General features: G+C 40.0%; 28 protein-coding genes and 1 pseudogene. 11 read left to right on the top strand and 18 right to left on the bottom strand.

Annotation, left to right across the window (positions count from 1 at the left end):
* Window positions 1-174 precede the first annotated feature (174 nt).
* On the top strand, window positions 175-7,677 hold the full coding sequence (locus AB7E63_RS05030) for a DUF3638 domain-containing protein (protein WP_428418881.1): 7,503 nt from the start codon (window positions 175-177) through the stop codon (window positions 7,675-7,677).
* Window positions 7,678-7,739: 62 nt separating this feature from the next.
* On the opposite strand, the gene AB7E63_RS05025 is transcribed toward AB7E63_RS05030, so the two are convergent.
* The 7 genes from AB7E63_RS05025 to AB7E63_RS04995 form a co-directional block, all read right to left on the bottom strand.
* Window positions 7,740-8,957, bottom strand: a complete 1,218-nt coding sequence (locus AB7E63_RS05025; protein WP_006339747.1) for an amino acid permease — start codon at window positions 8,955-8,957, stop codon at window positions 7,740-7,742.
* Between the two features lie 298 nt (window positions 8,958-9,255).
* Window positions 9,256-10,704 carry a catalase gene (locus AB7E63_RS05020; protein WP_006339746.1) on the bottom strand — a complete coding sequence of 483 codons (1,449 nt, stop codon included), beginning with the start codon at window positions 10,702-10,704 and terminating at the stop codon, window positions 9,256-9,258.
* Between the two features lie 77 nt (window positions 10,705-10,781).
* Window positions 10,782-12,542, bottom strand: a complete 1,761-nt coding sequence (gene argS / locus AB7E63_RS05015; RefSeq protein ID WP_006339745.1) for an arginine--tRNA ligase — start codon at window positions 12,540-12,542, stop codon at window positions 10,782-10,784.
* Between the two features lie 18 nt (window positions 12,543-12,560).
* Window positions 12,561-13,493, bottom strand: a complete 933-nt coding sequence (locus tag AB7E63_RS05010) for a hypothetical protein (RefSeq protein WP_013925658.1) — start codon at window positions 13,491-13,493, stop codon at window positions 12,561-12,563.
* 5 nt (window positions 13,494-13,498) lie between these two features.
* Complete coding sequence (lipA, locus tag AB7E63_RS05005; RefSeq protein WP_369508925.1) at window positions 13,499-14,428, bottom strand: lipoyl synthase; 930 nt, start codon at window positions 14,426-14,428, stop codon at window positions 13,499-13,501.
* Between the two features lie 60 nt (window positions 14,429-14,488).
* Window positions 14,489-15,901: a dihydrolipoyl dehydrogenase gene (gene lpdA, locus AB7E63_RS05000; RefSeq protein WP_013925657.1), complete on the bottom strand. Its 1,413-nt coding sequence runs from the start codon at window positions 15,899-15,901 to the stop codon at window positions 14,489-14,491.
* A gap of 108 nt (window positions 15,902-16,009) precedes the next feature.
* The gene (locus AB7E63_RS04995; protein WP_013925656.1) at window positions 16,010-16,690 is read right to left on the bottom strand and encodes a hypothetical protein; all 681 of its coding nucleotides are present in this window, start codon (window positions 16,688-16,690) and stop codon (window positions 16,010-16,012) included.
* Between the two features lie 95 nt (window positions 16,691-16,785).
* Between AB7E63_RS04995 and AB7E63_RS04990 the strand changes: the two genes are divergently transcribed.
* From AB7E63_RS04990 to AB7E63_RS04980, 3 genes are all read left to right on the top strand, one after another.
* Window positions 16,786-17,256, top strand: a complete 471-nt coding sequence (locus tag AB7E63_RS04990; protein ID WP_006339740.1) for a hypothetical protein — start codon at window positions 16,786-16,788, stop codon at window positions 17,254-17,256.
* A 121-nt stretch (window positions 17,257-17,377) separates the two neighbouring features.
* On the top strand, window positions 17,378-17,929 hold the full coding sequence (locus AB7E63_RS04985; RefSeq protein ID WP_284452746.1) for a hypothetical protein: 552 nt from the start codon (window positions 17,378-17,380) through the stop codon (window positions 17,927-17,929).
* A 115-nt stretch (window positions 17,930-18,044) separates the two neighbouring features.
* The gene (locus tag AB7E63_RS04980; protein WP_284452745.1) at window positions 18,045-18,791 is read left to right on the top strand and encodes a hypothetical protein; all 747 of its coding nucleotides are present in this window, start codon (window positions 18,045-18,047) and stop codon (window positions 18,789-18,791) included.
* A 52-nt stretch (window positions 18,792-18,843) separates the two neighbouring features.
* On the opposite strand, the gene AB7E63_RS04975 is transcribed toward AB7E63_RS04980, so the two are convergent.
* The 7 genes from AB7E63_RS04975 to AB7E63_RS04945 all read right to left on the bottom strand — a co-directional run bounded on the left by AB7E63_RS04975 (window position 18,844) and on the right by AB7E63_RS04945 (window position 27,497).
* Window positions 18,844-20,226 (bottom strand): dipeptidase, encoded by a 1,383-nt coding sequence (locus tag AB7E63_RS04975; protein WP_006339737.1) that lies wholly within the window; start codon window positions 20,224-20,226, stop codon window positions 18,844-18,846.
* Window positions 20,227-22,032, bottom strand: a complete 1,806-nt coding sequence (locus AB7E63_RS04970) for a M48 family metallopeptidase (RefSeq protein WP_284452744.1) — start codon at window positions 22,030-22,032, stop codon at window positions 20,227-20,229. It lies immediately after the preceding gene.
* A gap of 53 nt (window positions 22,033-22,085) precedes the next feature.
* Window positions 22,086-24,485: a hypothetical protein gene (locus AB7E63_RS04965; RefSeq protein WP_284452743.1), complete on the bottom strand. Its 2,400-nt coding sequence runs from the start codon at window positions 24,483-24,485 to the stop codon at window positions 22,086-22,088.
* 76 nt (window positions 24,486-24,561) lie between these two features.
* The gene (locus tag AB7E63_RS04960; protein ID WP_006339734.1) at window positions 24,562-25,539 is read right to left on the bottom strand and encodes an AAA family ATPase; all 978 of its coding nucleotides are present in this window, start codon (window positions 25,537-25,539) and stop codon (window positions 24,562-24,564) included.
* 95 nt (window positions 25,540-25,634) lie between these two features.
* On the bottom strand, window positions 25,635-25,871 hold the full coding sequence (locus AB7E63_RS04955) for a hypothetical protein (protein ID WP_006339733.1): 237 nt from the start codon (window positions 25,869-25,871) through the stop codon (window positions 25,635-25,637).
* Window positions 25,872-25,958: 87 nt separating this feature from the next.
* On the bottom strand, window positions 25,959-27,056 hold the full coding sequence (locus AB7E63_RS04950; RefSeq protein ID WP_284452742.1) for a class I fructose-bisphosphate aldolase: 1,098 nt from the start codon (window positions 27,054-27,056) through the stop codon (window positions 25,959-25,961).
* A gap of 33 nt (window positions 27,057-27,089) precedes the next feature.
* Window positions 27,090-27,497 carry a DUF1761 domain-containing protein gene (locus AB7E63_RS04945; protein WP_100067469.1) on the bottom strand — a complete coding sequence of 136 codons (408 nt, stop codon included), beginning with the start codon at window positions 27,495-27,497 and terminating at the stop codon, window positions 27,090-27,092.
* Window positions 27,498-27,671: 174 nt separating this feature from the next.
* Here AB7E63_RS04945 and mnmE point away from each other — a divergent pair, with 174 nt between their 5' ends.
* Both mnmE and nth read left to right on the top strand, forming a co-directional pair.
* The gene (gene mnmE, locus AB7E63_RS04940; protein WP_013925650.1) at window positions 27,672-29,045 is read left to right on the top strand and encodes a tRNA uridine-5-carboxymethylaminomethyl(34) synthesis GTPase MnmE; all 1,374 of its coding nucleotides are present in this window, start codon (window positions 27,672-27,674) and stop codon (window positions 29,043-29,045) included.
* 1 nt (window position 29,046) lies between these two features.
* A complete protein-coding gene (nth, locus tag AB7E63_RS04935) occupies window positions 29,047-29,667 on the top strand; it encodes an endonuclease III (protein ID WP_006339727.1) in 621 nt (206 codons plus the stop codon).
* Window positions 29,668-30,002: 335 nt separating this feature from the next.
* On the opposite strand, the gene AB7E63_RS04930 is transcribed toward nth, so the two are convergent.
* The gene (locus AB7E63_RS04930) at window positions 30,003-30,527 is read right to left on the bottom strand and encodes a hypothetical protein (protein WP_013925648.1); all 525 of its coding nucleotides are present in this window, start codon (window positions 30,525-30,527) and stop codon (window positions 30,003-30,005) included.
* Window positions 30,528-31,454: 927 nt separating this feature from the next.
* Here AB7E63_RS04930 and AB7E63_RS04925 point away from each other — a divergent pair.
* The 4 genes and pseudogenes from AB7E63_RS04925 to glmS form a co-directional block, all read left to right on the top strand.
* Window positions 31,455-31,905, top strand: a pseudogene (locus AB7E63_RS04925) (IS701 family transposase); the annotation flags it as partial.
* 648 nt (window positions 31,906-32,553) lie between these two features.
* Window positions 32,554-33,741 carry an F-box/WD repeat-containing protein gene (locus tag AB7E63_RS04920; RefSeq protein WP_284452741.1) on the top strand — a complete coding sequence of 396 codons (1,188 nt, stop codon included), beginning with the start codon at window positions 32,554-32,556 and terminating at the stop codon, window positions 33,739-33,741.
* A gap of 228 nt (window positions 33,742-33,969) precedes the next feature.
* Window positions 33,970-35,349, top strand: coding sequence for a phosphoglucosamine mutase (glmM, locus tag AB7E63_RS04915; protein WP_006342435.1), 1,380 nt, complete (start codon window positions 33,970-33,972; stop codon window positions 35,347-35,349).
* Window positions 35,350-35,358: 9 nt separating this feature from the next.
* Window positions 35,359-37,188 carry a glutamine--fructose-6-phosphate transaminase (isomerizing) gene (gene glmS, locus AB7E63_RS04910; RefSeq protein WP_006342434.1) on the top strand — a complete coding sequence of 610 codons (1,830 nt, stop codon included), beginning with the start codon at window positions 35,359-35,361 and terminating at the stop codon, window positions 37,186-37,188.
* Window positions 37,189-37,323: 135 nt separating this feature from the next.
* Here glmS and AB7E63_RS04905 read toward each other — a convergent pair whose 3' ends face one another.
* Together AB7E63_RS04905 and AB7E63_RS04900 are read right to left on the bottom strand one after the other, a co-directional pair.
* Complete coding sequence (locus AB7E63_RS04905; RefSeq protein ID WP_428418871.1) at window positions 37,324-38,127, bottom strand: hypothetical protein; 804 nt, start codon at window positions 38,125-38,127, stop codon at window positions 37,324-37,326.
* 124 nt (window positions 38,128-38,251) lie between these two features.
* Entirely contained in the window at window positions 38,252-38,476 is a 225-nt protein-coding gene (locus tag AB7E63_RS04900) for a hypothetical protein (RefSeq protein WP_006342432.1), read from the bottom strand.
* A gap of 798 nt (window positions 38,477-39,274) precedes the next feature.
* Here AB7E63_RS04900 and AB7E63_RS04895 point away from each other — a divergent pair.
* Window positions 39,275-41,212, top strand: coding sequence for an MBL fold metallo-hydrolase (locus AB7E63_RS04895; protein WP_006342430.1), 1,938 nt, complete (start codon window positions 39,275-39,277; stop codon window positions 41,210-41,212).
* A gap of 665 nt (window positions 41,213-41,877) precedes the next feature.
* Here AB7E63_RS04895 and dnaB read toward each other — a convergent pair.
* Window positions 41,878-43,329 (bottom strand): replicative DNA helicase, encoded by a 1,452-nt coding sequence (gene dnaB / locus AB7E63_RS04890; protein ID WP_006342426.1) that lies wholly within the window; start codon window positions 43,327-43,329, stop codon window positions 41,878-41,880.
* Window positions 43,330-43,408 lie beyond the last annotated feature (79 nt).

Genomic DNA, 43,408 nt, shown 5'->3' with positions numbered 1-43,408 from the left:
AAGGTGAGAACGGATTCTCCTGTAAAGAAGAAAGAAATTCTGGATGAGCAATTAAAAAAATGGAATAAGTCTACTTTCAAAGCCTTACGAAAAATGAAAAGGCTTGAGCTTCGCTACAACAAGTCCGAATCGAACATGTGCGAAATTTACAGTCCGGGTGGTTTTCGCTCAATAATGAATCCGTATGGAGTTTCCTCAACAGGCCTTAATCTACACATGACAGGGTTTGATATTCAGCGAAAACATACCATTCATGCATCAGAAATGGGGAATCCACAAGCTAGATTTTTTGGAGGTTTTTTAGGCAAGAGAGCAGAACCTTATCAGGGTGCAAAAGAGTCTCCTTATCTGGAAGATGGTTGGGGGAGGATGTTTGGGAAGGGAAATAGTTCTGCAACAAATTTAAATTATTTATTTGGGTTGGAGGATTCAAATCCAGTTGATGATTTGTTGATGATCTCCACAGAAGTTAAAGAAGAAAATGGTCGAGATTATTCCCCCAAAAATGTTCAAAGTATCTTAGACCTGGCTTTGCAAAGATTTGACTTTTTCGAGGGCCCTGATGAACAAAGACGTCTAGTCGCGGCCCTTTTCCGTCCCCATGTCATACAAAGAGCCCTACGTTTATATCCAGAGTATTTTTTAGAACGGGCAGATCTATTGCACGAAGCTCTTCAACAAGCCATCCAACAAGGCCATCATGAACGGGCTGGGTTTTTATTGTTTTTGTGTTCGCAGATTGTCAACCATGCTCAAGCTGCTATGAAGTGGACTGATGTGGATTCTAAAGACCCTTATGTCTCAGAATTCCAAACCCCTCCAGCAGATCCCGATGTCCTTCAAGAGATAACTGAACGTTTGCCGAGTTTTTATACGGAGAATCCCGTGAGTAAGAAGAGGTATCTAACTTACTTGCTTGGGCGTTTGCAGCATCAGAACGTTTCATCAGAAGAACAATTAAATTTCTCGGCATATTTTGTAAGCTTTTTTGCCAATCATGCTGATGCGAATTTTCCTGAAAAGTTGGATTTGCTAAAAGATCCTAACACGTGTGCCAATTTGCTATTGGCCATAAATCGCCTGCAAAATTTGCAGGAACAAGTCACCATTCCATTCTTGGCTCATATGGGCATCGAATGGGCAGAGAAAATACTTTTTCCGTGGATGCTAAAAACCTATTCAGCTGATGACTGGAGCATGACTTTAGATAAATTTGTAGAAACCTCTCAAGGGATAATCCTTGGTGCAGGAGGGTGGAGTCCCAATAGGAAGAGTCCCCACGTTTGGGAAAAGGGAAAGACACAAGTCGATATTTCTTCCATGCGAATTATTTTGATTGAAGGAAATAGGCCAAATGGCGTCCAAACAGGATTGCCGAAGGATTTAGTGCAGTCTTCTGAATATCAGTTTCTTTTTGGCGATAAAAAGTTTTACGGTACTGCCCAAGTTGGAAAGGCTGCGGATGAACGCGTTTATCATTTTGAAGATGATCAGAATCGTCAATTTAGAGCTTTTTGCAGACAGGGTGATGAGCTTCCAGTGATTGAGCAAAAATTTTCAAGTGAGACTACCGGTTTAAAAAAAGATCGATGGTATCGCTTTTGCTTTCCTCAAGCTGAGGTTACTGACAAGCCATTGTCCGGAATTGAGCAGAAGCTTTCTTCCCAAGGAATGTGGGTGGATAGTCGCCATCCAAAAAAAGGCTTAGCTTTTTTACCTTTAAATGCCTCAAATACAACTCTTCAAGACGTTTTTTATTTAGAATTTGACCAAAAAAGTCGTTTAAAAACCATTAAAAATCAGCGAGGCCAACAGGTTGTGAATGAGCGGCGCAACTTATTAACAAAAGTGATGGGACCGACTGCCAGTCAGGATATCCTGTTTTTGCGAGGTAAGTGGGCTCAAAGGATTACGGAAATTCGATTTTTAGGTCTTGGAATAAATCTCAAAGAAAGCAAAAAACAAGGTCCCTGGAAAGTTGTTTCTGGGCCTTATCAAGGGTTTGAGTGGAATATTGGGGGAGATGAAAAAACCAGGCGTTTGCTCTCTTCATTAGATGCTTCTTTAGAGGAATTTGGATTGCCTTTAACGGATCCTGAGACCGGCGATATGCATCTTTTACTTTGGCCCCAGGAGGTTACTAAAGATGCTCAGGGCAGTTTGTTATTTCATAAAAATGAGACTCTTGCAAAGCCTCTAAAGGTTCGCTTTTCAGATCGTTTACCTCCTCAAGGATCCAGTGCAGGATTTTTATACTTAGCTTATTTGTTTGGTACTAAGCAAGATTATCAACATGCCTTTTATTTTTTAGAGCAAGCTTTACAAGGCAGGCTAGAATCTGCAGATGAATTAGAAAGCTTTTTGAAAGTTATGGAACTTTTTCAAAAGTTGCCAGGCAATTCTGTACGTAGCATTACGCTGAAATTAAAGGCTGAACTGTGTGGCCGGAAAATTGTGCGACAACAAAGCCAGAAAGGGAATTTTTCCCCTGAAAATTGGCAAGCGTTTCTCGGGGATTCTCAATATATTGCGGATTTATATAGAAAACGTGAAGAACATTTTGAGCACTCTACTTTTAATCCAGAATCATTGGAAAGTTTTATTAAAGAGAGTTTTCAAGAGCTTCGCCTCACTGAAGAAGAACTTGAAGAAATTGGGCATGTGCAAGTTGAATCTTTGCGTGATTTAACTCAGGAGCAAGACCATTTTAAAACTTTGCAAGCGCAAGAAACCCCACTCGACTTAACCGAAACGCAGCTCAAGGCTTCAATTGGGGAGCTAAGTGAATTTTTGCTAGCAAGTGTGCAAAAACCCCCGAAGCATCCTGAAGAACTTTTGGCTAATCTTCATCATCTTGATTCAAATGTTTTATCGGAACATTTTTTTAGTTTTTGGAATTTAGTCATCGATAAAAAATTAAAAAAAGAAGATTTGATCGGTTTATTCGCCCCTTTAGAACAAAAGGACAGCAGATCAAATACTGAAATGGAAAAGCTTGTAGGAGGAAGTCTTGTAAAAGGGATAAAGGGAATCATCAAAAGTTCCAAGGCGTTGCTGACAGTGGGGCATTCACAGAAGATCGAATCTTTAGCGATTCTTTTGGTCGCTTTGACGGAGCTTCCTGATAGCGATAAACAAAGGCTTAAATTTGATGTTAATCATCTTTATCAAGCCAAACAAAAACTGCCATCTCATTTAGTGTCTTTAGGTGTAAAATTAATTCGAAAGAATAATCGGGAGCTTATTCAAGCTAAGACGCAGATCCATAATCAAATTCATCATGTTTTATCTCAGAGAAAGGAAAAAGAGCAAAAAGTTGCTTCAGAAGATCTTGTAGATGATCAAATTCAAAATAGTTTAAGAACTCTCTATGCTCTTGAAGCAAATCGAAATTTATTGGATTTAAAACGCCTTCATACACACTTGCGAAAAAATCCATTACTATTTGGTGCGGTACTCAGCCCTGTTATTGTCGAATTTTTAAGAGGATGTTCTTCTGCTCAGCAGATTCCTATTCATGCATTTGTCGAATCGATTCGAGCAAGGCATCGGCTGAATGTGATTTCAGAACTACGCGAATCTGAGTTGAGTAAGCGGATTCAAGCTTTGGAGCAAACACTGCGATCAAAGAGGTTCCAAGACAAATGGCCAGAAATAGATGAGGTTGGTGTTTGTGAGATTTTGCATCCAAAAATTGCTGATTTGACAGACCATTTGTTGGTGAGCACTCCCCCAAAATTAGCATTCATTTCTACAGAAGGGATTGAAAATGCGCATCAAGAAATTCAAAAGGCTTTACAAACTTCTCAAGGATTGATTGAGCAGAACGAAAATGAATTGCTTATGCAAGGTGTGCAAGGTGCCGCCAAGAATCTTGCGATGAGCCACGATCAAAATCAAATTTATGATCCGGAATCATTCAAAGCATTAAAAGACATTTTCGAGTTACATAGAAAAGGTCTGATGCAAGCTTCTCAAGGAAAACGGGAAACCATTTTAGGTTTTTTACGAAAGAAAGAACATTTTCTGAAACTCCCAAAACACATCCAATGGGCTGTCAAAAATGAAGAAACAGTAGGAGAAGCTGTTTTACTTAATCATGCGATCAATGCGTACCAAAGCCTGCTGTTAAATATTCCATCTTTGGAAAAAGAGATCTCGGAATTTTTAATGATCGATACAGAAGCTGAAATGTTAGGACAACCAACAAACGCGATCTTAATGCAAATGGAGCAACTTTTAAAGTTCAAAAAACGAGATGATGAGTGGATGCAAGAGTGGAGTTTACAAGCCTTTGCCTTGCAAAAACTGGTCAAAGCGGCTTCTGATCGAGAGTTATTCTTGGTTGGGGAAGGAGCGGATAAAGGAAAACTGGCTGATCCTCGTTTTAATCGCAAATTTTTAGTCACGCAATGGCGAAATAAAATTTATTTACGCCAAGAACAAATGGATATGGCGCGAGAAATGGAGAAAAATCCCTCCGCCTATTATGAGCTGCGGATGGGACTTGGAAAAACTTCTGTGATTCTTCCTACTGTGCTGCTCCTCATTGCAGAAAAAGGGCAATTACCTGTTGGAATCGTTAAAGAAGAATTATTTAGAGATAATTTAGAATCCCTCGATCAGAGTACCCGTGCGATGATGCAACAAGCAGCTTGTGAGTTCACATTTGATATAAATGCAGGAACAACTCCAGCGGTTTTAGCGGAGCAGTACTTGCGTTTGTTAAAAGCAAAGGAAGAAAAAGGCTACATTTTAACAACCCTGCATACGAAAGCTTCCATTGAGCACAGGCTAGGCCTACTGCGTGATGAGATGGCTGCACAAGTGAGAAAAGCGAAAGTTCAAGGTAACATCGAGCAAGCATTGCCTTTGTTACATACTCCGCAAAGAGAAGTCTATTGGCTAGAAAAAATGCGGGCTCTCATCAACGGAGATTCAAACTTTTTTGGTTTTGACACTCAGACCATCATTGATGAGGTAGATGACGTTCTCAATGTGATTAATGAGGATAATCTGGCCTTAGGAAAATCCGTTCCTTTGAATCGCACTGTAATTGACATGATGGAAATCCTTGTTGAAGTTATCTACACTTCATCCGATTCCGAAGTAAAAAAACTGCGAGAAGCGATTCAGACAAAACAACAAGCCGCATTACGAACATCAGATGTTAAAGAGATCCTCTTGCCAGCTTTAGCAAAAGAAATTCTAAAAAATGATCATTTTCAAACCCTTATTAGTGGCTTAAATGCGGATTCAGAAAGTCTTTTTGTTGAATATCTATGTGGAAACAAAGAAAGTCTTCCTCCAGAGTTTCCGGCGCCTAGTTTAGACGAAGAAGACAGCTTTCAAAGAAATGTGGGTGCATTAAAGCACATTTTGCAGACTACACTGCCGATTGCATTAAATCAAAATCCTGGTATTGATGTTGCGGTAAAAAAAGAAGACGGATTTACCGTTGGCCCGCAGGTGAGTGGACAGGATAAAAAAGATGTGGTTTATGGGGATGAGTATGATGTAATTGTGAATCATTATTTAGCCTATGTTTCCGAATTGCCTACCACAGGTGTGATTTCTCAAGCTTTGAGTTCTTTAAGGGAGAAATTTCCAGATGAATTTTCAGAAATTTCTCGACAAGCCTTTGTCGCTGGGGAAAAAAATCTGATCAAGTTTTTGAATCGTCCAGAAAACTGGAAAGAGAGGCTTCTTATTTTACGAGCAGAGATTTTAGAGTCTCAGAGAATCAAACGTTCCGAAGAAGAAATGGTAATCAATGCTCAAGAATTAGTTTATGGGCAACAATTTGGAGGAATGACCGGAACATTAAATGCTTATCTTCTGCCTGAAACGCAGGGAAAAACAGCAGATTACACACCCCGCCAAGTTGAAGGTGAAACGTTATTGCGTATTGCAGGAAAAGAGAAACCTCCAGTTGAGGTTGCTCCAGATGACGAATTAATCGCTAAAATGGCTAGTTACCTGGTAGATTCTAGCTGCAAGGCTTTGATCAATGAAGGAATGTCATTTAGTGGGAAAAATGCTGTCCAGGTGGTTGATGAATTACGCAAAACTTCTGCAGGGAAAAATCGAATATATATCTTGATTGACCCTGAAACTCGGAAACCCCTTATCTGGCGTCCTGGAGTGCAAGAACCGCAAGAAATCTCAAAAACTGCTATCCAGGAGATGCTCACTTCGAATGCCAAATTTAAAAAAGAGTGTGTGTTTTATTTTGGACCTCCAGATACACGTGGGACAGATTTTGTCATCCCAACAGGATATGGAGTTGTTGTGTATGGACCAACAACGACGATGTCTAGCGCCGTGCAAGCCTGCTGGAGGCTACGAGGATTAGGGGTGCAGCATCATTTAAAATTCTTATGTCCCGGATCTGTGGCTAAGCGGATTAATGAAGAAACGCAGAAAGATAAAGATCAAATCACTTGGCTAGATATTTTCAATGATATTAAAAAGCAGACGCTTGAAAGCCAAAAGGGACTTAATTTGAAAGCAGCCCAGGAAAAAATACAAGCAATCATTCCGGTTGGGATTCGCAATCTGCTCAGTGAGCATCATCCTGAAAAAGATTCAGCCTCTTATTGGGATCCCTCTCATTCAGCAGGTCGCCTAGTTGACACGATTTTGGATACAGAGCTTCATCTTGTGGTTCGAGAGTTTTTATGTAATTCTAAAGAAAGCCATCCTGTTCGAGACTATTCTCCAACCTCCTTAATTCCTATTCAAAAAGAGATGGCCAACACGATTAAGCAACAAAGAGAACTCCTAGAAGAAATTGAAGAGCGTATTGCAAAAATCAAAGAAGAAATGCGTGAATCCGAAATTCTAGAGTATGCCGAGCATCGTTTTACTTCTGTAGAAAATCAGCTAGAGGAGATGAAGCAGAGAATTGATGCTTATGAATTAACATTTAAGACTCATCTAGAGATGCACAAAAAGTACCTGCCAGAGCATGTCCCCAACAATGGGTCAGCCGTCGCTACATCACAAGCACAAGTTCAAGAAGCCCAACAACAACAGCAGCAACAGCAGCAGCAACAACAACAATTGACAGCCATAAAACGTGCGGATAGGAATTATCACAATTATCAATATGATTATTGGGATTTCGTAAAAGATTCGCATCCGTTTTACCAAATAGGAATAGACGGTACGAGCATGGGACTAAAAGAAAAGCTTGATGCGCTTCCTGGCTTTGATGAAGATGTGATGTTTTCAAAACACATGGCACTAGTTTTAGCCCTATTGCCGACGGTGACAGGGGCTCCTTTGGGACGCATACTAGTCGTTGAGGATGAAGTGACCTTAATTTGTACCGAAGATTTTCATTTTGCATTGGAGAAAATTAAAGGACAACAAGCCGCCGTATTTTCTCTTCTAGATGGAGCACGTTATCCAGCGGGAATAATGATTAATGAATATGGTGAAGAGATTCCAGATATTACAAACCCAGCACTTATACGCAAAATCGTCCAAATAAAATGGCGTCTTGGTTACTTTTCATATTCGAAAATGGAAGAGAATGTTTTAAAAGAATGGTTAGAGGAGCTATCGCATGAAGAAGTAAAAATTCACTGGAAATGGTTGAATCAAAGTTCTAATAAGTTCCAAGTTGAACTCTTTAAAAAATGGTGCCCACATTTAAATAAGGTTGTTTGAGAGATTCTTTTATCAAGTGAAGGGCCCCCCACGAAGAGCCCTACATGTTTATTTTGAGAACCCTACATTAACATTGAAAATTGGCGAAAGATTTCCAGAATAAAGATGGCGAAAAAAATCGTCATTATAATTGCCAGGGATGTTTTTCCACCCCTTACAACAAAGGGGCTCGTTTGTTTTAAATGATAGCGAGATCTCCAGGCCATTAAAGCAGGCAAAACTCCAAAAAGAATCACCGTAATAAATCCTCCGGCATATCCAAGAGCTGTCAGGAAAATATGGGGATAAGTAACGGCAAAAGGAAGAGGTGAAAGCAGAACCGCAGCGCATAAATAGGCGCGTGTTTTTCCTTCATTTTTGACGCTTAATCCATCGCTGAGAAAATCAATGCAGCTTAGTGCTGTGGTGATCAAAGAAGTCGCAATGGCGAGAAAGGCGAATAAATTAACGGCCGTTAAAATATATGGAGATCCTGTAGCGTGCGTCAATAGGCCACTTGCCATATCTTGATTTTGAACTGTTTCAGAAAAAAGGGGATGATTGCGTAGAGGCAGCATCCCTAAGATAACCCCTTCCCAGAGTAAATAAATCCCCAGGGGGATAAGATTTCCTAAAATAATGGCTAAACGGAGTTTGCTCACGTTTCTTTTCATGTAGATTGTCAGACTTGGAATCAGATTATGATGTCCAAATGATATCAACATTAAAGGAACGGTGGCAAAGGCTGTTGACCATTCTTTTTCATGCAAAGATTGCATTTCAATGTTGGGCATGCCGAGTAAAATCAGAATCCCATAAGCGGCGACAAGGCCTATCATAAGGATTCGATTAAGGCGATCTATCGCATGCGTTCCCAGGTAGATCAAACAAGCAACTAAAGACATGGAAAATAGGCTGCCAAATGAATGAGAAATCGGAATATTAAGCTTGTGGAATCCATTTGCGACTATTTCACCACTCCCCGAGGCGTAGGCCACCAGAATGCAATAAAAAAGGAGAATGAATAGGATCCATGTCAAAAATTTTCCTGTTTGCCCAAGGGTAGCTTTTGCCATGCTGATCAAACTGACCTCATGATCAAAGCTCAGTGTTAGCTCCAAAACTAGTAAACCGGTACATATCATGACGAAGCATGACGCGATTAAAATTAAAGAAGCAGGAATAAAACCTGTCAGTGCGCTGACCACAGGAAGACCTAACATGCCTGCGCCAATGCAGCAGCCTGCGACTAGGAGAACACCACCTGTGGCGCTTCCTTCTTTTGCAAAAGAACTCATCATCAATCTCGATTTATGATTTGATAAAATAGTCAAAAAAAAGGCTTAAGCCTTGGATATAAAACCAAAACGGTTAGCGGCTAAATACTTAAACTAAAAGGAATTGTGGGGAAAAATATAGATAGGCTAACGCCAGGAAGAGACAAAAGAAAGGAATTGTAAGTTATGATGTAATAAAGACATCATCGTGCTCTTTTATAAATGGGTTTGGTTAAGTTGAGATTACTAAATCATAAAAAAAGACGCAAGCCTTAAAAACTAATCGGATGGGAAACGTACTCTTTTTCCCATCCGATAATCTTCAGTTTTTACGAGAGAGTAGGGCATTGCGTACACCTGCTGCGTAATCAGGATGTGCCTTTTCAAAATGACCTAGTTGTCTGTCAATGATATATTGAGGAACTCCTTGCATGGCATCTGCAACATTATTAAATAGACGTTGTTTTTGTTCGAAATTGAACAGATTAAATAAGGCGCGCGGTTGGCTGTAGTCATCATTTCCTTCTCTATGGTTGTATCGATCGGCATCCCCTGAAATTTTGAGAGGTGGTTCTCTGTATTTTTCATCTTGAACAGGTCCATTGAAAGAATTGGGTTCGTAAAAAGCATCTGCAGGTGTGCGACTTGGAAAAAACCGCATAGGCCCATCTTTATGATAATTGTGTACCGGGCATTTAGGTGCATTGACAGGCAATGCTTCATAATGGGTACCTAAACGGTATCTGTGTGCATCTGCATAGGCGAAAATTCTCGATTGCAACATTTTATCAGGGGAGTAGCTGATTCCATGGACAATGTTGGATGGGGAAAAAGCAGCCAGTTCGATATCCGTGAAGTAATTATCAGGATTGCGATTAAGTTCTAAAACGCCGACCGGATTCAGAGGATAATCGCCGTGAGGCCAGACTTTTGTTAAATCGAACGGGTTGTAAAGTGTTTTTTCTGCTTCATGTTCTGGCATGATTTGAACAAACACATTCCATTTGGGAAAGTCTCCTTTTTCAATGGCGTGAAAGAGATCCTCTTGAGTGGATTCTCTGGTTTTTCCTACGACAGCTGCTGCTTCCGCATTTGTCCAATGACGGTGTCCTTGAGCTGTTTTGAAATGAAACTTGATCCAAAAACGCTCATTCTGTGCATTAATAAATGAGTAAGTGTGTGAACCGTATCCATTCATGTATCGCACGGATTGCGGCAAACCACGATCAGACATCAAAATGGTGACCTGGTGAAGAGATTCGGGCGATAACGACCAAAAATCCCACATGGCTGTGGGTGAGCGTAAATTTGTGCGTGGGTGTCTTTTTTGGGTGTGAATAAAATCGGGAAATTTATAAGGATCACGCACAAAAAAGACGGGGGTGTTATTTCCAACCAGATCCCAATTGCCATCTTCAGTGTAGAATTTCAAGGCAAATCCCCTGACATCTCTTTCTGCATCGGCAGCTCCCAGTTCGCCTGCGACAGTCGAAAAACGGGCGAGCATGGGTGTTTTCTTACCAACTTCGGCAAAAACTTTGGCACAAGTGTATTTGGTGATATCGTGGGTAATGGTGAGCGTACCAAAAGCTCCCCATCCTTTAGCATGCACGGTGCGTTCAGGTACACGTTCTCTATTTTGGTGAGCAAGCTTTTCAACAAGCTGGTAGTCTTGAATAAGTAAAGGGCCTCTTGGCCCAGCTGTAAGCGAATTTTGGTTGTCTGGTACGGGTGCTCCAGCGGTGGTGGTCAGCGTATCTTTATTCTCCATCCTTATCCCCCTTTTAACTTGTTAAATTAAAATTAAATATAAGGATGGAGGTTTATTTTCAATAAAATTATGCGCTATTACATCCGCTCAACTGTTTGGACCCCAAGAATCGAAAGGCCCTGTTTCATGGTTTTGGCCACAATTTCACAAATTTGCAAGCGAGAGTTTTGTTGTGGGGATCCCTCGACGCGACAATCTCTGAAGAAAGCATTGAATTTCTCTGCTAAACCATACAGGTATTCGGTTAAGCGGTTTGGCAACAAGTCTGAAGCCACTTGTTCTAGGGCTTCTTCAAATTGTGCTAGATGTACCGCTAAGGAAATTTCAGAGGGATGCTCAAGTACAATCGGATCTTTAAGTTCTTCGATTTTGAGAGCCGGATTAATTTTGCGTTTAATGCCTGCCACACGTACATAAGCATACATCAAAAAGGCAGCCGTATTCCCTTCAAAGCGAAGCATGCGCTCGTAGCTGAAGGTATAATCGCCTGTTCGATTGCAAGCAAGGTCGGCATATTTTACAGCCGCGATACCCAACGTTTTAGCAAGTTTTTCTCGTTCTTCTTTTGGCATCTCAGGGGAGCGTTCGATGAGCAATTGATCTGCATGCTTGACAGCGGCTAGTAGAAGATCGATTAAACGTTCGGTTTCACCAGATCGGGTTCGAAACTTTTTCCCATCAGATCCCAAAACTAAACCGAACGGTACATGGTCCACACGTACTTTTGAAGCATCTAGATAGTGCGCTTTTTCGGCGGCTTGGAAAATCATTTGAAAATGAAGAGACTGTCCTGCATCGGTCACATAAATAATTCGATCCGCTTTTTCTTCCAGAGTCCGTTGACGAATGGCCGCCATATCGGTTGTGTCATAATTATAACCTCCATCAGACTTTTGAACCATTAAGGGCAATGAGGCGCCTTCACGGTTTTGAAAGCCTTCTAGGAAGATACATTTTGCACCATCAGATAGGGTGACAAGACCTTTGGCTTCTAGATCCGCGACAGTGTCTGCTAGCATCGGATTGTAATAAGACTCGCCTCGTTCGATAATTTTGACGTCGAGAAGATCATAGATTTCTTGGTAAGCTTTACGGGAGATATCGCAGATGATTTCCCACGCTTTCAGAGCTGCTGGATCGCCACCTTGCAAAGCGACCACTTCAAGTTGAGACGTTTTTTTAAAATCTGCGTCGCTATCAAACCGTTCTTTTGATTTTTTATACCACTGAACTAAATGTTGAAGATCGGTCTTTTCTGTCCCATCTAACACATGCGGCGTCTTTTGCTTCATGTAAGCAATCAGCATTCCGAAGGCTGTGCCCCAGTCCCCGATATGATTGAGTCGCAAGACATCATGACCTAGAAATTCAAAAAGGCGAGCCAAGCTATCCCCAATGATGGTCGAGCGCAAATGACCCACATGGAGCTCTTTGGCTGTATTTGGGGATGAAAATTCCACAATGATCTTTTGCTTATGCTGGGGTAGTTCAATATCTAAATGGGAATCCAAAAGAATGCGATGCAACTTTTGTGATAAATAAGCGGGATCCAGCGTGATGTTGATAAAACCCGGTCCTGCAATTTCCATTTTTTCGATCAGGCGAATCCCTTCTAAATTGACATCTACATGCTCAATAATACGGGTAGCAATATCTCGAGGTTTCGCACCCAATACTTTTGCCAATTTCATGGCAGAGTTGCATTGATAATGTCCAAACTGCGCTTGTGTGCTTTGGGAAATTTCCAAAGGGAGGGGCGTATTGGGATCCCATTCTGGAAAAGCCGAAAGGATGGCTGTTTGAAATTTTTGACTTAAAATATGGAGTAAAGTTGACATGTTGATAAGGCTATTTTGTTATGAGTGTTTTGATTGATTTCCCCAGCTATGGATAACGGCACGTATATCCAGGGCAAGCTCTTTTGAGAGGGCGGGATGATTTAAAAGCTCTTTAAAATCTTTTTGTTGGGCAGGATCTTTAAGGCCTTCACATGTTAAAATCAGATATGGAGCAAGAGATAGGTTGGAGAGGATATCTTTCTCCTGAAGCATCTTGAGACATGTTTGCGCCACATCCTCATCATCTTTAAAAGAAACCAAGGCAATCGCAGCCCGCTCAGTATCGTAAGTTAAGGGACGTCCTTTGAGAATTCGCATGAGAAACTCTTTGGCAGGTTCACCAATGCTCTTTAAAGCCTTTAGGGTAATTTCTTCATCAAAAACGTCCATTTCTCCAATCGATTCAAATAAGGATATAATGGCGCGTTTATCTCCAACTAGTCCCAGGCATTTTGCGGCTAAGGCTGGCGCAAGTCCATATCCAGGGAATAGGGGATCATGAAAGTCTTCTGAACGGAGCAAATCGATGAGCGCCGGAACGACCGCGTGCTTCTGATCGGCAACTGCTTGGATATCTTGTTCTTCCGATTCTCTTTCTGAGAGGATGAGATCGGCAATCAAACGAGGAATTTTGGTAGCAGAAGATTCTGTTTCATACAAAGAACGTAGCTTTTTATAAAGGTCTCTTGATTGAGCTACTTTTTCCATTTCAGGACCTGTCAATAAGAGTGCAGCTAAATTTTGCTGCATCTGTGCCTCGAGCATGGCTAATCGATTGATATCTTCTAAGGAAAAATCTTCGGAGACTCCTTTTCCTTCTTTTTCATAATAATCGATCATGGTGGGAAAATGTCCACCAAAGTGGCATTCTCGATGCATGAGAATCAAATGGTCTATCGCATTCGTAAAAGAATGCTCTTCATTGAAATCATTTTGTGGATTATGCGTCATATTATTTAACTATTAATGTGAATGGATTCATTTGCTTTTTTGAGAACAAGATTGGCATTGTAGCTTGAACGGACAAAAGGTCCGCAATACATATAAGGAACACCTATGGAATGCCCAAATTGTTCATAATGTTTAAATTGTTCGGGAGTTACGAAGGCTTTGACTCGTAGCTTTTGGCGATGAGGCTGTAGATATTGGCCAATTGTGATAATGGCACATCCGGCCTGTTGCAAATCTTGGATTGTTGCGAGGACTTGCTCTTCCGTTTCCCCGAGTCCCACCATTAAACCGGACTTAATTAAGGTGTGAGAGTTGGCTAAATGCTTTTTCATATAGCTTAAAAAAGAAAGGGTTCGATCGTAGGTGGCATGGTGTCTTACGCGTGGAGTTAATTCTCGAACGGTTTCAATATTGTGATTGAAAATGTCGGGTTTAGCATCGAGCACTAGGTCCCAAGCTGTTTCGTTTCCAAAGAAGTCGGAGGTCAGGACTTCAATTGTGGCGTCTGGGTTTTCACGTCGAATTTCTTCAACCACAGCAGCTAAATGTCCGGCTCCGCCATCTGACAGATCATCGCGCGCCACCATTGTAATTACAACATGTTTAAGGCCTAATTGCTTAACCGAATCTGCGACACGTTTCGGTTCGTTGGGATCAATCGCTTTGGGGGCTTTTGAAAAGTCGATGCTGCAAAAACCGCAATTACGAGTGCATTCTTTTCCAAGGACTAGAAAGGTCGCTGTATTTTTTGACCAACATTCCAAAAGATTCGGGCATTTGGCTTCTTCACACACTGTGTGAAGACGATTTTCTGCCACAATTTTGCTTGTAGCTCGCAGTTCTGAGCCTTTGGGGAGTTTACGATGTAGCCATGAGGGAAAACGTCCAGGTCCAACAGCCTGCTCAGGATCACGGGTTTCAGGATTTGCAGGCAAAACATTTAACTTAGAGATCTTAGGCTTAGGAAAGAGGTCAAATTTTTCTTGCGTCATCAATCAGTCCTGCTTTTTTTTCTTCGGAGGTAGATGCAATGGAGTTTCGTTGGCTAATAAGGCCGCTTCCATCCAAGCCTCTGCGACAGTTGGATGTGCATGAATTGTGTCAGCAACAGATTCAACAGTCAATTCATTTGCGATGGCGACACCCATTTCGGCGACTAAAGTTGAGGCATCGTGACCCACAACTTGAGCACCTAAAATTTGTCCCGTTTTTTTGTCCGTTACAATTTGCGCAAATCCCTCAGTTTGAATCGCTGCTTGCGATTTGCCAAGAGCGCTGAAAGGAAACGCTGAGACGGTAGCTGCATAACCAGCTTCGAGAGCCTGTTCTAAAGATAGACCGACAGTTCCAATTTCGGGGTGGGTAAAAATGACCGAGGGGATTGCGTTATAATGCATGGTGGCTTTGATTCCAGCAGCATTACTTCCAGCGACTAGACCTTGGTGTGAAGCCACGTGCGCTAACCACCATTTGGAGGCAATATCGCCCACTGCGTAAATTCCTGCAATGTTCGTTTCCATATGATCATTCACTTTGATTAACCCGTTATCTTGTACATAGACCCCGGTTTTTTCAAGACCAATTGCCGTTGTATTGAGTTGACGCCCAACAGCTACAAGGGCAATGTCAGCTGTAATGGTTTTATCCCCTGCAAGATTGACACTAATGCCGGCTTCGGTTGAGTCGATCGAATGGACCATTGCACTGGTTTCGATCGAGATCCCTTGTTTTTGAAAGGCCTTCGTTAAAAAACCAGAGACTGTTCCACTTTCCATGGGAAGAATACGGGGCATCATCTCGATAAGGATGACTTCCACGTTAAATGCGGCATATAAAGAAGCAAACTCACATCCGATGATTCCGCCCCCGATAATCGCAATTTTTTTTGGCAGTGTTGTCAAATCAAGCAATGAGGTGGAATCATGAATTTTTTTATAGTCAAAGGGGAAAGCAGGAATTGAGCGAGGCTCCGATCCTGTGGCAATAATCGTTTTGTCTGCGTAAATTTCGAGGTTGTCTTGACCCGTAATTTTGATAGTTCTTTCAGACGTGAATTTTCCATAGCCACGGAAAAGGGTGATTCGATTAGAAGCAATCAATCCTTCCAAACTTGTGCGAACTTTTTTGACCACATCGTCTTTTCGTTGAACCATTTTGGCGTAGTCGAAGGAGACAGTGCCGATTGAAATGCCAAATTCTTCCGCGTCTTTGATTTTTTGCAATACTTCTGCATTAGCGATCAAAGCTTTAGAGGGAATACACCCTCGATTCAAACACGTGCCGCCCAGTGTGTTGGCTTCGATTAAGGCGACAGACAATCCGTTTTGGGCAGCTTTAATCGCTGCGGGATAGCCACCGGGACCACCGCCAATAACGGCTACATCAAATTTTTTTTGAGTATCAGGCATACTCACCTCTGCAGATTATTCAAACGTTAGTAAATAAATCATTTAAAATGACTACCCATCTTTATAATTAAGATACAATAAAATGAATTCTTAATAAAGGTTTTGAAGCTAAGAATTAGTCATTTTCTCCAAGGGCTCTTCAGTTTTTCGAAGGGGCCGCTTTGTGAGAAGGTTAAACTTTAAGCCAAAGTTGCCGCGGCAACGCCAACCAATATAAAAATCACTGCGATAATGAGAGAAGTAGCATAATCGTAAAGATAAAAAAGGTTTGCCTCCATGCAGGCCGGCAAAAAAACAGGACCTTTCATCCGCGAAAACAATTTTTCCTTCTTCGGAATAGTCGCCAATTGAAATCCCTTTTTTCGTCATTTTCAAAAGTGTCCATTCACTATTTTTTCGATGAGCCGAGCCAATCACATAGAAACAAAAATTATGTAAAGGATTTCGAAGACTCCAACACAGGGCTTTTGATGCAGAGATGGGGTATTCAGGGCGGTAATGAGCCGTTTCTTCCTCACCAAAAATGCCATCGTCATCGTTACCAAATAAGCTCCATGTGAGCCAATGCCCCACATCATAAGGCTTGATTTGGCTGCGGTGACGAGGAATATAACGATAAAGCCAGTGGGATAAAGCCGCTTGTTTCTGTGGAGAAGGTGTTGCATCTTGAGGGAAAGATGTGTTATCTATTGTAGGATAAATGCAGGAAGAAGCTAGAAAACTGCTTGTTGGAATTTTATAAGAAGCACATCCTTCAAAGAGCAAAAATAAAATGAACCAGAATCTCATGATGTGCAGCTAATTTCCTGTATAAAAGAAAGGGAAGCTTTGAAATGTCAGAGCGCCCTTAAAAAGATCACTTCCAATATATCTAAGAAGAAAATATGAATGCAACAGACAAAAAAAGACTCTGTTGGAACTGTGAAGCAAGGGTTCCTTTTTCCGAAGAAAATTGTTCTTACTGTGGAGTTTATCTTTCTCCAATGATCCTTCCAGGACTAACTCCTGAAGATGAAATTCCAGCGCCACTCTATAAGCCGGTCGAAGACACAACGATCCCAAAATCTCCCTACGGAGAAATTTTTGAGGAGCAAAAAGAGGAGCATAAAGAGTCTGCTGTAACCCTACAAAAAGTTCCTGAATTGATTTATGAACCCATTAAAACGGTTGCCATTCCGATGGGTCTTCTGTTGGGGGGATCTGTTTTTTTTCTCTTTGGAATGATTTTATTTCTCTTTGCGTCTGACAGCTTTTTTACTCTGCAATGGAATGGTGCTTATTGGTTTATTTATGTGCTTCTTTCTTTGCCCATGCTGTTTTGCGGGTGGAAAAAAATGCAAAATTTAGATGCTTAAACAGTATTCATAAGTGAGCAATCTATCTTCTTAAAGCGAGTGCAAAAGCTCTTGTTTTAATCAAATGAATTTTTTAAAAAATGCTTTTATATTTTAACTTCTTAGTGCGTCAGGTCTTAGTATGATACAGAGCAGTATAGGGGTACAGCCCAATTTTCAAGCCCAGTTATTTGTCAGATTTCCTTGCAAAATTTTTTTAAGTAAAAATCCTTTTCAAGGTTTACAAAATGAAGCAACCAACGAGCAGGTATTTTCTTTTCTAAAAAGAAGATTTACGCATGTGATTTCTTTATTAGAGTCAGATAGCCTTTATCAAGCCTACCTTAGTCGAGATATCAATGCGGAACATTTACCCATTTCTCGCTTGGAACTCCCTGAAGAAGATAAACTAAGAGACCTTATCTGTCGTATAGCTGAAATTGTCAAAGAAAATCCGCATGCTAAAATTTTAATCCACAGTGAAAATGGAACGGATAGAAATTTAGTAGTGGCTGCATGCGTGTATAAATTTTTTTGCAAATCTGATGGGAGAAAAGCAATGGCAGTGTTGCCAAGAGCTATAAAAAATCGCAGACAGATTGAATTTATTGAGAATTACGGCTCTACAAAGCCTGTAGATACAGCTATGGAAGAAGTGGATTTTGACTTGAAAAGGGGCTATGAGTCGCAATAAGATGCTCGTAGATATCTGAAATAATACTGTGAAGACGATTTAATCTCTTTACATATTCTAAATCTTCGTATTAGTGTAGTTCCTTTTCAAAATATGTCCCTTTAGGAGGGGAACTATGACAAGCAATGTGAGTGATAGATGTTCGAACGTGATTGGTCATCCGTATGACCAATACACGCTTTCCGAGGAAAATGATAAGAAAAAAATTCAGAATGAATTTGAAAAAGTAAATCAATTTTTTGATGAACATTATGGTTTTCAGAGAACTCTTAATCGAGATGTTACTGTCGAAAGAGCATCACAATGTTCTCAATGGGAGTGTGCAGTAGATGGCGATGATTTAAAAAACATTCCCTTAGCTTATTTCAGAGACCGTTTTCCTTCACAAGGTTTTACCGGCGATGCCTACTCCTTAAGATTGGCTATGCCTGTTATTCTTAGTGCTGTATACAACAGAAATTGGTTAATTGAAGGCCGTGATTTAACGCAGTTTATTGGAATGCAAACTAAAACAAGAGAAAACCTTACATCGCATAACAGTTCCGATTTAACTGGATTTATTGGAATGCCACTAGCAGATAGCTTAACGTTGCATAACAGCTATGTTTTGAGCCATGTTTTTTGCGCGACAGTTTTGGGTGTTGGAGATGATGATTTAATAACTATTTCCAAAGTATGGTTCAAAGCATTTCAGAGCATGTCTAAAGAGATTACCATTGAGAAATTTGCTTGCTTGACAATTGCATCAGCACGAGCTGAAAAGCACAAGCTATTAGATGAACTTCGGAAGAGTTGGCTAAAAGTGGGAGTTCTAAAAGTTCCCAGAGTACCCTTATCTTCCTTGCCCATAAATAGAGAATGAAATGTTGAAGCTGTAGCTGAATGAAAGGCTCATTTTTAGTGAGCCTTTACTCTCATTCATTTCCAAGCAATTCAATACCTCTTGATATCACCATAAAGCCCTTTTCAAGTCTGTCGACACCAAAATGTTCGTTTGGAGCATGAATTTGATCATCGGGAAGGCCTAATCCGAGTAATAAAATTTCGCTCTCACTGGTTTCGGCAAGTTTTGTCACCACAGGAATGGAACCTCCACTGAAGATGTACTGACAAGGTGCATCGAAAACTTCCTCGTAGGCTTTAGCAAAAGCCTTGAGGACTTTGGATTGATGATTTGCTCTGACAGCTGTACCTCCACCCTCATGCAGATGTACATTAACCTTGATCCCATCAGGAGCATTCTCTTTGAAAAAGCTTGCCACAAGTTGCCCGATTTTTTGTGGACTTTGGTTTGGAACTAAGCGACAAGAAACTTTGGCGTAAGCCTTAGAAGGGATCACAGTTTTAAATCCATCTCCACAGTAGCCTCCGTGTATGCCGTTGATTTCTATCGTGGGTCTGATCCATGCGCGTTCCAAAGGCGTAAAGGTTTTTTCCCCTCCAGTCGCTTTTGTTCCAAATGTGTGGGCATATTCTTCTGCATCAAAATCTAATGCCAAACAGGAACGTTCATCTTCTGAAACTTCCAGCACATCATCATAAAAATGGGGAATACGAATTTTGCCCTTTTCATCTCGCAGTTTAGCGATAAGTTCAGATAGGGCATGAATGGGGTTATAAACCATGCCACCGTGGGAACCAGAGTGTAAATCAAAAGAAGATCCAGTCACTTCGACATCCATTGTCACAATACCCCGAATTCCCAGGGTTACGGCTGGTTCCGTCGGTTTGTTGATTCCCATGTCGACAACAGCCAAATAATCAGCTTTTAATTCGACTTTTTTGTGTGGAAGAATTTTGGCAAGAGAGCCGCTTCCCATTTCTTCTTCCCCTTCAATACACAGTTTGATGTTAAGAGGGTATTGTCCACTCTTTTCCCACATGGCTCTTAAAGCTTGCAAAACATAAAAGCACTGTCCTTTGTTATCCTGAGCACCGCGCGCAAAAATTTCTTGTCCTCTTTGAACAGGCTCGAATGGAGGAGACTTCCATAATTCAAGAGGATCGACAGGCTGAACGTCGTAATGGTTGTAAATTAAAAGAGTGGGTTTGGAAGGACCCGCATTTAGATTGGAAGCAAAAAGAATCGGATGTCCTTCGGTTTTCCAAATCTCGACCTCAAATCCAATTTTTTGAATATAATCTTTTAACCAAGCAATACAATCTAGCATCGCACCTTGGAATTCGGGCTCGGAACTTATACTTTGAAAACGTAGAAAGGTAAAAAATTCTTCTAAAATGCGAGATTTATTTTCAGTGAAATAAGACTGTAGTTCTGTGAGATGTTTTTGAACCATTTAAATGTCCTTTTTGAAGGTTTTAATGATCGCCATCTTTTTTTCATATTCTTGCTGAAGGCGTTGGATTTTTTCTGGATTGATTGAAGGTTGTTGCAAAATAAAGACTGTAAATTTCGTGAGATGTTCTAAAAATAACTCAGGATAATGGTTGGGTGAAATTTGGTGCCAAAGCTGAATTAGGAGAGTCGCACTTGCAGACACCTCACCAGCCTTATACAAACGTTGTGATGCTATGAGGTTAATTTCTTCCACGGTTCTTCCCCTATCAAAAGATTCAAAAGTGTTTTCTAAAGTCTTTTGAATGATTTCTGAATGACCTGTGAGTTGATAGTCATTTTGATATTGCTGGGCAAGATCGTTTCTAAGTGAGGCATTCCAAGATTGATTTAATCCATTTGAAATCGAGGAAAATGTTTCTTGGATTTTGGAAAAAGGAAATACGTTGGGAAGCCACGGGGAAAGAAACAAGATAATCCCCACCAAGAGGGTGATAAAGTAAGCTAAAAGTGTTTTTTTGACTTTTTGATGATGTTGAGTCACAACAGAGGGAGATTGAATTGTTTTGTTAATAAAATCGATTCTTTGTCGAATGCTATAGTGATGCCAGCTTGGGTGGTCATGTGTATGCCCTGTCGCGACGCCTAATTCATCTAAAGCTTTTATCATGTGTTCTGGGGGAACATCTAGGATATAGACATGTAAATCGGCCTGTCTTTCAAATAGGCGTGAAAAAAAACCAAAAACGTAGCGGAAATACAACATAAGGAAAGCACCATAACAGAGGAAAAAGAGCAGAGGGACAATGAGCTGCCAATCAAAGGTGGGATTTAGCAGGATTTCTAAGTTCAGGGTATTTTCAAGGGTTTGGGCAAATATTAGAGAAAAAATTCCAGCGAGGGTAATAAAACCAAATAAAATGAATGGGTAGAGTAGAAGATGGCGGCGGTAGCTGTGTCCTATTTCATGAACAAGAATAGCTTCAACAGCTTCAGGAGAAAGGCTATTCAGGAGTTTTTTGGTGAATAAAATGTATCTAAATGGGGCGACTACGCCAATGATCGCTGCCGTCATGGATTGGTTCATAACTGTCCAAGTTTTCAGCTTGGGATGTTTAAAACCGGCTCGTTCACAAATCGCTTGAAGTCTTTCTTTAAGGGGTGAAGGTTCTAAAGGTTGACATTGCCAAATCCATTGAATGAGAGGAGGCAAAAATAATAATAAAAGCAGCATAAAGACCAGGCTAAATCCTAGGAGAATAAGCGTGTCGGACAGCGTTGACATTTCCTGCATTTTGTTAAAATCAAATAAAGAGCTGTTTTGGAAGATGTCTGTCAAAAAAGTAAGCAAAAGAAAAGGAATAGCAAAAGGGAAGATAAAGCGTACTTGGGCTGACGCGTAGGAAGACGCATTTTCATGGGGAAGATGGAGTCGCTTTTGTTTAAATCCTGTGTAATGAAAAACCCACAGCCCAAAAAAGAATAAAGCCACAGAAAAGAAAGTTTGAAGCGTTGAGGGGAACAGCTGAAAAGAAGAAAAGAAAATCTGATCTCCACCTAAAAGGTAATGATAAAGAATGAGAAAGCCCAATAGTTCTAAGTTAACAAGATTCAGGATGAGGGCTCGGTTTTTTCTTAAAGTCTCTCTAAACAGGATGTTTTGGCAGAAAATGAGACCAATGAGCAGTGCATATAAGCTTATTGAAATAAAGAAAGCCATCCAAGGATGTGCATTGGAGACCCCTTCGTGAGGAGAAAGACTAATGGCTAATAGGGCTAGAATAAGATATAAAATACTTGAAAACACGCGCGTTCCTCGATTTGCTAAAACATTAGCTTAAAGGAATAAAATGATTTAAATCACGGCGCATTTTCTTCAAATTCTATTCTCTTCTTACGAATTTCCTCAAAATGTTCTAAAAATTCCCGTTCTTTTTGATTTTGTGGAGCTTCAGAGGAATCGAGTGAGGCAATCGCTTGCATTTCGAATGCGTGAGAAAGTTCTTTTCGAAGTATTTTTGTGAGGGATTTTTGTGAATCTAAAATTGCAAAACCATAAGGGGGAATTGTAAGGGAAACAGTGCGATGATTAACATGTTTTAGAGGGAGATGCTTTAAGGTCACTTTTTCGCTTTCTTCGTTATTATCGAATGGGGATGCAGCCTCTATATATGTCATGGAAGTAGGCAGAGGTTTGTTATCATCTGGAAACGTTAAATCAAGTGATAGTGCACTTTCATTTGTAGAAACAAGGGCTGCTGCCCATGCGTTTTCAGGTGTGAAAGCGAGCGCTGTCAGATGAATGGCATTGATATCCACAGTAGTGGGTCCAATATCATAAACAGTGCCTGCGCAGATGGTATTGAGCATGCGCATGGCCAAACCTGTTGGTCTATACCTAAAGTGTGTACCTACATTGCGCACAATGCCAGATAATTTGACATCATCTTGGGAGTCCCATGTATTGGAATTATGTTGAAAAAGATTAAAGACCATGATGGGATCAGCACCCAACTTGATCAACTCGAGGATTCTTTTGGCAAAAGCCGTTCCTGCAATACTGCCTGCCACAAAACGGTTTTTTTGTTCACCAGAAGCCGTTCCTTCAAAGGTGTGTAAATTTATTTCACTAACAGAGAACTTTTTCCCCAATGACTTTGTTCCAGCTGCAATTTGTTTAACGTATCCGCGATCTGCTTGGAAGAGAGATTTAATGGCCTCTTTATCCGATGTCTGTGCATCTAGCGAATTGAAAAAATAAGGAGATATTGCTAATGCGTCTGCTGTGGCACTTTTTTCTAAATAAATCAAAGAAAGCGGTGGGTCAATGTACTGCCCATTGATGGTTTTAATGAAATGTGTGGGGGCATTTGCTCCAAGTAGAATGAATTGAAAGGCACGATCAGCAACAGCACCATGGGAGCTAGGAATAGGGATTCCTGTGGGGCGAAAAGTCCAGTTCCAGTTTTCTTTACCAAATTCTAAAATGACTTTTGGGAATAAGTGTTCTGGCGCATGCAAGGCGAGAAATTGACCAAGTTGTCGGTATTCTTCATCGCTAAAGGTTGTTGGAATAATGATCCAAGGATTAGCTCGCACGATTTGACACAAATTTAAAAACTCATTCAATGAGTAGCTGAACATTTCTTGTCCACTGCTACCCGCTGTGTGTAACGTCCAATGCTGCCGTTTTGTTGGATCAGCAAGACGGTTTTCTAACGTGTCTCCTATGGAGGGTTGCTCACGAATAAAAGAAGGGCGTAGATCTTTCAAAAGTTGGATCATTTCCTGTCTAAATTCTGTTGACTCTTCTTGAATAGGTCCTAGAGATAAGTCATCCACCCAAATTTTTATGCCTGTATCCCCACTTCCCGTTATTTTAAGGGCTAGCGGCTTGGCAGGTCCATCATCATGCGCGGTGAAGTCAAAGCTATATTTTTTCCAAAAAGAGGTCGGATGGATGGTTTCCGCTAAAAAAACTTGGCTTTTTCTTTTAAATTCAATTGTGAGGGCTGAATTTTCCCCTTCGGCTTTGACCCAAATGGAGAAATTCCAGTTGCCGTTTACAGGAATTAATTTGCCGTTTTGCTGAGCCTCTTTATCAAAAATACTTGAAATTGTCAGAGGAATGTGGTGAACAGGCTCTAAAAGAAGTGCATGCGAGCCTCCACTACCTGGTCGATGATTTTCGTCAATTTTGACGAGCTTTTGAGCCGATTCTGAAATGCGCCAAAAAGAAAGGGAGTCTTGAGGAAAAGTTTTTGTTAAAGCAATGACATCATCTGGCTGGAAGGTGGGTAGGGTGATATCGGAAAAATATTGAGGATATCCATCCTTTCCTTCATGTAAAGAATCGGAAATATTTCCTTTTAATCCTACATAGGGACCAGAACGCACTTCGAAAGTGGCCCCTTTCCAGTAACCATCAGGGTATCCCCATCCTTTATCATCGGAAAAACTCGTTTTGTCTGATTGGGAAGTCATTACGATTAAGCGATCGATTTTTCCTTCAAATCCAGGATTCATCAGGATATTGCGAAAAATTTGGCCCGTTTCGTCCGTATTCGGAATCGCCAGGTTAATCCCTAAGCGTTCGACATTTTGTAAAAGAGGTTGAGAATCCACTTTAAATGAGCTATTTTGAGAAGCTATCCCTTTTTCAGTAGCCTCTGCAGGGCCGCTTTGCTCAAAAAGTCCATTAAAATAGCCGATGATTGCAACACATGCAATTAAGACGGGGAGTAGCCAATTTTTGTTCATGCTCATACATTTCCAATTTTCGCAATAAATCTACTGGAGATTAAAGCAAAAAAAAATGTTAAATTCGAGCTGAAAATCAAGGGACTGGAATTTTTTCAAGAATACGATCAATGATTTCATCTGGGGAGACGTTTTCAGCTTCTGCTTCATAGGTTCTTCTTAACCGATGCCGTAAGATATCGTGGGTAACTTGTTTGACATCATAGGGCGTCACGTAAGATCGACCAGCTAGGAAAGCTTGAGCTTTGCCAGAAAGCGTTAAAGCAATACTTGCGCGGGGGGAAGCCCCATAGAGAAGAAGTTGATCAATGGGGATTCCATAGGCTTTGGGATTCCGCGTTGCGAAAACGATGTTTAAGATGTAGTTGATGATTTTTTCATCTACGTAGATTTGGTTGACTAGTTGTCGAGTGGCCAAAATTTCATCTCCAGAGAGAGACGGTCCGGGTTCAACATGCTTGCCAAGGGTGGCCATCCGCTCAATGATAGTTTTTTCCTCATCTATGGAGGGATATCCAATTTTAACCTTCATCATAAAGCGGTCTGTTTGGGCCTCTGGTAAGACATAGGTGCCTTCTTGTTCAATCGGATTTTGTGTGGCTAAGACCAAAAAGGGTGAGCCTGTCACAAAGGTTTTTCCTGAAATGGTGGCTTGTCTTTCTTGCATGACTTCGAGAAGGGCGGATTGAACTTTGGCTGGAGCTCGGTTAATTTCATCTGCAATCAGAATATTGGTAAAAATAGGGCCTTGATTGACATGAAAAGAGCTATCTTTAGGATTGTAAATGGATGTTCCAATTAAGTCGGCGGGGAGAAGGTCTGGAGTGAACTGAACCCGTTTGCAATCACACTGGATAGTCTTTGCAAGGGTTGTGACAGCTAAGGTTTTGGCTAATCCGGGGAGACCTTCTAGTAAAATATGTCCATCAGCGAGTAGTGCGACCAGGAGTCGATCAACCATTTCTCTTTGACCGACAATCACTTTGCCGATTTCTTCCTTTGCACGTTGAAATTTATGTAAAGAGAGTTGAATAGCAGAATCCAGATCGCTCATGAGCCAATTTCCTTGCTTCTAGGTTGTTAAACAACATAAAAGCAAGGAAAAGACTTTAAAGCCACTGGATTTTTAAGGCCGACATTCAATATCAATTATGATTTCCAATTAGAAAAAAATGGAATCAAAAGACTGGATGGAGCTGGTGGTGATGGAGGAGCGGGTGGAACCTTCGTTTCATTCACTTTTTCCACGGCTGTTTGCACTAAGTGTTTGAAAAAATCGAATGTGTTAGATGCCCACTCAACAAGTGTTTTAAATGCATCTGGAAAGTAAAGCCAAATGAGATAAAACAGAATTCCAAAAAAAATAAAATTGAAGATGAATCTCATGTCAGCACCTCATTTTTTAATCTTGTTGATACTTTCATTATATCAAAAAGATTTTTTTTAAAATAAAACTTAATTCTTTAGCTTTGTTTAAGCTAGTGTCACTTCTTTGGCCAGATAAACGTCTTGAATGAGGTTAAGTAGCTTGACTCCTTCATTCATAGACTTTTGGAAAGATTTTCTGCCACTAATTAATCCAATTCCGCCTGCTCTTTTATTGATGATCGCGGTTTTCAATGCATCTTTTAGATCATTCTTGCCTGAAGCCCCGCCTGAGTTAATGAGCCCGGCACGTCCCGCAAAACCATTCAAAACTTGATAACGGCAAAGGTCGATTGGGTGATCGCTGCAAAGTTTATCATACATCTGTTCTGAATATTTTCCATAACCTTTTGTAACGCGGTTAAGGGCTGGATAGCCGCCGTTTACAACAGGAAGTTTTTGCTTCACAATATCCGCTTCGATTGTTGCACCTAAATAGTTGGCTTGACCAGTTAAATCTGCACTTTCGTGGTAATCTACACCGTCAATTTTAAAGGCTGGATTGCGCAAATAACACCATAAAATCGTGGCCATGCCAAGTTCATGGGCCATATGAAAAGCTTCGCTAACTTCTTGAATTTGGCGATGGCTTTCAGGGGATCCGAAGTAGATCGTGGCTCCAACAGCAGCCGCTCCCATTTCATAGGCTTGCTGGACATTTGCAAATAAAATTTGATCGAACGAATTGGGGTATGAAAGGAGTTCATTGTGGTTAATCTTGAGAATAAAAGGGATCTTATGTGCATATTTTCGCGCGACACTCCCTAAAGTTCCTAAGGTAGAAGCAACGGCATTGCAGCCCCCTTCAATCGCGAGCTTGACGATGTTTTCTGGATCGAAATAGAGGGGGTTAGGGGCAAAAGAAGCTCCAGCAGAGTGTTCAACCCCTTGATCGACTGGCAAAATCGAAAGATAACCCGTTCTAGCTAAGCGCCCATGATTGAAGATCGATTGTAAATTTCGCATAACGGGAATCGAGCGATTACTGACACCGAAAATGCGATCAACCCAGTCGGGACCGGGTGCTTGGATCTCATTTTGAGTAACAGCTTTACATGTGTAATCAAGTAAAAAATGGGCTTCTTCACCAAGAAGTTCTTCTGCAGTATGTAAAAAAGATCTTTTTTGAGTCGCTGTTTCTGACATAGTCTCTCCCTAAATATGGGTTTTGCAAATTAATTATCTCCAAAACGATAGAATGCTTCCGCTGATCATAAGAAAAAGTAAAACCAGTGAGACGTGGATAAGATATATCTTTAGGGATTTTTTTTCCCAGATCACGTTAGAAAAAAGGGTAGGTACAATAAAGCCCAGCCAAATCCACAATCCTAAGCATGCTCCCTGCGCAAGCGTATAGGAATTGGTTAAAATAATAAACTGTGACAAAGCATAAGACATTAAGAGGGCCATAAAAAAAGCTGCCAAAGAGCCTAGCCATGGCGAACGTAATTGTTCGCGCGTAAGTTGCATTTCTTTCAACCAGGTAGGCCCAAATAGCCAAGGGGAATACCAAAGCGTTCCCAGAGCTAAGTATATGCAAGAGGTGACAAAAATCGGTACAAAGTGAACCGGAGAAAGGGGAATCATGTAAAGCTCCTTTAATTCAAAGTAAAAGTAGGCATGACTATAAGAGGTTGGGAATAAAACGGCAATCCTTCCTGCAATGATTTTGGCATTGAATCTTATCAATTAAATCCGTTATGATTGTTTGAAAAATTACCAGATCATTTTGATTTTAAAAGTCTTACGGTTAAAATAAATATGGATTTTATCCACGAACCCTACCAAGCTGGCGATACGATTGCCGCCATTGCAACCCCTCCAGGAGAGGGCGGGGTTGCTATTATCCGCATTTCGGGGAATGCCGCCATAGAAGTGGCAAGTCGTTGTTTTTCTCGACCTGTCGAAGGGCTACCTACGCATACCGTGCAATATGGCAAGATCAAAAACCGAGAAGGAGAATGTGTCGACCATGTGCTTCTGCTACCTATGCATGCACCCCGTTCTTATACAGGTGAACATACCGTTGAAATTCACTGCCATGGGGGAAGCTTAATTGCTCGTCGCGTTTTACAAACCGTTTTAGAGGCTGGAGCTCGAGCAGCGCGTCCAGGGGAATTCACCTTTAAAGCTTTTATGAATGGGAAGCTTGACTTAGCACAGGCTGAAGCTGTGCAGGAATTAATTGGAGCAAAGAACGAAAAGGCTTTGCATGCAGCTGGCAGTCAATTACAAGGTGCTTTGACACGTAAAATATCCACATTTCAGCATGGTTTAAATGACATTGCGGCTATTTTAGAAGCTTGGGTAGACTTTCCAGAAGAAGGCTTGGAATTTGCTACTATGGAAGAAATCCAAGTGACTTTAAGGGAAGCAATTGAAGCCATGCAAAAGCTAGCAGCGACGTTTCATAATGGAAAAATTCTCCGAGATGGGGTTTCGTTGTGTTTAATTGGTTGTCCAAATGTTGGCAAATCTTCCTTGATGAATGCGTTACTTGGAAAAGATCGCGCCATTGTATCGGCTATTGCGGGAACAACGCGGGACATCTTAGAAGACCATTTGAAGTTGAATGGACTGAATTTTCGCTTGCTCGATACAGCGGGGATTCGTGATTCAGACGAAATTGTGGAAGCGGAAGGGATTCGACGTTCGCGACAAGCCATACAAGAAGCTGATTTAATTCTCTTTGTGCTAGACTCGAGCAGAGGCTTGCAAGCAGATGATCATTTGTTGATGCAGCAAATTCCCCACGAAAAAACTATTGGTGTGTGGAATAAAATTGATATCCAGAAACCGGAAATGACTCCCTTGCCTTTTTCTACTGTGTGTGTGTCTGCACAAGAACGGCAAGGATTGGATACTTTACATGAAACCATCGACCAGGTGATTTGGAAGAATGGGATGCCCGACCAGCAAGAGGTTGTGATAACAAGCATGCGACACTTGCAAGCGTTAACGCAAGCCATTCTATTTGCCCAAAATGTGCACGATGGATTAACGGATAATTTGTCGCCCGAATTTTTATGTGTGGATATGAGACAATGCTTGCGAGAGTTGGGGAAAATTATTGGCACCAATGTAACAGAAGACATACTTTCTTCGATTTTCTCCAAATTCTGTATAGGGAAATAAAGTGGATAAAAAAGCGCGCGCTAGACGAATCGGAAAAATTTTAAATGCTTATTTTCCTGCTCCAGCAGTTCCGCTCATCCACCAAGATCCGTACACGCTGTTAATTGCTGTGTTGCTTTCGGCTCAATGCACAGATGCGCGCGTGAACATTGTGACACCTTCTTTATTTGCGTTAGCGCACACTCCTGAGCAAATGGTGAAATTGCCAGTTGCGAAGATTCAAGAGATCATCCGTCCTTGTGGCTTATCTCCTACAAAGGCTAAAGCTATTTGGGGACTATCTCAAATTCTAATTGAAAAGCATAACGGAAGTGTTCCGGCAAGCTTTGAGGGCTTGGAAGAGCTACCGGGGGTAGGGCATAAAACGGCATCGGTTGTGATGGCACAAGCTTTTGGAATTCCCGCCTTTCCTGTTGATACACATATTTTACGTTGTGCGAAGCGATGGGGATTAAGTAAAGGAAAAACTCCAGAACGTGTGGAGAAAGACCTTAAAGAGCTGTTTCCCAGAAAGGATTGGATTAAGGTCCATCTGCAGATCATTTATTTTGCACGAAAGTTTTGCCAGGCCCGGCAGCATATAGAAGAATGTCCTATTTGTTCTGTATTAGGCGATCTATAGTTGTCCTGTTGGAGCATTAATTGGCGTTCTTGTTGGGCTGCAGTTTGTTGCTCTGCATCTATCATAGTTTGTTCTTGAATGGATGTACTAGTAAATCCATGATTAACCAATTCTTTTTTCAAGCACTTGCTGCTGCATAAGGCGAGCTAATAATGGCGTTGAAAATTTTTCATTGCTTAAGAGATGTGTACTGAGTCTAGTGAAAGCTGATACGACTTAGAAGGCAAGCGTGACTCTAAAACGAGGTATGGCTGGATGGAATACGGCTTACCGTTTAAGATATTAGGAGTCAAGTACAATCGCCCTGGGCTTGCAGCTTTTTCTGCAATCTAAATTCATTCCAAGAGCTTTTGAAGCGATATATGAAGAATGTTATCAGGCTTATAATTTTTAAAAATTTTAATGTCGGCTTCATTGTATTTTTCTCTTAATTCTTGCGTCTCAGCAGAATGCGGATCCACCAGAAAATTAATAAGAGAGAAAAATGTCAAATCATTGTCACTTTTAAAAAAAGTAGGATTTTTTATTAAAGGGTGCGGTTCTTCACTTTGAGAGCGCAGTAGGTTGAATGCAGGTTTATAATAAAACCTTATTCTCTCTTCAAACAAACGTGCATTTTGTTCGCCATATCCTAACAGAATCCCTTTAAGGATTTCGCTTTCTTTCAAAGTCTTTTGATATCCAAATTTAGACATTTCTTCCAGTAAGTCTTGTGCATCAATTTTTCGATTTAAAATTTTTTCAAACGTTTTTAAATGCTCATTGACAACTTGCCGAAAGACTGGTTTGTTGATGAGTAAAATAAATTTAACCGATTCCATTTTCATGGATCTTTCTTCTAATAACGCAAAATTTTCCATTTTAAAATTTGACTGCTTTAACCAAACCTTCCAACCTTCCTGGAGAGGGAGCGCGTATAACGTCTTTCCCATAAGGAATTAGGTGGTAATATAAAAAATCACCGGACAACGCGATTGCTTTATACCCTTCGAAGGTATAGGCAAACTAATCGTAAAAAACGGCTCTCTTAAAAAAATCTGTTAAGTCTGCTCTTTCCTCTGGTTCAAGGGCCTCAGTTAAAGCACTGATATTATCTGCAGACAACTTACAAATATGCAAAAATAAAAAAAGTAAACCCATATAAAAACGCATTTTTACGACCAGCAAACCTAAGTGTTTATTTATAACGAGGGTTTTTATTACAGTTCGTACATATGTCACCGTTCGCCATAGATCCGCAATTTTTGCGGTAATGAGGTTCTAGAGCCTTGGGACTTTCAATGAAAAATCCGTAATTATCTACTTGTATTGAATCAACTGTAAATAGTTCACTATCACGTATCACAAAAATTTGAGATTCTTCAAGAAATATGTCTGATGAAGAAATATAAAATTTGTTCGTTTCATTTTGAAATTTACTGAAGTCTTCATTTGAAGATAGATTTGTAACAACAAACATTAACAATAAAACTAATTTTAAAATACGCGTTTTAGTTCTCCTCAATTAAAATTGCACAGTATATAACCTCTAGTTTATATGTTTTGCGTGACCTCACGAAGATAGCATGCTGAATCAGTCGGCCAAGCAATTGGTTAGCTTATAAGCCTAATCTTTTTTTAGTCATCTTTTTTTATTTTCGGATTCTTTTCTATTTAAGTGATCCCACGTTTATTTTTTCCTTCTCAAGGTCTTAGAGACAAGCTTCTCTAACTAACTCACCTTACACAGCAAGTGCTTGAAAAAAGAATTTTAAAGGAGTAAATTTTTTTCAAAAAATGGAAAAAATATGCCTCAAGATATTCTCGACATCTATACAGATTACCTAATTTACCAAAATCAACAGGCAACAGCTATAGGGCTTTCTAATCTTCTAGAAGGCGGACTTAGCCACGACCAAATCCCTAGATTTTTGAACCGCCATGACTATGGTTCAAAAGACTTTTGTCAAGTCAGATGTTCGTCAGCATGAACAAACAACAGGAGGGGTTCTCATTATCGATGATGCCACAGAAGAAAACCTTATACGGATGAAAATGAAATTGTTTATTGGCATTTTTCACATGCGAAGGTAAGATGCGTTAAGGGAATGAATGTTTTATCAGGGTTAATTCGTTATGCTGATATTGCCCTTCCAATAGCATATGAAGTCATAAATAAAGACCTTCATTTTTGCGATATAAAAATTAAAAAAGAAAAAGGCGGCATCTACTACTAAAAATCAATTTTTCGAAGGAATACAATGTTCGCAGACGGCCCCTTTCCGTAGCCTTTGATCTCAGAGTTGTGCTGGCCAAATGTTTAAAACTATATGTGGCTTGGCTGTTTGATTAAAATAATTGTCGGAAAATGTTTGAGTGGTTTCATTCAAGAATTTTTTTAGGGTGTCATTTCTTAAAACGTGTATGCCATTTTTGCCTAAATATTTTTTAAATTCTTCTGGAGTATACTGAAGAACACATACCCCTTTTTCTGTTTTGTTGTTATTCACAGATTCTAAAAGAGTGATTTTATCTTTTATCAATCGATTTGACGATCGCGATGTGATTAGAATTGACATAGCGGGAGTTAGGGCCCAATAAAATTTTTTGGGCGCGTGTAATCGTTTTATTATTTTTTTGACGTGTTAAGATATCTCCAGGTTGAAGTTCTGCGATTTGGAATATAGATGAGTCCGTGAGATGAGAAGAATTAGTGTGAAGGATCCATACTAAAGTTCCCCCATTTTAAATTAATCTCTAATTTATTATATCATATATAATTGTTTCCCTTGCTAAAGTTATTTTAATAAAAACTTTTATTGTTCCAATTCCCTTTTTTACAAAAAAAATTGCAATTATTATCAAATATTACTTACGTTCATATTTCTGGTTTATGATGTAGGAGCTATGATGATTTCCTTAAATTCTTCAGGGCAATATCCGACCCATTCCGAAACTTTACTTTTTAATTTACCCACCGAATTGGTTTTACATATTTTTATTTCCTATCTGAATATGCGATCTGTCGTGGAAGTGAGCTTGGCATGCAAAACATGGAAAATTCTTTCAAAGCCCTTTTTTAATGAAATATTAAAAAAAAGATTCCCTGAAATTGAGCGGAATCACCCAGAAAATTTCGTTGAGGAATGCAAAAGATTTTGGCAATTGAGAAGTTGCCCTTTAGCTATACGATTACTATCCTGTCAATTTTGCTTGAGTAATCAAGGAAATCCGTTTTTTCGTTCGATCATACAACCAAATTCATGCATCAACGAAAGTAAAACGTTGATTATGGGGCAAAATATCAATAATCAAGGGATTGTTAAAATTTGGAATATCAAAACATATAAAAGACTGGCTTCAATATGTTTATCAGCAACTATTTATAGTTTTGATACAATTGATTTTTGTACGATTGCTGTCAATTACGGATGTGCATTAGCAGTCGTTTGTCTCGAAACACAGAAGATATTAAATGAAATTGCTATTTCAAATTGTTTAAGCGCTTTGATTTGTGTTCAGGAGCATATTATTTGCGGATATGTAAGTGGGGAAATTCAGGTTTACCGGAAAGATTCTTTAAAAAAGATTGCTGAGTTAAGGCATCTCGATGCAGAAATACTGTGTCTCAAAGCCCAAAATTCTGTTTTATTTAGCGTTGCCTCTGATAAAACAATGAAGATATGGGATTTAGATAATTACCTTCTTATTCATTCTTTCGACACTCACGAGGAAATCACTTGTCTAGCACTTTCAGATAACAAGATTGTAGGAGGAACAAAAAATGGAAAGATTTGTATTTGGGACATGAAAGGAAATCTGCTCCGTCGATTCAATCATTTAGAACACGAAGAAAAGCCTCTACATTCTATTGTTATCTTTAATCGAATGATCATTAGCATGTCTAAAAATGATAGTCGAGAGAATACATCTTTTCATATTTGGGATTTAGAGACCTGCATAAGACTTAAAATTCACCGGATCGAGCATGCAGGAAGAATCTGCCATTTGAATGTATCCGATGATGGAAAAGTGATTTGTTTTAGCCAAAATTGTTTTTTTATCTATGAACTTCCCGATATTTATACAAAATAACGAATGATACAGGGCGAAATTTCCACGAATGGCTCATTTTTTTCTCAGGATTCTTTCAGATCGTAATGAGAGACAATTTAAGCTTTTTATGCTATAATAAATTAGCTATTCATAGCGTTCTTTTTACTTGATCTCAGAGAGATGATGCGCTAGTCTGCTTTAAATTTAGCATCGATGTTTACTCAGCTAGAAGCGTTCATCGTGAGAATTTAATGGGAGGGAAGTAAGGTGAAAGATCGCACAAAATCAGAGAAAATTTTTGGAACAGACGGTGTTCGTGGAAAGGCGAATCGATCTCCCATGACCGTTGAAACAGCTTTAGCGTTGGGGCGTGCAGCGGGGAAAATCTTTCGTTCTCACGAAGGCAAGCATCGGGTTGTGATTGGTAAGGATACCCGTTTATCGTGCTATATGTTTGAAAATGCTTTGATTTCTGGCCTTTGCTCTATGGGCGTTGACACTTTGATGGTCGGTCCTCTTCCAACACCTGGCGTTGCGTTTATCACGCGTGCGTATCGCGCTGATGCAGGAATCGTAATTTCTGCTTCTCACAATCCTTATTATGACAATGGCATTAAATTTTTCTCTTCGGATGGTTTTAAATTGCCCGATACGTGGGAAAAGCAAATGGAAGAGCTGGTTTCGACAAATAACTTTGACGATAGTTTGCCTGCAGATCACGACATTGGAAAAAACTTTAAAGTGACAGATGCCGATGGGCGCTATATAGAATTTGCAAAAGCCACTTTTCCACGTCGATTATCTCTAAAAAATCTAACGATTGCGCTCGATTGCGCGAATGGAGCAGGTTATAAAGTAGCGCCATTGATTTTTAGAGAATTAGATGCCAAGGTATTTGTGTATGGAAATAATCCAGATGGCTTAAACATCAATTTGCAATGCGGCTCTCTATATCCTGAAACCATTCAAAAAGCTGTCATTGAGCATCGAGCTGATGTAGGGATTGCTCTTGATGGAGATGCGGATCGCGTTATCATGGTCGACGAAAATGCACAAATTATTGATGGAGATACAATTCTTGCTATTTGTGCCAAAGATATGCAGCGCAGAGGAATTCTGAAAGGCAATAAGGTTGTTTCTACAATAATGAGTAATTTCGGATTTGTGAAGGCCATGGAAGAGCTGGGAATTGAAGTGATTAAATCTCAAGTTGGAGATCGCTATGTCATTCAAGATATGCTTGAGCATGACGCTAATCTGGGGGGAGAGCAAAGTGGGCACTTAATCTTTCTCGATCACAATACGACAGGGGATGGATTGGTGTGTGCATTGCAAGTCATGCGCATCATGATTGAAACAGATTCAAAACTATCAGATTTAGCCGCCCTTGTAAAAAAATATCCTCAAGTCTGTGTCAACGTGAAGGTCAGCTCTAAGCCTACATTTGAAGCTTTGCCAGGAGTTAATCAAAAAGTTGCAGAAGTGGAAGAGATTTTGGGCGATTCCGGACGTGTGCTTCTCCGTTATTCGGGGACAGAAAACATTTGTCGTGTGATGGTAGAAGGACCCAAATTGCAACAAGTGCAGCAATTGGCAAATCAAATTGCTGACGAGGTCAGAAAACAAATTGGAACCCCCGAAAAATAGGAAGAAGGCATGTGTGGAATTATTGGGTATGTAGGCCTTAAAAATCCGATTGATATTGTGTTAGATGGATTAAAACGTTTGGAATATCGGGGATATGACTCGGCTGGCATTGCGGGAGTTTGCGAGGGTGAAATTGCCTTTTGTAAAGAAGTTGGCAAGATCGCAGTTTTAGAAAAAGAAGTCAAAGAAGCTCAAATGACTTTAGGGCATATGGCCATTGGACAGACCCGCTGGGCGACACATGGAAAGCCGAACAAAGCCAATGCACATCCTCATTTTAACGAGAGTCATTCCTTAGCGATTGTTCATAATGGAATTATTGAGAATCACGATGCTCTTCGCCGAGAATTGAAGGCAGAAGGAGTTAAATTTTCTTCTGATACAGATACAGAGGTGGTTGCTCATTTGATTGGGAAGTTCTATAAAGGAGACCTTCTTGAAGCCGTAAAGAAAACCATCCCTTTTCTTAAAGGAACTTTTGCAATTGCCCTCATTCATCGTGACTTTCCCGATCAGATCATTGCTATTGCACATGAATCACCTTTGGTTGTTGGTATTGGTACAGGAGAAGCTTTTGTGGCTTCAGATCCGCATGCTTTTGCAGCTCATACGCGAGAAGTCGCGTTTTTATTAAGTGGCGAAATTGCTGTGGTAAAAGCGGATAAGCTAGAGGTTTTTGATGTGACGAAAGGGGAAATTGAGAAAAAAACAGAAAAAATGCACGCTCTTCTAGAAAGTGCTTCAAAAGGATCTTATGAACATTACACGTTGAAAGAGATTTTTGAGCAACCTCAAACCATTCGTAATGCACTTTCAGGTCGTTTTATTCAAGATTATGGAACAGCCTTATTTGAAGGGATCAATTTTGAAGTGAATGAGTTGCTATCCGTTGAAAGAATTTTAATTCTAGCTTGTGGAACTTCTTGGCATGCAGGGTATTTGGCTGCTTATATGCTAGAAGATCGTGCGCGCATTCCTGTACAAGTCGAGATTTCTTCAGAGTTTCGCTATAAAAATCCCGTGGTCCCAGCGGGTACTTTGGCTATTGCCATTAGTCAATCCGGGGAAACGGCAGATACGTTAGCAGCCGTTCGCGAGTTAAAGACGAAAGGTGTGAAGGTCTTGGCTATTTGCAATGTGGAAGGGTCTCATTTAGCACGAGAAGCAGACGCAAGCATTTTCCTTAAGGCAGGGCAAGAAATCGGGGTGTGCTCAACAAAAGCATTTACCAGTCAAGTTGTTGTGCTGTCTCTTTTCACTTTGTTAATGGCTCGCATGCGCCATATGGACAAAAAAGAGGGGCAAATCTTCTTAGAGGCATTGCAAAAGCTTCCTGATCAAGTACAAGAAATATTAGACCAAAGTGCTAAGATTCAAGAGATTGCAAAAAAATATGCACATTATGAAAACTTCTTTTACTTGGGGAGAAGCTACATGTATCCTGCAAGTTTAGAAGGAGCCCTCAAGCTGAAAGAAATTTCTTATATCAATGCCAATGGCTATCCTGCGGGAGAAATGAAGCATGGGCCAATTGCTTTGATTAACGAAAATTGTCCCACTGTGGCCCTATGTGGCAACAAAGCGACTTTTGAGAAGCTTCTGAGCAATTTGATGGAAATTAAAGCTCGTAGCGGAAAAATCATTGCGATTGCAGAGACTTGTGAAAGGGGCCTTGAAGGGATTGCCGATGATATCATCTATATTCCTCAAACCATCGATGAGATTTCGGGGGTTTTAACAACCGTGGCATCTCAGCTTTTGGCTTATTATATCGCAAAAGAGCGTGGTGCAGAAATTGACCAACCACGTAACTTAGCAAAGTCAGTCACAGTCGAATAATTCTAGAAGACGCAGAGCAAAATCTAAGGCTTTGCGTCAAACTTTCGGAATAAAGGGTGAGGCCGGGCAACATATTCTTTTTATCTGGAAACCTTTCCGGTAAGTTTATGCCCAGTGCAGGTTCCCTTCCCGGAATCACTCTCGGGGATAATACCCAGCAAGTAAACTTAATGTCGCCTCTAAAAAATCTTTATCCTTGTAGTAATCCATTACCTTTTGTTTTGTCAAAAGGTATTCTGTTTTAAGTGCTAATGATTCTTCAGAATTAGGGTCCCCCGCAAAACTGGGGCAAGAATAAAGTGATAAATAATAATCGGTCAAATTGATATCTGACTCTATAGATTCTTCGACGAAAGAGTCATCCTCTTCTCCCCAAATCCAACCAATGGGCGTGCGATTTTTACAACCTTCAAGAAATTGCCAAGAATTATCTCTTCCATAGCCAAGCACTATTCCGATGAGACCTTGATGCCCTTCCAATACTTCATTCATGAGTGAGCGATTTTTTGCCTCTTTAATCAGTTGGAAGCCGTCCACAACCGAACGACAAAGAACTCTTTGAAAATCTCCTTTATTTTTATTAACGACATCATTAAATCGATCTTTATTGACAATTATGATTGAAATCAATCCTGGATGACATTTAGGGCTTTCCGCCCAAAGGAGTGCTAAGGGAAATAAATGCTGGTATTTCTCCCAAGTTTTCCAACCGGAGCGTATGGTACGGTTATGTTCTGAAAATGACTCGTAAAACCTTGCCCAATCAGATAGTGGCAAGGGATTCTGGTAGTTCTCCCAAGAAACTGGTTTGGAGCCTAAAATAGTATAGGCAAAGCTATTTTCAGCAAAAAGTTTTTGCATAAGCCTAGCAAGCCTTTCTCTGTCTTTTACTGGAAGGGAAAGCGTATGTGTTGATCCTTGTTGATCTAGATACTTCAATGAAACTGTTTTACTTTGACTGTACTGCCAAAGCAAAGTTGCAATGAGCAGCCGTATAAAACAAAACTTACCGGCTTTACTAGATTTTTAAGAGTGCTTTTTAGAACTCTCTTTTGTTTTCCTTTTACCATTTATTGGTCGGATATTCCGTATTTTTGCATTTATGACCAACCGGCCACCAATGATAACAGTAAGGACATTTCCACTTTTTTTCTATTCCTCCTACGACTTCATAATTGGTTATATCGTTCTCAAAAATATAAAATCCTTGTTGATCGGTTCGTATAACGTTTGTTTCGATCAAATTATTTTCTAAATGAATATAAATGGCATTGTCAGCGATTTCCACATCGTGTGAATCAAAATATAATTTTTCTGGATATCTTGGAGCCGGGGAGTCGCTAACATGTGCTGCCGAAAGACACATAGAAGAAAAAAAGCAGATTAGAAAATCATTTGAGAAAATATTTCACGGAATTTCTCCTTAAAATTAGTGATTAGGTCGTCTTTAAATTTGAAAGCATATAAAAATCTTTTCCTAAATTTCTTGAGACCAACGCTACCAAAAAGCTCTAAAAACTAACAGAAAAGATTTAACTTTTTGTACTTTATCACCCGAAAAATTTTATGATTTTGTTCGCATAAATTTTAATGATTAGATCTCTTTCTGAATTTTTAGAATTCGACACACTGTGGTTTTAGTGACTTCCGTTTATGCCGCAGGTTCCAAGTGGAACTACATCTTGCTGATATTTTTGGTGAATAGGCATATGCCCTTGTACTTACTTGCTAGCATGGCTTCGAATATGCATTCTCGTTGTCTTTTTAGCGAGATTTCTCTCGAAATGAAACATGGACAAATTGCTGATTAACGAAAATTGTTCCACTATAGCCCTGTGTCGTAACAAAGTGATTTTTGAGAAGCTTTTGAGTAATTTGATGGAAGGAGTCGATTGGTTAAGTCCCTTTAATAATACCTGCTTTCTTTGTGGCCTGTTCCTATTTTTATTATTAATTTCAAATATTTTCTTCTTCTCTAACTTCACCTTCATAGAATTATCAGGCTTTGAATTTAGAGTAAAGTTGGAGATTTGTTTATAAAAATAATTTCCAATGTTATAATGTAAAAAAAGCTAGGGGGATTTAAATGGCGATTGATTCAAAAATAATGACGAATAATTTACTGACGATTTCCAATAATATTTCTAAAAGTCCTAATTATTTCAGAATAAATAAAAAGTCTGGATCTATTCAAGAAAATGGATTTATTAGGCGTCACCTTCTTTCCCTTTTTTATGCGAAGTCACATTTAAATAAATTAGAAAAAATAATTGATAAAAATATTCAATTAATTTCAGCGCTCGACCGAGAAGAATTTATCGGAAAACATACAGAGCCAACAGATCTTTTTTTAGCTGTTCAAAAATACAATCAAACTCTTGCAGCCATTACAAAACATAAATTGCTGGTTAAATCTGTATTAGCAAATAAAATCAAACTGAATTTTGTAAAAAATGATAAAGTTTCTGAATTAAATCCAACAACAGTTATTGGAGTTACAGATCAAGACATCTCAGCTGATCTTCAAAATGATAAACCGGCGATTGTTAAAGAAAGACGTTTTGTGAAAAAATACAATATTCGTCGATATCCTAATGATAATCTTGATCATGCAAAAGAAGCCGGAAAAATTTTTACAAGTACGCAAAGAGAAAGAGTTTTGAGCGTCATGGGTCGAGTAATTGAGGGCACCGCTAAAATATTCGGGCATGAAGTGACAGCCTTTCAAAAATACCATTATCGCACAAACAATGAAACAGATGAACAGATTTATGCTCCCCGTACAAGTCCATTAAATCTAACGACAGAGCCCACATCTTTCTGGCTTGGACATGCAACTTTATTTTTAAGCATTCCTCTTAAATCTGATAAAGGAACAGTCGCTTCTTTTAATGTAATCACGGACCCCGTTGAGGGAGATCTTCACCGCCTCCTTTATCCAAGACAAACGAAATTTGCTCGTCCCATGGAAGAAACCCCAGCTCCTGATGTCTACTTGCTTTCCCACAATCATATGGATCACTATAACAAAGAGACCGTGAAAAAAATATTTGCGCAACAACCGATTATGGTTGTTCCTGTGGGTGATGGCGATCGATATGCAAAACTGGCAAAAAAAATTGGATTCGACCATGCGAACATTATAGAGCTCGATTGGTGGGAAAAAAAAGATATAGAATTTGAAAAGAATGGCGAACGTTATCACATGCAGATAGCGGCGACTCCTGCACGTCATTGGAGTGGGATTGGACCTTGCGATGGGCATGAGTCAACTTTTCTAGGCTATGTTATTCAAGGGAATGAAGGTGGTGACATTTATTTTGCGGGTGATACGGCACGTTTAAATGATGATCACATTCAAAAGCTGAGAGAGAACTTTAACATTCGTTGGAATTTTCAGCCAGGTGGTCCTGATGAAGTTAGAAAGAACATGGAAAGTACACATCAGGCTTCTGTAGATGGACTTTGGATGCATTTTAAGATGATGATTTCTAGAGTTTATCAAGAAGGAATGGATAAAGAAGAATTTTTGAGACAAGCAGGAGAGTTGAAAACAATTTACATGCATACTATGGCATATAAATTGGGAAATCTACATTTAAGCGATACTAAAGATAGCCTGCAAAGAGTTCTAGCAGCTTTGTCAGTTTATGAAGACACAAATACACATTTAGCACAAATTGAAGAGAAAGTGAAAACTCGGATTGCTAAACAGAGAGAAAAATTAACAACAAAGTCATTATCTGAGAAAAAAATGGCAAAAGTAGAGGCAAGACTAGCTAAAACAAGTGTAAAAGTTCGCAATCAATTAATAGAAAAAGAACTAGGCCTTAAAAGCTATGAAAAGCAGGTTTATGATGAGCTTTGTGCATTTGCAAAAGATTTTGTATTTGAAGATGGTAAAAGATTGTTGCCAGATGAAATCTCTAAACTTCTTCAAGAAACAGTGATTGTTTCTAAGATTGGCGCACGTTTGGGTTTAGAAACACGAAAAGAGGATCAATTAGAGAATACCTTTTTTTAGTTTTTGATTTGAGCAAAAAGACTTCCTAAAAGGCTATGGTATGTGAAAACCATAATCTTTTAGGACGAAGAAATTTATCTCGATTTTCTTTGACTATTTTTCTCTTTTTTGAGGATAGATTCTCGTAGTCACTTGTGAAAATTTTTGCTTGTTCAACATCTTCAGGGAAAGGAGAGGATGTCCTCAGTGCTCTATCAAGGATCTCATGTAGACTGGAGAAAGCTATAGCCTCATTAGCTTTATCGTTAGAAAAGGAAAGATGCCACATTGTAGTTTCAATATTATAATAAAAAAGAATGTGCCCAAATTGTTGAAAAGCATCTACAAATTTCATGGAACTCTTATATTTCTTTTGTGTAGTCAAGCCTTTAACCCCAATAAAAAAGCCCTCACATATGAAATCCCGGATGTGTCGTCAATTCAGAGGGTAGAGAAAAGAGTGTTAGGCAAGCTTTCGTGATAAAAGTTACTGTTATATTGATATCAGCAAATGCATCTTGCAAGCTCCGATCATTATGTGCATTTTTAAAAATGCTTTCAAAACGGCAGTAAAGCATCGGATTTTTTTGATCAAAAAGGATGTTTTTTTATATCCGTCCTATGCAAAGCGATCATGTTGCTTTGCAAGGAAGGAGGGATAAATGTGGGCTGCATGAGCCATCTATTTATTTTGCTGGAGAAAACGGATTGAATTCAGCTTCAGCTTCTTTATCTGCAAAATCGTTTTCGAAACGCACAGGTGTGTAGTTGGCAAATTGCGCGATCTCTTTGCGGAAGGTTAAGTTAACACTTCCTACGCTACCATGACGGTTTTTGGCAACGATCACTTCGGCCATTCCTGGCTTATCTAGTGGGTCGTAGTACTCGCGTCTGAGCAAGAACATGATGATATCGGAATCTTGCTCAATACTTCCGCTTTCACGCAGGTCACTCATCATTGGACGGTGGCCTGTGCGCTCTTCCACTTTTCTGGAGAGCTGAGACAAGCAAAGGACAGGAATATTGAGTTCTCGTGCTAGGTTTTTTAACATACGGGAAATTTCAGAAATTTCGTTTTGTCGGTTTTCGCCACCTCGATTAGTGCCTGATCCTGAGATAAGCTGGAGGTAGTCGATGATAAGAAATCCAATGCCATATGTTTCCTTCATACGACGAGCCCTGGCTCTTAAATCAGTTATTTTAAGGCCTGGCTGATCATCAATTACCATCATGTGGTTTTGCATGTTATTAACGGCCGCTACAACACGTTGGTATTCAATTCCATTAAGCGCACCGGTTTTGATTTTATCCGATTCCACTTCCGATTGAGAGCAGACAATACGATGCACAAGTTGCTCTGCGCTCATCTCAAGCGAGAAGATTCCAACAGGGATATTGCCTTTGAAGCACACATTTTCCGCGATATTAATGGCAAAGGCCGTTTTACCCATTGCAGGCCTCGCTGCTAATATCATCAAGTTTGAATTATTCAAACCATTTAACATGGTGTCGAGGTCTGTATAGTGAGAAGGTGTGCCTGTAACTCCTGTGTCTTCTGGACCACGTTGATGATAAAGCTCTTGCCTTTGTTGAAGCTCCTTAAGAAAGGGCACTTGTGATTCGGATTTAACACCAGATAAAATTTGCCCGATCAAAACTCCACTAGCAGCAGCAGCTGATTGGCTAATCTGAAAGAAAAGTTGTTGTGCTTCATCTAATGCTTCTGAGACATCAGCTGGTTCTTCAAGGGCACGTTTTTCAACATGTTGGGCAGCATGGATCATACTGCGCAGCATCGCTTTGTTGCGCACCAGCTCGCAATATTCTTCGATATGTGCCGATGTTCCCGCAAACTGGGCGAGGGTAGTGACATAGGCAACGCCACCCACTGTTTTAAGTTTGTCCTGTCTTTTGAGCTCTTCACAAACTAAGTGCACATCCGCAGGTTTGTCACTCTTATAGGCATCTTTAAGAGTTTGAAAAATGAGTTTATGTTCAGTGTAGTAAAAGTCTGCATCATCCAAAGCATCAGCTGCGACGTTAAGAGCGTTAATACTTGTTAACATGCAACCCAATACCATCATTTCGGATTCTTTTGAGTTTGGTGCAATTTTGACTTTTATAGAGGCATCAGACATCTCATTCTCACTTTATTGATCTTTAAAGGGGATTAGGGCTATGCACGAGATTTCCAAAGGAGAATCGAGTGGTAGCTTG

The sequence above is a fragment of the Parachlamydia sp. genome, from assembly GCF_050255895.1.
GTDB lineage: Bacteria > Chlamydiota > Chlamydiia > Chlamydiales > Parachlamydiaceae > Parachlamydia > Parachlamydia acanthamoebae.
This window is presented reverse-complemented; position numbering and strand designations above follow the sequence as displayed.

Excerpts from the sequence above, each read along its gene's own strand:
- AB7E63_RS05030 (WP_428418881.1), top strand. The coding sequence starts at position 175 with ATGAATCCGTATGGAGTTTCCTCAACAGGCCTTAATCTACACATGACA.
- AB7E63_RS05025 (WP_006339747.1), bottom strand. The coding sequence starts at position 8,957 with ATGATGAGTTCTTTTGCAAAAGAAGGAAGCGCCACAGGTGGTGTTCTC.
- AB7E63_RS05020 (WP_006339746.1), bottom strand. The coding sequence starts at position 10,704 with ATGGAGAATAAAGATACGCTGACCACCACCGCTGGAGCACCCGTACCA.
- argS (WP_006339745.1), bottom strand. The coding sequence starts at position 12,542 with ATGTCAACTTTACTCCATATTTTAAGTCAAAAATTTCAAACAGCCATC.
- AB7E63_RS05010 (WP_013925658.1), bottom strand. The coding sequence starts at position 13,493 with ATGACGCATAATCCACAAAATGATTTCAATGAAGAGCATTCTTTTACG.
- lpdA (WP_013925657.1), bottom strand. The coding sequence starts at position 15,901 with ATGCCTGATACTCAAAAAAAATTTGATGTAGCCGTTATTGGCGGTGGT.
- AB7E63_RS04995 (WP_013925656.1), bottom strand. The coding sequence starts at position 16,690 with ATGAGATTCTGGTTCATTTTATTTTTGCTCTTTGAAGGATGTGCTTCT.
- AB7E63_RS04990 (WP_006339740.1), top strand. The coding sequence starts at position 16,786 with ATGAATGCAACAGACAAAAAAAGACTCTGTTGGAACTGTGAAGCAAGG.
- AB7E63_RS04985 (WP_284452746.1), top strand. The coding sequence starts at position 17,378 with ATGATACAGAGCAGTATAGGGGTACAGCCCAATTTTCAAGCCCAGTTA.
- AB7E63_RS04980 (WP_284452745.1), top strand. The coding sequence starts at position 18,045 with ATGACAAGCAATGTGAGTGATAGATGTTCGAACGTGATTGGTCATCCG.
- AB7E63_RS04975 (WP_006339737.1), bottom strand. The coding sequence starts at position 20,226 with ATGGTTCAAAAACATCTCACAGAACTACAGTCTTATTTCACTGAAAAT.
- AB7E63_RS04965 (WP_284452743.1), bottom strand. The coding sequence starts at position 24,485 with ATGAACAAAAATTGGCTACTCCCCGTCTTAATTGCATGTGTTGCAATC.
- AB7E63_RS04960 (WP_006339734.1), bottom strand. The coding sequence starts at position 25,539 with ATGAGCGATCTGGATTCTGCTATTCAACTCTCTTTACATAAATTTCAA.
- AB7E63_RS04955 (WP_006339733.1), bottom strand. The coding sequence starts at position 25,871 with ATGAGATTCATCTTCAATTTTATTTTTTTTGGAATTCTGTTTTATCTC.
- AB7E63_RS04950 (WP_284452742.1), bottom strand. The coding sequence starts at position 27,056 with ATGTCAGAAACAGCGACTCAAAAAAGATCTTTTTTACATACTGCAGAA.
- AB7E63_RS04945 (WP_100067469.1), bottom strand. The coding sequence starts at position 27,497 with ATGATTCCCCTTTCTCCGGTTCACTTTGTACCGATTTTTGTCACCTCT.
- mnmE (WP_013925650.1), top strand. The coding sequence starts at position 27,672 with ATGGATTTTATCCACGAACCCTACCAAGCTGGCGATACGATTGCCGCC.
- AB7E63_RS04930 (WP_013925648.1), bottom strand. The coding sequence starts at position 30,527 with ATGGAAAATTTTGCGTTATTAGAAGAAAGATCCATGAAAATGGAATCG.
- AB7E63_RS04920 (WP_284452741.1), top strand. The coding sequence starts at position 32,554 with ATGATGATTTCCTTAAATTCTTCAGGGCAATATCCGACCCATTCCGAA.
- glmS (WP_006342434.1), top strand. The coding sequence starts at position 35,359 with ATGTGTGGAATTATTGGGTATGTAGGCCTTAAAAATCCGATTGATATT.
- AB7E63_RS04895 (WP_006342430.1), top strand. The coding sequence starts at position 39,275 with ATGGCGATTGATTCAAAAATAATGACGAATAATTTACTGACGATTTCC.
- dnaB (WP_006342426.1), bottom strand. The coding sequence starts at position 43,329 with ATGTCTGATGCCTCTATAAAAGTCAAAATTGCACCAAACTCAAAAGAA.